The 56,125-nt window shown below is 61.3% G+C and carries 55 protein-coding genes and 1 pseudogene (2 of these 56 running past the window's edge); 35 read left to right on the forward strand and 21 right to left on the reverse strand.

Annotated features, from left to right (window positions below; all coding sequences use genetic code 11):
* The 5 genes from rfbB to ACLI1L_RS01480 form a co-directional block, all read right to left on the reverse strand.
* Window positions 1-23, reverse strand: partial view of a dTDP-glucose 4,6-dehydratase gene (gene rfbB / locus ACLI1L_RS01460; protein ID WP_411708342.1) — the 5' portion only. It extends 973 nt beyond the left edge of the window; only the first 23 of its 996 coding nucleotides appear in the window; the start codon lies at window positions 21-23; the stop codon falls past the left edge of the window.
* Between the two features lie 73 nt (window positions 24-96).
* A complete protein-coding gene (locus ACLI1L_RS01465; protein ID WP_411707875.1) occupies window positions 97-1,575 on the reverse strand; it encodes a DUF222 domain-containing protein in 1,479 nt (492 codons plus the stop codon).
* A 122-nt stretch (window positions 1,576-1,697) separates the two neighbouring features.
* Entirely contained in the window at window positions 1,698-3,023 is a 1,326-nt protein-coding gene (locus ACLI1L_RS01470) for a M1 family metallopeptidase (protein ID WP_411707876.1), read from the reverse strand.
* Window positions 3,024-3,068: 45 nt separating this feature from the next.
* Window positions 3,069-4,148 (reverse strand): alpha/beta hydrolase, encoded by a 1,080-nt coding sequence (locus tag ACLI1L_RS01475; protein ID WP_411707877.1) that lies wholly within the window; start codon window positions 4,146-4,148, stop codon window positions 3,069-3,071.
* Window positions 4,149-4,198: 50 nt separating this feature from the next.
* Entirely contained in the window at window positions 4,199-5,593 is a 1,395-nt protein-coding gene (locus ACLI1L_RS01480; protein ID WP_411707878.1) for an alpha/beta hydrolase, read from the reverse strand.
* A 524-nt stretch (window positions 5,594-6,117) separates the two neighbouring features.
* Between ACLI1L_RS01480 and lpdA the strand changes: the two genes are divergently transcribed.
* Window positions 6,118-7,530, forward strand: coding sequence for a dihydrolipoyl dehydrogenase (lpdA, locus tag ACLI1L_RS01485; protein ID WP_005327177.1), 1,413 nt, complete (start codon window positions 6,118-6,120; stop codon window positions 7,528-7,530).
* Between the two features lie 135 nt (window positions 7,531-7,665).
* On the opposite strand, the gene ramB is transcribed toward lpdA, so the two are convergent.
* Window positions 7,666-9,075 (reverse strand): acetate metabolism transcriptional regulator RamB, encoded by a 1,410-nt coding sequence (gene ramB, locus ACLI1L_RS01490; protein WP_411707879.1) that lies wholly within the window; start codon window positions 9,073-9,075, stop codon window positions 7,666-7,668.
* Between the two features lie 369 nt (window positions 9,076-9,444).
* On the opposite strand from ramB, the gene ACLI1L_RS01495 reads away from it, so the two are divergent.
* From ACLI1L_RS01495 to ACLI1L_RS01520, 6 genes are all read left to right on the forward strand, one after another.
* Window positions 9,445-10,200 (forward strand): succinate dehydrogenase cytochrome b subunit, encoded by a 756-nt coding sequence (locus ACLI1L_RS01495; protein WP_086589111.1) that lies wholly within the window; start codon window positions 9,445-9,447, stop codon window positions 10,198-10,200.
* 15 nt (window positions 10,201-10,215) lie between these two features.
* Entirely contained in the window at window positions 10,216-12,231 is a 2,016-nt protein-coding gene (locus ACLI1L_RS01500; protein ID WP_023020451.1) for a fumarate reductase/succinate dehydrogenase flavoprotein subunit, read from the forward strand.
* Window positions 12,231-12,980, forward strand: a complete 750-nt coding sequence (locus ACLI1L_RS01505; RefSeq protein WP_086589112.1) for a succinate dehydrogenase/fumarate reductase iron-sulfur subunit — start codon at window positions 12,231-12,233, stop codon at window positions 12,978-12,980. Before ACLI1L_RS01500 ends, ACLI1L_RS01505 begins: the two co-directional genes overlap by 1 nt.
* A 56-nt stretch (window positions 12,981-13,036) precedes the next feature.
* Window positions 13,037-13,411 (forward strand): hypothetical protein, encoded by a 375-nt coding sequence (locus ACLI1L_RS01510; RefSeq protein ID WP_023020453.1) that lies wholly within the window; start codon window positions 13,037-13,039, stop codon window positions 13,409-13,411.
* Window positions 13,412-13,858: 447 nt separating this feature from the next.
* Window positions 13,859-14,344, forward strand: a complete 486-nt coding sequence (locus tag ACLI1L_RS01515; RefSeq protein WP_411707880.1) for a hypothetical protein — start codon at window positions 13,859-13,861, stop codon at window positions 14,342-14,344.
* A 1,080-nt stretch (window positions 14,345-15,424) separates the two neighbouring features.
* Complete coding sequence (locus ACLI1L_RS01520; protein ID WP_411707881.1) at window positions 15,425-16,090, forward strand: hypothetical protein; 666 nt, start codon at window positions 15,425-15,427, stop codon at window positions 16,088-16,090.
* 161 nt (window positions 16,091-16,251) lie between these two features.
* On the opposite strand, the gene ACLI1L_RS01525 is transcribed toward ACLI1L_RS01520, so the two are convergent.
* Together ACLI1L_RS01525 and ACLI1L_RS01530 are read right to left on the reverse strand one after the other, a co-directional pair.
* A complete protein-coding gene (locus ACLI1L_RS01525) occupies window positions 16,252-16,731 on the reverse strand; it encodes a hypothetical protein (protein ID WP_411707882.1) in 480 nt (159 codons plus the stop codon).
* A gap of 665 nt (window positions 16,732-17,396) precedes the next feature.
* Window positions 17,397-17,576, reverse strand: a complete 180-nt coding sequence (locus tag ACLI1L_RS01530) for a hypothetical protein (RefSeq protein WP_157749111.1) — start codon at window positions 17,574-17,576, stop codon at window positions 17,397-17,399.
* Between the two features lie 48 nt (window positions 17,577-17,624).
* Between ACLI1L_RS01530 and ACLI1L_RS01535 the strand changes: the two are divergent.
* Both ACLI1L_RS01535 and ACLI1L_RS01540 read left to right on the forward strand, forming a co-directional pair.
* Window positions 17,625-17,823, forward strand: a pseudogene (locus tag ACLI1L_RS01535) (hypothetical protein).
* A 162-nt stretch (window positions 17,824-17,985) separates the two neighbouring features.
* Window positions 17,986-18,906 (forward strand): IS3 family transposase, encoded by a 921-nt coding sequence (locus tag ACLI1L_RS01540; protein ID WP_411707883.1) that lies wholly within the window; start codon window positions 17,986-17,988, stop codon window positions 18,904-18,906.
* A 49-nt stretch (window positions 18,907-18,955) separates the two neighbouring features.
* On the opposite strand, the gene ACLI1L_RS01545 is transcribed toward ACLI1L_RS01540, so the two are convergent.
* Window positions 18,956-19,285, reverse strand: coding sequence for a hypothetical protein (locus tag ACLI1L_RS01545; RefSeq protein ID WP_411707884.1), 330 nt, complete (start codon window positions 19,283-19,285; stop codon window positions 18,956-18,958).
* Window positions 19,286-19,526: 241 nt separating this feature from the next.
* Between ACLI1L_RS01545 and ACLI1L_RS01550 the strand changes: the two genes are divergently transcribed.
* Genes ACLI1L_RS01550 through ACLI1L_RS01565 form a run of 4 tightly spaced genes read left to right on the forward strand, consistent with a single transcriptional unit; the run spans window position 19,527 to window position 22,153 of the window.
* Window positions 19,527-20,873 carry a DUF445 domain-containing protein gene (locus ACLI1L_RS01550; RefSeq protein ID WP_411707885.1) on the forward strand — a complete coding sequence of 449 codons (1,347 nt, stop codon included), beginning with the start codon at window positions 19,527-19,529 and terminating at the stop codon, window positions 20,871-20,873.
* 19 nt (window positions 20,874-20,892) lie between these two features.
* Entirely contained in the window at window positions 20,893-21,330 is a 438-nt protein-coding gene (locus tag ACLI1L_RS01555) for a CGLAU_01105 family protein (RefSeq protein WP_411707886.1), read from the forward strand.
* Window positions 21,331-21,335: 5 nt separating this feature from the next.
* Window positions 21,336-21,626 carry a DUF2516 family protein gene (locus tag ACLI1L_RS01560; protein ID WP_049358765.1) on the forward strand — a complete coding sequence of 97 codons (291 nt, stop codon included), beginning with the start codon at window positions 21,336-21,338 and terminating at the stop codon, window positions 21,624-21,626.
* Entirely contained in the window at window positions 21,626-22,153 is a 528-nt protein-coding gene (locus ACLI1L_RS01565; RefSeq protein ID WP_411707887.1) for a deoxyribose-phosphate aldolase, read from the forward strand. Before ACLI1L_RS01560 ends, ACLI1L_RS01565 begins: the two co-directional genes overlap by 1 nt.
* Here the strand turns inward: ACLI1L_RS01565 and ACLI1L_RS01570 are convergent.
* The 3 genes from ACLI1L_RS01570 to ACLI1L_RS01580 all read right to left on the reverse strand — a co-directional run bounded on the left by ACLI1L_RS01570 (window position 22,150) and on the right by ACLI1L_RS01580 (window position 24,435).
* A complete protein-coding gene (locus ACLI1L_RS01570; RefSeq protein WP_411707888.1) occupies window positions 22,150-23,001 on the reverse strand; it encodes a DUF2993 domain-containing protein in 852 nt (283 codons plus the stop codon). The genes ACLI1L_RS01565 and ACLI1L_RS01570 overlap by 4 nt on opposite strands.
* A gap of 109 nt (window positions 23,002-23,110) precedes the next feature.
* Window positions 23,111-23,923 (reverse strand): class I SAM-dependent methyltransferase, encoded by an 813-nt coding sequence (locus ACLI1L_RS01575; protein WP_308767053.1) that lies wholly within the window; start codon window positions 23,921-23,923, stop codon window positions 23,111-23,113.
* 20 nt (window positions 23,924-23,943) lie between these two features.
* Window positions 23,944-24,435, reverse strand: coding sequence for a DUF2505 domain-containing protein (locus tag ACLI1L_RS01580; protein ID WP_411707889.1), 492 nt, complete (start codon window positions 24,433-24,435; stop codon window positions 23,944-23,946).
* Between the two features lie 24 nt (window positions 24,436-24,459).
* Between ACLI1L_RS01580 and ACLI1L_RS01585 the strand changes: the two genes are divergently transcribed.
* Window positions 24,460-25,566: a UDP-N-acetylmuramate dehydrogenase gene (locus tag ACLI1L_RS01585; RefSeq protein ID WP_411707890.1), complete on the forward strand. Its 1,107-nt coding sequence runs from the start codon at window positions 24,460-24,462 to the stop codon at window positions 25,564-25,566.
* Between the two features lie 143 nt (window positions 25,567-25,709).
* Here the strand turns inward: ACLI1L_RS01585 and ACLI1L_RS01590 are convergent, their stop codons facing one another.
* Window positions 25,710-26,186 (reverse strand): S-ribosylhomocysteine lyase, encoded by a 477-nt coding sequence (locus ACLI1L_RS01590; protein ID WP_023020462.1) that lies wholly within the window; start codon window positions 26,184-26,186, stop codon window positions 25,710-25,712.
* Between the two features lie 71 nt (window positions 26,187-26,257).
* Between ACLI1L_RS01590 and ACLI1L_RS01595 the strand changes: the two genes are divergently transcribed.
* Complete coding sequence (locus ACLI1L_RS01595; RefSeq protein WP_408923017.1) at window positions 26,258-27,529, forward strand: YihY/virulence factor BrkB family protein; 1,272 nt, start codon at window positions 26,258-26,260, stop codon at window positions 27,527-27,529.
* Here the strand turns inward: ACLI1L_RS01595 and ACLI1L_RS01600 are convergent.
* From ACLI1L_RS01600 to ACLI1L_RS01615, 4 genes are all read right to left on the reverse strand, one after another.
* On the reverse strand, window positions 27,526-29,043 hold the full coding sequence (locus tag ACLI1L_RS01600; RefSeq protein ID WP_411707891.1) for an AMP-binding protein: 1,518 nt from the start codon (window positions 29,041-29,043) through the stop codon (window positions 27,526-27,528). The two genes, ACLI1L_RS01595 and ACLI1L_RS01600, sit on opposite strands and share 4 nt — an antisense overlap.
* 11 nt (window positions 29,044-29,054) lie before the next feature.
* A complete protein-coding gene (locus tag ACLI1L_RS01605) occupies window positions 29,055-30,764 on the reverse strand; it encodes a long-chain-fatty-acid--CoA ligase (RefSeq protein WP_411707892.1) in 1,710 nt (569 codons plus the stop codon).
* A 70-nt stretch (window positions 30,765-30,834) separates the two neighbouring features.
* A complete protein-coding gene (locus ACLI1L_RS01610; RefSeq protein ID WP_411707893.1) occupies window positions 30,835-31,320 on the reverse strand; it encodes a methylated-DNA--[protein]-cysteine S-methyltransferase in 486 nt (161 codons plus the stop codon).
* Between the two features lies 1 nt (window position 31,321).
* Complete coding sequence (locus ACLI1L_RS01615) at window positions 31,322-33,037, reverse strand: long-chain-fatty-acid--CoA ligase (RefSeq protein ID WP_411707894.1); 1,716 nt, start codon at window positions 33,035-33,037, stop codon at window positions 31,322-31,324.
* A gap of 66 nt (window positions 33,038-33,103) precedes the next feature.
* Between ACLI1L_RS01615 and mshA the strand changes: the two genes are divergently transcribed.
* From mshA to ACLI1L_RS01635, 4 genes are all read left to right on the forward strand, one after another.
* Window positions 33,104-34,369 (forward strand): D-inositol-3-phosphate glycosyltransferase, encoded by a 1,266-nt coding sequence (gene mshA, locus ACLI1L_RS01620; RefSeq protein ID WP_394286358.1) that lies wholly within the window; start codon window positions 33,104-33,106, stop codon window positions 34,367-34,369.
* Window positions 34,370-34,409: 40 nt separating this feature from the next.
* Window positions 34,410-35,156 (forward strand): phosphoglyceromutase, encoded by a 747-nt coding sequence (locus ACLI1L_RS01625; protein WP_411707895.1) that lies wholly within the window; start codon window positions 34,410-34,412, stop codon window positions 35,154-35,156.
* Between the two features lie 63 nt (window positions 35,157-35,219).
* Entirely contained in the window at window positions 35,220-36,482 is a 1,263-nt protein-coding gene (locus ACLI1L_RS01630; protein WP_411707896.1) for a sensor histidine kinase, read from the forward strand.
* The gene (locus ACLI1L_RS01635) at window positions 36,479-37,186 is read left to right on the forward strand and encodes a response regulator transcription factor (RefSeq protein ID WP_049358745.1); all 708 of its coding nucleotides are present in this window, start codon (window positions 36,479-36,481) and stop codon (window positions 37,184-37,186) included. Before ACLI1L_RS01630 ends, ACLI1L_RS01635 begins: the two co-directional genes overlap by 4 nt.
* Here ACLI1L_RS01635 and ACLI1L_RS01640 read toward each other — a convergent pair.
* Window positions 37,183-38,109 carry a hypothetical protein gene (locus ACLI1L_RS01640; RefSeq protein ID WP_411707897.1) on the reverse strand — a complete coding sequence of 309 codons (927 nt, stop codon included), beginning with the start codon at window positions 38,107-38,109 and terminating at the stop codon, window positions 37,183-37,185. The genes ACLI1L_RS01635 and ACLI1L_RS01640 overlap by 4 nt on opposite strands.
* A gap of 33 nt (window positions 38,110-38,142) precedes the next feature.
* Between ACLI1L_RS01640 and ACLI1L_RS01645 the strand changes: the two genes are divergently transcribed.
* From ACLI1L_RS01645 to ACLI1L_RS01665, 5 genes are all read left to right on the forward strand, one after another.
* On the forward strand, window positions 38,143-39,072 hold the full coding sequence (locus ACLI1L_RS01645; RefSeq protein WP_080971159.1) for a Ppx/GppA phosphatase family protein: 930 nt from the start codon (window positions 38,143-38,145) through the stop codon (window positions 39,070-39,072).
* A 9-nt stretch (window positions 39,073-39,081) separates the two neighbouring features.
* Complete coding sequence (locus ACLI1L_RS01650; protein WP_411707898.1) at window positions 39,082-40,059, forward strand: tripartite tricarboxylate transporter TctB family protein; 978 nt, start codon at window positions 39,082-39,084, stop codon at window positions 40,057-40,059.
* 72 nt (window positions 40,060-40,131) lie between these two features.
* Window positions 40,132-40,923: a pyrroline-5-carboxylate reductase gene (proC, locus tag ACLI1L_RS01655; protein ID WP_411707899.1), complete on the forward strand. Its 792-nt coding sequence runs from the start codon at window positions 40,132-40,134 to the stop codon at window positions 40,921-40,923.
* Window positions 40,924-41,148: 225 nt separating this feature from the next.
* Window positions 41,149-41,337, forward strand: a complete 189-nt coding sequence (locus ACLI1L_RS01660) for a helix-turn-helix domain-containing protein (protein ID WP_005527601.1) — start codon at window positions 41,149-41,151, stop codon at window positions 41,335-41,337.
* A 239-nt stretch (window positions 41,338-41,576) separates the two neighbouring features.
* On the forward strand, window positions 41,577-41,678 hold the full coding sequence (locus tag ACLI1L_RS01665) for a 30S ribosomal protein bS22 (RefSeq protein WP_003855542.1): 102 nt from the start codon (window positions 41,577-41,579) through the stop codon (window positions 41,676-41,678).
* Window positions 41,679-41,774: 96 nt separating this feature from the next.
* On the opposite strand, the gene ACLI1L_RS01670 is transcribed toward ACLI1L_RS01665, so the two are convergent.
* A complete protein-coding gene (locus ACLI1L_RS01670) occupies window positions 41,775-42,812 on the reverse strand; it encodes an HAD-IB family hydrolase (protein ID WP_411707900.1) in 1,038 nt (345 codons plus the stop codon).
* An 88-nt stretch (window positions 42,813-42,900) separates the two neighbouring features.
* Between ACLI1L_RS01670 and ACLI1L_RS01675 the strand changes: the two genes are divergently transcribed.
* From ACLI1L_RS01675 to ACLI1L_RS01715, 9 genes are all read left to right on the forward strand, one after another.
* Window positions 42,901-43,143 (forward strand): glutaredoxin family protein, encoded by a 243-nt coding sequence (locus ACLI1L_RS01675; protein ID WP_394287058.1) that lies wholly within the window; start codon window positions 42,901-42,903, stop codon window positions 43,141-43,143.
* A gap of 73 nt (window positions 43,144-43,216) precedes the next feature.
* Window positions 43,217-44,551, forward strand: a complete 1,335-nt coding sequence (locus tag ACLI1L_RS01680) for a glutamyl-tRNA reductase (protein ID WP_411707901.1) — start codon at window positions 43,217-43,219, stop codon at window positions 44,549-44,551.
* Window positions 44,552-45,439, forward strand: a complete 888-nt coding sequence (gene hemC, locus ACLI1L_RS01685) for a hydroxymethylbilane synthase (RefSeq protein WP_023020479.1) — start codon at window positions 44,552-44,554, stop codon at window positions 45,437-45,439.
* A gap of 208 nt (window positions 45,440-45,647) precedes the next feature.
* The gene (locus tag ACLI1L_RS01690) at window positions 45,648-47,324 is read left to right on the forward strand and encodes a uroporphyrinogen-III synthase (RefSeq protein WP_411707902.1); all 1,677 of its coding nucleotides are present in this window, start codon (window positions 45,648-45,650) and stop codon (window positions 47,322-47,324) included.
* 28 nt (window positions 47,325-47,352) lie between these two features.
* Window positions 47,353-48,336: a porphobilinogen synthase gene (hemB, locus tag ACLI1L_RS01695; protein WP_411707903.1), complete on the forward strand. Its 984-nt coding sequence runs from the start codon at window positions 47,353-47,355 to the stop codon at window positions 48,334-48,336.
* Between the two features lie 9 nt (window positions 48,337-48,345).
* The gene (locus ACLI1L_RS01700) at window positions 48,346-49,029 is read left to right on the forward strand and encodes a hypothetical protein (RefSeq protein WP_411707904.1); all 684 of its coding nucleotides are present in this window, start codon (window positions 48,346-48,348) and stop codon (window positions 49,027-49,029) included.
* The gene (locus ACLI1L_RS01705) at window positions 49,026-49,517 is read left to right on the forward strand and encodes a tellurium resistance protein TerC (RefSeq protein WP_411707905.1); all 492 of its coding nucleotides are present in this window, start codon (window positions 49,026-49,028) and stop codon (window positions 49,515-49,517) included. The genes ACLI1L_RS01700 and ACLI1L_RS01705 overlap by 4 nt, the downstream gene beginning before the upstream one ends.
* A gap of 37 nt (window positions 49,518-49,554) precedes the next feature.
* Window positions 49,555-50,589: a uroporphyrinogen decarboxylase gene (gene hemE / locus ACLI1L_RS01710; protein ID WP_411707906.1), complete on the forward strand. Its 1,035-nt coding sequence runs from the start codon at window positions 49,555-49,557 to the stop codon at window positions 50,587-50,589.
* On the forward strand, window positions 50,590-51,969 hold the full coding sequence (locus tag ACLI1L_RS01715) for a protoporphyrinogen oxidase (RefSeq protein ID WP_394286297.1): 1,380 nt from the start codon (window positions 50,590-50,592) through the stop codon (window positions 51,967-51,969).
* Between the two features lie 99 nt (window positions 51,970-52,068).
* Here ACLI1L_RS01715 and ACLI1L_RS01720 read toward each other — a convergent pair whose 3' ends face one another.
* Together ACLI1L_RS01720 and ACLI1L_RS01725 are read right to left on the reverse strand one after the other, a co-directional pair.
* On the reverse strand, window positions 52,069-53,142 hold the full coding sequence (locus ACLI1L_RS01720; protein WP_086588912.1) for an HNH endonuclease signature motif containing protein: 1,074 nt from the start codon (window positions 53,140-53,142) through the stop codon (window positions 52,069-52,071).
* A gap of 116 nt (window positions 53,143-53,258) precedes the next feature.
* Complete coding sequence (locus tag ACLI1L_RS01725) at window positions 53,259-54,107, reverse strand: NAD(P)-dependent oxidoreductase (protein WP_411707907.1); 849 nt, start codon at window positions 54,105-54,107, stop codon at window positions 53,259-53,261.
* A 664-nt stretch (window positions 54,108-54,771) separates the two neighbouring features.
* Here ACLI1L_RS01725 and hemL point away from each other — a divergent pair.
* Together hemL and ACLI1L_RS01735 are read left to right on the forward strand one after the other, a co-directional pair.
* Window positions 54,772-56,073, forward strand: coding sequence for a glutamate-1-semialdehyde 2,1-aminomutase (gene hemL, locus ACLI1L_RS01730; protein WP_411707908.1), 1,302 nt, complete (start codon window positions 54,772-54,774; stop codon window positions 56,071-56,073).
* An 8-nt stretch (window positions 56,074-56,081) separates the two neighbouring features.
* Window positions 56,082-56,125, forward strand: partial view of a histidine phosphatase family protein gene (locus tag ACLI1L_RS01735; protein ID WP_049358713.1) — the 5' portion only. Its footprint extends 565 nt past the window's final position; 44 of the gene's 609 nt are visible here — the first part of the coding sequence; it begins with the start codon at window positions 56,082-56,084; the stop codon falls past the right edge of the window.

Genomic DNA, 56,125 nt, shown 5'->3' on the forward strand with positions numbered 1-56,125 from the left:
CCGGCGCCGCCAGTGACGAGCATCGTTTGCATGGTTATCCAGTGTAGGGCAGTCGGACGGGCTGCTGTGGCAGGCCGCGGGCCCGCGCGCAAGAGGTCAGGCCGCGCCCGGGGGAGACGGTGGTGGCGAGGGCGGATCAGTGAGCCTGCGTGCCGGGGCTTGTTCCGCGGCGGGGTGGTCGTTGACCTCTACTGTGGGCGATAGCCCGCTCGCGTGCGCGGCCCGGTAGCCCACCCGGCCGGTAGCGGGGTCCCGCTCGGCGTGACCCATTCCGTTGCGGCCATCGCGGTAGTCGTTATTGTCTACGTGGTGGCGACGGCACAGCAGCGTGAGGTTCTTGAGGTCGGTAGCGCCGCCGTGAGACCAAGCCTGCAGATGGTGGACATCGCAGTCCTGCCAGGGGCGGTGGCACTCGGGGTGGGTGCAGACAAGCTCGGAGGCCGCGAGGGCGAGCTTCTGCCAGAGGGAAGCGGTGCGCTTGGTGCGGCCAAGTTCGAGGGGAAAGCCCTTCTCATCCACCGCACAGAAGAAATCATGCTGCGCGGCACCCAAGCGGAGGAGATTGAGCGGAGAAAGCTCGATGCCGGTGCTGGTGGCGAAGCGGGTATCGCCGCCCATCGCCTCCAGTTCTTCCAAGGTGGTGGCGACGAAGAAAGAGCCAAGGCCCGCTGAGTTCTTTTGGGTGGCAGAAAGGTAGCTCGACAAGGCAGCGGTCAATTGGTCCGCCATGCGCTGGGCATAAGTGCGGGTATCATCCTCGGCGCTGAGATCGGCGCTGCCCTTATTCTTAGCGGGCGCAAAGGCGCTGGCAAGGATGGCGGCCGCGGAGGCGTCGAGGTATCCGGAGATATGCACACCGCCGTCAGCATCTTGGCGGGAGATGCTAAAGCGCCGCTTGCGGGTAGCGGCGTGCGGATCGGGCTCGCCGGCAGGATTGAGGGCGTGCTTATTCGCCTTGCGAACTGCCTTACGCAGCCACTCGCGTAGGGAATCGAAGGAGCGGCGCTTGGCCTGTTCGAGGGCCTGGTTGCGCAGTTCGCTTGGGCCAGGGATGGCGTACTTGCTGAGGCTACGTAGCTCATTCTCGATGAGGTTAAGGATGCGCTCAGGGATAGGCTCTTCTTCGAAAAGCTTTTTGCGGCGCTTTTCTTCCTCGCGGCGCTCGCGGTCGGCGCGGCGGGCTTCTTCCTCGGCCTGTGCGCGTGCGGCGTCGTCAGCATTGGGATCAGCAGGTGGGGGAGTGGGCTCCGGTTCGGGGATAGGGGCAAAAAGGTTGCGCCCGTTGCGCAGGCGGGCGGCGACTTCGGACTCGCTAAGACCTAGGCGGGCGGTCAGGTAGTCCTTGGCCTTGGAGGAGCCTACGCGGCGGCCGGCGTCATCGCGCTCCGCGATGAAGGCGAAGGCAGCGTCAATAGCGGCCTTGTTGCCCAGGGCCCTTTCCAGGTGCTCGAAATGAGGGTGAAGAAGCTCGAAAGAGAGGTCGGAGGGATCCTGCATGAGGCCGCGCAGTTGGGTTAACCCGGCGGCAACTTGGGCGATGGCGGAGTCTATCTCCGCGTGTTTGGTGGTCTGCATAATCCCTCCCTTCCTGTTCGTTTACATGTTCTATTCTACCTAGATAAAACACCCCGTCAACAGGAAAGAAGGGATTGGTCAATAGATTAGACAATCCCCAAACAAACGCAGGGCCAAAACCACTAACTCGGGAATGAGGGAAGGGCCGTGTGGTTGAGCCAGGCGTCTACGGTGGCGTCGAAAAGCGCGGCATCGGGAGCGGCGGCGCGGAAGGAATCTAGCAACATGGAAGGCTCCACCACCGAATGCTGGTGCTCGGTGAGGTAGCTGCGGAGGATGCTAAAGAAGGCGTCGCCAAGCAGGCGGTGAATGGCGTGCACAGTCAAAGCGCCGCGCTTATACACGCGGTCATCGAACATATCGCGCGCACCCGGATCGGAAACGGTGAGGTTCTGCGCCTTGCGGCCCAGTACGTTGTAGTGGGACCGTGCCGCCTCGCGCGCGGTGGTCTCGCCCTTATGCTCGGCCCATAGCCACTCGCTGTAGCAGGCAAAGCCCTCGTTGAGCCAGATATCCTTCCACTCGCTCAGGCCTACGGAATTGCCAAACCACTGGTGGGAAAGCTCATGCGCGATAAGGCGCTCGAAGGCGTGGTCTCCCTTCACATGGTTGGAACCAAAGATAGAAAGCCCCTGCGCTTCGAGCGGAATCTCCAGCTCATCTTCCGTGATGACCACCTGGTAATCCGCAAATGGATACGGGCCATAGAGGGAGGAGAAGAAGTCCACCATTTCCTGCTGCTGGGCAAATTCATTCAGCACCCGCTCGCGCAGCGTGGCTGGAGCCCAAGCCCGAGTGGAAGGGCCCAAGGCAAAGCTGGAAAACTCACCTACCTGCACCGTAGCCAGGTAGGTGGCCATGGGTTGGCGGGTACGATAGTGCCAGCGCGTGGTGGAGCCGCCCGCCCGACGGGAAATCAGTTCTCCATTAGACACTACGATGAAGGGATCATCGGCCGTAATGATGATGTCATAGAGCGCCTTTTCAGAAGGTGTATCGTCGCAGGGGAACCAGCTGGGCGCGCCATTGGGCTGGCTAGCCACCAGCGAGCCGGACTCGGTTTCCTCCCAACCAATCTCGCCCCAGGTGGTGCGGATGGGGCGAGGGCTACCGCCGTAGCGAATGACCAGCTCAAACTCCGTCCCGGCGGCGATAGTATCGGCAAAGCGCAGGCGCAGCTTACCCGAAGACTGGCGGAACTTTGCCACCCGCGGTGCGCCCTTCGCGGTCACGCGCCGGGCTACCATCGCCCCGCCCAGATCCAAGGTCAAAGACGTTAAATCATCAATCGCCCGGATGGCCAGAATAGCCTCGCCGTGGAGCAAGTTGGGCTCCACGCGGTAGGTCAGATCCAGCGTGTAGTGGGACACCTCAAATCCGAGGTTAAAATCCACGCCGGTATAAGGGTCAGTGTGGGTACGCGAAAGGGCGGTAGGAAGCAACTTCATAATGCTGCAAGCCTACCGCCCTTTTAGCCGCGGAAAGAAACGAGCTTATTTATTGAAAGCGCGCTCGAAGACCGGCCAAGAATCCTTGAGGTCCGCAATCCAGTGCGGCCAAGAGTGGGTGCCGGTATTGCGGAAGTTGTAGGTTGCCGGGATACCAGCCTGGTCCAGCTTGGCCTTGAAGTTGTGGGTGCAGTAGTTCACGCCAGCCTCGATGGCGCCGCCCTCACCCTGCAGGACAGCGGAGCCTGCCGCGGCCGCCGCAGGGTTCGTGCCCTGAGCCACGTGATAGGAGAAGGTATCCTCCTTGCCGGCCAGACCGGAACCGGAGGAGATGTACAGCTCCGTGCCGCGCAGCTTCTCGTGGTTCATCATCGCATCGTTATAGCGATTGGTGGGGGAACCGAAGGGTCCCCACATCTGCTCCGCGGTAGCGCCACCGCGGTTAACGGTGAGCTCAACGGCCTTGTGCTCTACCGGATAGGCGGTAGCCGCACAGCCGGCGTAGGAACCAACGGCGTCATAGAAGCCTTGGTTGTGCTCCGCCAGCAGCAGGGAGGAGGTAGCGGACATGGACATACCCGCGATGGCGCGGTGGTTATCGGCCTTGATGTGGCCCTCGATAGCGCCCGGCAGTTCCTTGGTGAGGAAGGTTTCCCACTTCTGTGGGCCCTTAAGATACTGGGAGTTCGGGTCGGATACCCAGTCGGTGTAGTAGGAGAAGGCGCCAGCCTGCGGGATAACCACGTTGACATTCTTGGAGTGGTAGAAATCCACGGCATCGGAAAGCTTCAGCCAGTCCATGTCCTGCTCCGCGCCGCCTGCGCCATTAAGCAGGTAGATGGTCGGGCGGTTCTCATCCGTCGCGCGAATGACAGCCAGCGGAATCTTGCGGCCGTTCATGGCAGGGGAGGTGGCCTGCAGCTTTTCGACGCGCGGATCGTCCTTGTACTTCTGGTACCAAGTCTGCTGCTCCAACTCCGGGGTGACCTCCAGTGGGGCCAGGGTGGACTGGGCGGCGTTGCCTGCTACCTGCTGCGGGGTGAGCTGTGCGGCGCCCGCCAGCGGGGCGCAAGCCAAGCCTGCGCACACGGCGGTGGCGGCAAGGATGGAGCTAAGACGCTTCATAGTGCTTCTTTCCTATAGTTATGAACTCGCTGATTATACTTCTGCGCTACTTATTCCGCGACGCCGCCAGCCTCTGCGGCTCCAGCGGCCTCTGCGCCCTCTGCGTCCTTGCCCTCGACAAAGTCCTTGTCTGGGGACTGGTCAGCGGCGCTCGGGGCGTCCTTAACCTGCGCATCTTCCTCGGCCTGCGGTGCCTCGATGGAAAGCTCATTGGGCTTTACCTCTGGCTCGGCCGGTGTCTCTGCAGCATCCTTGGCAAAGCCGCGCTCGAAGGTGGCCCAGGAGGTGAAGAGATCATTGCGCCAGCCCGGCCAGGAGTGGGTGCCGGTATTGCGGAAATTCCAGTCCGCCTTCATACCCTGGGAATCCATCTTGGCCTTGAGGTCATGGGTGCAGGAGTTCATCGCGGCCTCGATGACGCCGCCCTCAACGATGAGGGTGGACGAGCCCTTAGCGCCCCAGTCATTGGCGCCGCCCAAACCACTATTCACGGAGACATAGGTCTCGGACTTGCCCAGGTTATTCGGGTTAGCGTTCACCAAGGCATCGTTGTACACGTTGTACTCACTGCCCATAGCGCCCCACATCTGATCGGCCGAGCCACCGCCGCGGTTGACAGTCAGCTGGGTGTACAGGCGCGGCAGCGGGCGAGAGGTGGAAGCGCAGCCAGAGAAGGAGCCCACGGCGTGGTAGAAGCCCGGGTTGTGCTCCGCCAGTAGTAGAGAGGAGGTAGCGGACATGGACATGCCGGCAATCGCGCGCTTGCCATTGCCGCCGATGTGGTCTTCCAATGCGCCCGGCAGCTCCTTGGTGAGGAAGGTTTCCCACTTCTGCGGGCCCTTGAGATAGCCGCTATTCGGGGAGGATACCCAGTCGGTGTAGTAGGAGAAGGCGCCGGCCTGTGGGATGACCACGTTGACGTCCTTGGACGTGTAGAAGTCCACCATGTCCTGCATGCCCTCGGTCTCAGGGTTGATGTCGTGGTTGGCGGTGGCGGTCAGCCAGTCCATGCCCTGCTCGGCGCCGCCCGCGCCATTGAGCAGGTACAGGGTGGGGCGCTTCTTATCAAAATTGCCGTCCGGGGTGATGACCGCCAGCGGAACCTCGCGGCCGCCCATGGCGGCGGAGGTGGCGGTCATGACCTTGACGTGGTTGCCGTAGTGGTTGCCCTGGGCGCTCTTGTGGCCGAAGGCATAACCCTTCCACTTGTCCTTGTCATTCAGCCCGGCAATATCTACCACGCGGTTTTCACCCTCAGTGGTGATGGCGTAGTTGATATTTTCCGGATCTGCCGGGTCAGTGAGGTTAACCTCGCGGATGGTGGATGGGGTGGCGTCCCCCTGAATCTCGGCCGGCTCGACGGCGGAGGCAATAGGGGCGGAGAGGACTCCGGCCGCAATGGCGATGCCTGCGACGCTGGAGCCGATAGAGCGCAAAGTATGCATATTTTTAACTTCCTCGAGTTAAGAGAATCTTCTCAGTAGGTATCGTTCCGTAAAGCGTGAGTGTTAGCAAGACTCAGTGTTCAAATAACCCCTTAAATTTAGCAAAGCCTGTGATGCATGTGGTCTGTGTGTCATAATTCTGAACGCAGCGCTCATGTAACGGCGGCGCTACAATTCCCGTTAGTTCTAAACGTGTGAATAGTGCGGTCCCATCCGCGGGCCCATCCCTCGCTCTAGGCAAAAGACAGAAAGAAGAAAAATGAACGTTTTCGATTCCATCCTCGTGTCCATCAATGAAGTTCTGGGCCAGTTCCTGCATATGGGTTCCTCCATGTCCTCCAACGCTGCCCTGGCTCTCGGCCTGTTCTAAAACACCGAGCCCATAGCCCTGCACGGCGTCGCACGCTTGCCGACGCCCCCGTGCAGGGCCTTTGTGCGTTTTACCCCCGAAGCGTGGGGTACACGGGCAAAAGAGTGTGACCCAATGCGCGACATGGAGGGGAAAGTTACGTATCCTGAAGGACGTGACTAATGAACATTATGACGTAGTAGTACTCGGCGCGGGCCCTGGCGGCTACGTGGCCGCCATCCGTGCAGCTCAGCTTGGTAAGAAAGTTGCCGTAATCGAGAAGCAGTACTGGGGTGGTGTCTGCCTCAACGTAGGCTGCATCCCTTCCAAGGCACTGCTGAAGAACGCTGAGGTTGCCCACACCTTCAACCATGAAGCAAAGGACTTCGGCATCTCCGGCGATGTTTCCTTCGACTTCGGTGTAGCCCACAAGCGTTCCCGCAAGGTTTCCGCGGGCATCGTCAAGGGCGTTCATTACCTGATGAAGAAGAACAAGATCACCGAGATCAACGGCCTTGGCTCCTTCAAGGATGATAAGACCATTGAAATCACTGACGGCGATGACAAGGGCAAGACCGTCACCTTCGATGACTGCATCATCGCCACCGGCTCCGTGGTCAAGTCCCTGCCAGGCGTAGAGCTCGGCGGCAATATCGTTTCCTATGAGGAGCAGATCCTCAACGATGAGGCCCCGAAGTCCATGGTCATCGTCGGCGCCGGCGCCATCGGCATGGAATTTGCTTATGTTCTGTCCAACTACGGCGTGGACGTCACCATCGTGGAGTTCATGGACCGCGTTCTGCCGAACGAAGACAAGGACGTCTCCAAGGCCATTGCCAAGGAATACAAGAAGCTTGGCGTTAAGCTGCTGACCGGCTACAAGACCACCTCCGTCAAGGACAACGGCGATAATGTCACCGTTGAGGTTGAGTCCAAGGATGGCTCCAAGCAGGACACCCTCACCGTGGACCGCGCCATGATTTCCATTGGCTTCGCCCCACGCACCGAGGGCTTCGGTCTGGAAAACACCGGCGTTGAGCTCACCGAGCGCGGCGCCATTGCCATCGATGACACCATGCGCACCAACGTGGACCACATCTACGCCATCGGTGACGTCACCGCGAAGCTGCAGCTGGCCCACGTTGCTGAGGCACAGGGCGTTGTCGCCGCAGAGACCATCGCCGGTGTAGAGACCCAGCTTCTGGGTGACTACATGAATATGCCGCGCGCTACCTTCTGCAACCCGCAGGTCGCTTCCTTCGGCTACACCGAAGAGGCTGCCAAGGAGAAGTTCGCGGACCGCGATATCAAGGTCGCTACCTTCCCATTCTCCGCCAACGGCAAGGCTGCCGGCCTCAATGAGACCGCGGGCTTTGTCAAGCTCATTGCGGATGGTGAGTATGGTGAGCTCATCGGCGGCCACATGGTGGGCTCCAATGTCTCCGAGCTGCTGCCGGAGCTGACCTTGGCGCAGCGCTTCGACCTCACCGCTGAGGAAATCGGCCGCAACGTCCATACCCACCCGACCCTCTCTGAGGCCATGAAGGAAGCTGCCGAGGGCATCGGCGGCCACATGATTAACCTCTAAGCAGGGGCGCTTGGCGACGTCGCCTTGAGCGCAACACCCACGGCACCGCGCCGTCCCCCGCCCACCGGGCAAGGGGACCGCGGTGCCTTTTTATATGTCTACGCCCCCGAAAAGGCTCGTCGTGGTGATGCGTAACTAGTACGGTGCCACTGCTGAGCGGTGGGCATCGATGCTGATGACCTCGTTAATGGGTGGGAAGGCGCGCTGCGCACAATTCTCACGCGGGCAGGTGCGGCAACCAGAGCCGATGGGGGTAGCAGAAGAAAGGTCTTTGAGGTCAAGACCTTCGGCATAGACGGTGCGGTCGGCGTGGCGAGCCTCGCAGCCCAGACCGATGGCGAAAAGCTTATTGGTATCGCCAAAGCGGCCTTGGTGATGCTGTACCGCGCGGGAGATCCACAGGTAATTGCGGCCATCGGGCATCTGGGCCAACTGGCGGGAAATAATGCCCGGCTGGGTGAAGGTCTCGTAGACATTCCACAGCGGGCAGGTGCCGCCATTATTGGAAAAGTGCACGCCGGTGGCGGATTGTCGCTTGGACATGTTTCCGGCGCGGTCGACGCGGACGAAGGTAAAAGGAATGCCGCGCAGGTTATCGCGCTGCAGGGTGGACAGCCGAGAGGCGACGGATTCATAGCCCACTCCGAAGACCTGGCAGAGGTATTCCACGTCGTAGCCGGAGCGCTCGGCCTCAGAATGCAGCAGGGTATAGGGCATCACGGTGGCGGCGGCGAAGTAGCTGGCCAGGCCGCGCTGCGCTAGGTTACGCGAGGCATCCGAGGTAAACGGCTCATTTTTTACCAAAGATGCGATCTCCTCACCGGCCTCGAGGAAGCTCAGCTCCGCAGCCATGCGGAAGGCGCGTTGTCCTTCGCTTAAGCGCGAGGCGAGCCGAAATTCGCCGGTCTCGCGGTCGAAGCTGTGCAGCGTGCCATCCATCTGTGGGGTGATGTGAATATCGACGTTGTGGCGATCGCGCAGGCGCTGGGCTAGGGCATGTTCGGTGTCGCGGATGCCGAATTGGGTGACCGAGAGGGCGTCGGCAAGCTGCTCCGCATGGTGGTCCAGGCCGTCCAAGTAGTTCTGGCGGGCATAGAAGAAATCGCGCACCTCATCGTGCGGCATGGACAGTGCCTGGGTGGCCTCGGTGGTGCGGCGGGTATCGGTGGCGAGTGAGAGCTTATCGCGCACATTGCGGTAGCGGCGGTGGACATCCACCAGCGTGCGGGCGACGGTGGGGTGGTTATAGACCAGTTCGGAGAGTTCCTGCAGCTCGACGGGGGAGGGGCACAGCTCCTTGTCCTGGATGACGTCCTGGATCTCCGCGAGTAGGCGCGAGTCATCGTCGCGGGAGAAGAAGGTGGCGTCAACTCCGAAGACCTCGGTGATGCGAAGGAGGACCGGAACGGTAAGTGGCCGAACGTCGTGCTCGATCTGGTTGACGTAGCTGGCGGAGAGTCCCAGCGTCGCAGCAAGGGAGGCCTGGCTGAGATCGCGTTCACGGCGAAGTTGGCGAAGGCGGGATCCCACATACGTCTTACTCATGCCGGAAAGGTTACTGGGTGGCCTGCGCGTGTGCACCTTAATCGCAAAGATCTTGCGAAGAATATTCACCCTCCTGTGGGGAATATGTGGGTTTCATGCGAAAGTTTGACACATAAAGGGGTAAGGGGGTCACTCCCGTAACACTGGGTGACCAAGTTCACAACTGGTGGAAGATTTACGCAACGTCAATATTGCGAAATTGCGAGCAGCCAAGGTAGTGACGTTTTGAATCCAGCCGTCTAAGGCAACCCTTACCTAAAAGAATTCTGAGTTTAACCGTACCGCCGTACCGTTAGATGAAACGCCGCCGGAATTGACTGGTAACCAGCGGTTAAGCCCAGTTAAGGTGAGGACGACAATGGAGGTGTCATGACTTTAAGAAATCCCGACCGTGAGGCAGTAGCTCACGGCCACATTACTAACGAACCAATCCGTCAGAAGCCGGGAGTGCCCTCCTGGGTTCTGAAGCTCATCATGGCCGTCACCGGCCTGCTGTTTGCACTTTTCGTCGTCGGCCACATGGCCGGCAACCTGAAGCTGTACTTGCCGGCTGAGGATGGCGACGAGGCTCTTGATAAATATGGTGCATTCCTGCGCTCCATGGGCGAGCCACTGTTCCCGCATGAGGGTGCGTTGTGGATCATCCGCGCAGTCCTGCTGGTTGCCATCATCGCCCACATCTATGGTGCGATCGCTTTGACCGCACGTTCCAAGGCGTCCCGCGGCAAGTTCCGCCGTAGCAACCTGATGGGCGGCCTTGATTCCTTCGCCACCAAGTCCATGCTGGTTACCGGCATCGTCTTGCTGCTGTTCATCATCTTCCACTTGCTGGACCTGACCTTGGGCGTACAGCCCATCGCCCCAGGTGACTTTGTGGAGGGTGCGGTGAAGGCCAATATGATCGCAACCTTCAGCCGCTGGCCGGTCACCATCGTGTATGTGATCGCCATGTGCTTCCTGTTCCTGCACCTCACCCACGGCATTCGCCTTGCCGCTTCTGACCTGGGTATTACCGGTGCGAAGTGGCGTCAGACCTTCCTGATCCTGGCGTACGTCATCCCGGCCGTTGTCTGCATCGGCAACATCGTTATGCCTTTGTCCGTTGCCCTGGGCTTGGTCAGCTAAAGGAGTTAGAAACCCATGACTAATACTGAACTCAAGCGCGAGCACCCCAAGTTCTCGCATCCGCAGTCCATCGTTCCGGGCGTATCTGCCGGCAACATTCTGGAATCCCACGAGCCGCACGGCGTGCCAATGAAGGATATGTGGTCCCACCAAAAGGACCACATGCAGCTGGTTTCCCCACTGAACCGCCGTAAGTTTGAGGTCCTCGTGGTTGGTACCGGCCTGTCCGCCGGCGCCGCTGCGGCCGCACTGGGCGAGCTGGGCTACAAGGTAAAGGTATTTACCTACCACGACTCCCCGCGCCGCGCGCACTCCATCGCAGCGCAGGGTGGCGTCAACGCCTCCCGTGCCAAGAAGGTGGACAATGACTCCGCCTACCGCCACACCAAGGACACCGTCAAGGGTGGCGACTACCGCTGCCGCGAGTCCGACTGCTGGCGTTTGGCCAACGAATCCGTCCGCGTTATTGACCACATGAACGCCATCGGTGCACCATTCGCTCGCGAGTACGGCGGCACCCTGGCTACCCGTTCCTTCGGTGGTGTGCAGGTCTCCCGTACCTACTACACCCGTGGCCAAACAGGCCAGCAGCTGCAGCTGTCCACCACCTCGGCGCTCTACCGCCAGATCGGCCTGGGCAACGTGGAGCTCTTCGCTCACAATGATCTGCAGGACATCATCGTCTACAACGACAATGGCAAGAAGCGCGCTGGCGGCATCGTTACCCGCAACCTGATCACCGGTGAGCTCAAGGCCTTCACCGGCCACGCAGTCGTGCTGGGTACCGGCGGCTACGGCAACGTCTACCACATGTCCACCCTGGCTAAGAACTCCAACGCCAGCGCCATGATGCGTGCGTACGACAGCGGTGCTTACCTGGCTTCCCCAGCCTTCGTGCAGTTCCACCCGACGGGCCTACCGGTCAACTCCGATTGGCAGTCCAAGACCATCCTGATGTCGGAGTCCCTGCGTAACGACGGCCGCATTTGGTCCCCGAAGAAGGAGGGCGACGACCGCGACCCGAATACCATTCCGGAAGAAGAGCGCGACTACTTCCTGGAGCGCCGCTACCCGGCATTCGGCAACCTGGTTCCGCGTGACGTTGCTTCCCGTGCCATCTCCCAGCAGATTAACGCTGGCCTGGGCGTTGGCCCGCTGCACAACTCGGTGTACCTGGACTTCCGCGACGCCATCGAGCGCCTGGGTAAGGACAAGATCCGCGAGCGCTACTCCAACCTCATCGAGATGTACGAAGAGGCCATTGGCGAGTCCGCCTATGAGACTCCGATGCGTATCGCTCCGACTTGCCACTTCACCATGGGTGGCCTGTGGACCGACTTCAACGAGATGACCTCCATCGACGGCCTCTTCGCCGCCGGTGAGTGCTCCTGGACCTACCACGGTGCTAACCGCCTGGGTGCTAACTCCCTGCTTTCGGCTTCCGTCGACGGCTGGTTCACCCTGCCGTTTACCATCCCGAACTACCTGGCCGACCACCTCAACGAGGAGAAGCTGGCCGAGGATTCCCCAGAGGCACAGGCAACCCTGGCTCAGTCCCAAGAGCGCATCGACCGCCTCATGGGCGTGCGCGGCGAGAACCCGCACGGTCCTTCCTACTACCACCGCCAGCTAGGCGACATCCTGTACCACGGCTGCGGTGTGTCCCGTAACGTGGAAGACCTCAAGGAAGCCATCACCAAGATCCGTGAGCTGCGCGAGGACTTCTGGGCTAATGTCCGCATCCCGGGCGAGGCCAACGACATGAACCAGGTGCTGGAATACGGCCTGCGCGTTGCCGATTACCTGGACCTGGGCGAGCTCATGTGTGTTGACGCTTTGGACCGCGACGAGTCCTGTGGTGCTCACTTCCGCGAGGACCACCTCACCGAGGACGGCGAGGCAGAACGCGACGACGAGAACTGGTGCTTCGTTTCCGCCTGGGAGCCGGGCGCTAATAAGAACGAGTTCATCCGCCACGCCGAGCCGCTGTACTTTGATTCGATCCCGCTGATGACAAGGAACTACAAGTAATGAAACTGACACTTGAGATCTGGCGTCAAGCCGGACCGACCCAAGAAGGCCACTTCGAGACCGTCCAGGTGGACGATGCCTCTGAGCAGATGTCCATCCTGGAGCTGCTGGACCACGTCAACGAGGGCTACATTGAGCGCGGCGAAGAGCCCTTCGCCTTCGCCTCTGACTGCCGTGAGGGCATCTGTGGTACCTGTGGTCTGACCGTCAACGGCCGTCCACACGGCCCTGGACAGAACACCCCGGCCTGCCAGCAGCGCCTGTTCAACTTCACCGATGGACAGACCGTCAAGCTGGAGCCATTCCGTTCCGCTGCCTACCCGGTTATCAAGGACATGATCGTCGACCGTGCGGCACTGGATCACGTGATGGAGCAGGGCGGCTACGTCTCCATGGATGCTGGTACCGCTCCGGATGCGGATACCCTGCACGTCAACCATGAGACTTCCGAGTACTCGCTGGACCACGCCGCCTGCATCGGCTGCGGCGCCTGCGTTGCTGCTTGCCCGAATGGTGCTGCACACCTGTTTACCGGTGCGAAGCTGGTGCACCTGTCCCTCATGCCGCTGGGTAAGGAAGAGCGTGGCCGCCGTGCCCGCAACATGGTCGATGACCTGGAAGCCAACTTCGGCCACTGCTCCCTCTACGGTGAGTGCGCTGATGTGTGCCCGGCCGGCGTTCCCCTGACCGCAGTTTCCGCGGTTACCCGCGAACGTGCACGTGCTGCTTTCCGTGGCAAGGACGACTAAGCTAAGGTTATTCCGTAGGAATACAAGGAACGAGAGAAAGACAGAAAGACTCCGCCATGAGCGATAACACCCACGCAGTCGCTGACTACACCAGCGAGACTTACCCGGAGTTCTCCGGAAAGATTCAGGACACCTACATTGAAGGCTACGACCCAGTTTCCTTCGGTGCTCCTCATTCTTCCCTCATTCGCACCTCCACCTGGGTGGGCATGGGTCTGATCCTGTCTTGCCTCCCGGCCGCCGGCATCCTCATCTGGGGCCTCGGCGTGTGGGATACCCCGCTGGGCACCGCCGGCGAGGGTGACTACACCCTGACCACCATCATCGGCATCATCGCTCTAGCCGTTGTGGCTATCGCCGCCTTCAGCACCGTCCACTATGGTCGCCGCTACTACCGCAAGTACCGCAAGGAAACTGGCCGAGCCAACTAAATCGTTTCTTTAGTACACAACCCCCGCTTCCACCAGCATGCATGACATGCAGGGAGGCGGGGGCTGTTGCATATTCGCCCCTTCCAGCGACTCTTTGAGTCTTGTGGCTAAGCCTAGAAGTTCGTCGGGATTATTTGCGGGCCGTTGTTGAGACAGATTTCTTTGTGCTGCGCGCACAAACTTAGCGAGTATGCTGGCGTCGCGGGCTAGTGGGGAAGTGGCAGGCAACCCCGCTTGTATTACCTGTAGGTGCTTGGCGGCACTGTTGGCGGCGTCTAGTGCGTACTCGTAGTCTCCAGTGTCCCCGTGCGCCCCAATAAACAACGCGCACAGTTGCGTGTCCTAGGCTTCATGAACAATGTCTGCCATTACTTCACCTTTCTACCCTTTTCCGGCTCGCGTTGAATGTAAGATTCTTGGCAACCTTTAAAAGATAGGACTCGGTTAATGCATATATCTAATATTTATCTCGCCTACGTCAAACGCTTCTTTCTATCCGATCCTGATGCAGCAATCCAGGTTTTGGCAGGTGCCAGTTTTGATGAGCAAGAGATTCTCGAGTGGATTGAAGAAGGCAAAAAAGTAGACCATGACATTTGGTACGAGAAAATTCCGATAGCGAACCCTCCCCATTCTCTCAGTTCGCCGAGTGAGGTATTAGTTTATTTCGATGGGTGTTCTTTTAACGAAGGTTGGGAACATGATTTCCAGTGGACAGATCCAGTAGGTCGTAGAGCCCTTATCCCCGAAAAGTTTAATGGAGTTGTACGCCCCCAACCTGAGACAGAAGGAGTGCTACGGGAAGACGGATATGTAGGTAATGATTACTATCTGTGGAGAGTTCCTTGCCCATGGAAAAGCCGCTACCTTTTAGCTCCGTTCCAGGAAAAGAGTAATGAGTTCATTGACTACGGACGTCCGTTTACGGTTTGAGCATAATTAAATCGTAAAATCATGATGCGAGAAAAGTGACCTTAACTAGAGCAGTTAGTTAAGGTCACTTTTGTTTGTGCTGATTTTCATCATTAGGGCGAACTGAACCAACCGCACAAACTAACCAGCTGATGCTGCCGCAGAAGTCACAGGAGCGACTGCCTTGCCCCGTGTGATTGTCACGTCCTGGTACTCGTTTACGCGTGCGCGCCCTAACGTTTTGAACGCTCTTTGTCGCTCATACTGATACGTGAATGCGCCGGCGTATTGCCTGACACAAACGTCCTACTACCTAGTCACCAGTGTTCACGGTTCCTGACCACTATCTATGGTCGCTGGTGCGCTCAGTTTCATGGGGCATTTTAAGAATTGTCCTCCAACCAGGAAAGAATAGTACGACTTCTTGGGTTGTGCCGCCTACACTTTCCAAGCGGAGGATTTTGAACGAGCCCATTCTGGAAACTGGGGTAAGCAAAGAGGGAATACTCATAGCGGTATATCTAGTGTGCTGATTGCCCGCGACGTAACTAATGAATTTGTCACTGGCTGGGCAGGAAAATGATCATGCTGCAGAATGGGCAGGATGTGTCAAAAATCTTCCACTTCTTTGGCAGTGAAGCTAGAATAGTCTAGTTGTATGTCCTCTCGGAAAATTTTCCTTCGTCCAGAGCATAGCCATCCAAGCTCTTTATGGCCTTCTGAAGAGCTAATAGTTACTGGATCTAAGAAAAGAGGATTTTATCTTCCTGAGGACATAGGAATTAAGCCAGATTTAGGAAACGAAATCCTTGAGTGGACGAGGGATTTTCAGCACAATTTTCTCGAAAAGCCTGATAGCTTCCATCAGCGTCCCCTCTGGAAAGATCAATTCGATAGGTTTCGATGGTATGAAGTCGGCTGGGATATTACATACAACTTGAGGGATTCTTTACCGTCGGTGCAGGTAGTTCCCCAGTTTTCTCAATTTGTTTTTTCCATCAATGAGCGAAGAGAAAATTTCGGACAGAAGCCTCTATGCTTTCCCAGGGATAAACGCGAAGGGTACGTATGCATAAGTAACGTTAGGAATGAGGAATAATCGTGCACAGCATTCTCTGGGATAACTTTTGCGAGAATCAAAACTTAACTGAGTTTGAGGAAGTATCCGATCTGTCTTCTTCCGGTGTTCTAGCAAGTCTCATAAAGCACAATTCCGCTAGAGAAGTATCTTTTGACTGCGTCCATTATCCCGGAGGAACCACAGATAAACATGGGGCGTTCACCGACTATACGACCTACCATGTGGATGCTTTTCCTGCTCAATCTGAGATGATCACCTTTTGTGACGGGGAGAAAATTAATTATCTTGGCCCAGAGGTGCGCAACAATCAGATTATTCACCGGGCAGCACCACCGTCGAGCACCGGCTGGCCCCGCATTCTTCTGGACTACAAAGGGTATCCCGAATTCTGGGGAGATACACTCAAAAAGCCACCGCGACTTCATTATCCTCGGTCCATCACGTTAGCGAGAAAGCCTTTTGACTTTGAACATTATATTCGAGTCGTAAGCTATTCCGATACAGAAATGAGTGAGCATCAAATGTGGAAGGAGGCGGTCATCGATACAGAATTTTCCATGGCAGTTCTTTTAGCCCGTCATTGGGGATCAAACATTGATGATGTGTGGATCTCGCTTCACGTTGAAGAGCGTAGTGACTGGCGCGCACCCGAGAGCAAAACAATTGACTATTGCTGGGATTTTTAATGCTGGGATCGGAACTTTCTTATTCCTAGCTCTACAAGGCTGTATAAGCTAAAAGCAAAAGTGATGGCCTAGGGCCGATTTACTTACCGTGTTCAGTCAATGGTTTAACATGGGAAAAGGTCTAGACTAAAAAATAAATCCGATAAGACATAAGGAAAAGGTTAGCCGTGATTCGTTAGCGGAATGTAAAGCTCTGTGTCTACTCTTCTGTCTGCTTTCATCCTTCTCAATTCCATAAAATGCTGAGGAACGTTGTTGCTGACTTCCCCAAGCCACTCGATTTTATCTCCTGATCCATAGTCCAAGTCCCCGACAAATGGGTCTCCAGCAAGTTGATCCGCCCAACCTTTTACAGCAGTATCTTCCTCCGAAGAGACGCCCCCAGTACTCGGTATTGGGGGCAATTCCATACCAACATACGCAAGTCCTCGCGTAACTCTCATTACTGAAAATACGCAGTAGACGAATTGGGGAGTTCTCCAGGCCGCTCTAAGCTCGACAGCCCCTGGGGAAATCAGGTTTTCTTCAGCGAAATATCTCTTCAAAAGAGAATTCATATACCCTCCGAAAGCTGATGAGCTCCACTCAGTCTTCATGTTCCACACTTCACACTTCAATGCGCCAAAATTTTTGTCCTGCACCAATTCACTGTAGTTTACAGCCGAAAAATATTCTCAAGGGTTTATTTCTAGAATCGTGCTCTGAAGTGCCCCGAGTTTTGGAGGCAGAGCTCGCCCCAAGCAATAATAGAAATCAAGGCAAATTCCTAGGAACAAAACTCGGGGCAATTCAATTGGAACCACCGCAAGCCCGGACATCGAGGGCCGGAAAAATAAAGAAATCCCCCCGCTTACACCGGGCCGCCCTGGGTCAGAGCCAGAGTTTTTCGCGAGTGCGCATCAGCCAGATGCTTCCCCAGCGCGTGAGCTTGGGGTGAAAAGGAGTGCTGAATCTGGGGAGAGAAGCCGCGAGTCCTGCTGATAGCTTCAGCAGCCGCCAGAATGCGTACACATGCCGCCACTGCCCCGGAGTAATGTCCGGAGCCACCTAAGCGACCGACCGACCGACCGACGGAAGAACCCCCGCTAGTGCCCCTTTTTTTCACACTGGAGGCACGGCGCTCTCTCCCTCCCTCAGGAAGGCTGGGGGTTGCAGGGCTTGAGCAGCGTCGAAAATTCAAGCGGTGATTAGCGCCCTTGTTCGATAAAAGCTCCTAGTGCTTCAGCCACAAGGGCCTGCAGGGTGACGCCGCGCGAGCGGGCCGCATCAGTCGCTCGAGCCTTGAGGTCAGCAGGCACGCGTACGTTCATCGATACAAGCGCGGGGGGCGTGGCAGCGGCAGCTCCAGGGCGTGGAGGGTAGCGACTTGGACGTCCTCGACGGTGTAGTGCTCGCCTAGGCGGTGAGCAGCCTCCGGGGCGAAAGACTCCAGGCGGGCGCGGGCAGCTTGGGCAGCGGGTGAGGGCGGACGTTTACGTGTAGACATGATTTCATGTGTACACGACGGATAGCTAGGTTGCTGATTTTTGTTGAAGTGTCCCAGGTTTTGTTCCGTTTGAGTAGATGGGAAAATCTGGAACATGCCAAGGAAATTTGACCAGGATGCCAAGGACCGTGTGGTTCGTCTTGTGGAAGATCGCATCTTGGCGGAAAATATGTCGATGCAGGCGGCGTGCCAGGCAGTAGCTCCAAAGTTGGGGGTTTCATGGCACACGGCTCGTCAATGGACTTAAGCCTGCCCGCCGTTCGGGAAACGTCCCAGAGTCTGTGCCTGAAGATTTGGCCGCCGAAAAAGCGAGGTTGCGTCGTGAAAATCAAGAGCTACGCGATACTAATGAGCTACTGAAGGCTGCCTCGGCTTTTTTCGCGTCAGAACTCGACCCAAAACGTCGGAAATGATCCGGTTCATCGATGAATACCGGAATTGTTTCTCTGTTGAGTTCATTTGTAAGACGTTGAAAAGTAACCGGGCTGGTGGGTTTATCACCTCGCGTGGGTATCGCCAGTCCAAGGCCCGTGGATTAAGCGCTCGTCGCCTTCGCGATGCTGTTCTGGTTGAACGCATTAGTGCTGTTCATCGAGACAATTACGGCGTCTACGGCGTGCGGAAAATGTGGCATGCTCTCCGCCGTGACGGAATAGATATCGGTCGTGAACAAACCGCTCGGTTGATGCGCCTGGCCGGTGTTTCTGGCAAAGGCAAAGGTGGATCACCAATTACAACCCGAAAAGCTAACATGCCTGATCTGCGCCCAGACTTGGTCGAGCGTAAATTCAAAGCTCAAGGACCGAATAAGCTGTGGGTTGCTGACATTTGCGTATGTGCGCACGAAAAAGGCTTTGTGTATGCCGCGTTTGTCACCGACGTTTACTCCCGACGGATCGTTGGGTGGGCGTTATCAGACTCCATGCGTACCGAAGCACTGCCGCTGCAAGCTCTCAACCAGGCGATCGTGTGTGCTGAGGAAACAACAGGTCTCATTCACCATTCGGATCAAGGCTCGCAGTATGTCAGCGTGGTCTACAACGAGCGACTTGCCCAGCACGGGATTGCCGCTTCTACTGGGACTGTTGGCGACTCCTATGACAATGCTCTTGCTGAAAACGTTAACGGCTCCTACAAGAACGAGCTGATCCATACTCGCAGGTGGAATGACGTTGTCCAAGCAGAAATCGCTACGTTCGAGTGGGTGTCATGGTGGAACGAGACGAGACTTCACCAAAGCTTGGGATACCGAACCCCAGTCGAAGTGGAAACCGAATTTTGGAAGCAGAACCCGCCGCAAGAAATAATAGAAATCAAGGCAAATGCCTAGGAACAAAACTCGGGGCACTTCAATGTCAGTGGTTGTGCTGGTGGTAGGCCTATATGTTGCGGGGGAGTAGTGGGGCTGCGTGGCTTTTACGCCAGTTGCTGGTGGTTCGGAATGCTTGGCCTTGGCGCAAAATCTTGCGGCCAATTTCGCCGCGTTTGAACCCGAAAAGGGCGTGGAACATTTTCACCGTGGCGGTCGCATCGGCTACTGCCGCGTGTGCGTCCGGATTATCTAGTCCTAGGCGGTCGAGGAGTGTCGGTAGGCTGTAGGGGCCACGGTCCAGTAATTGCTTGGCAAGGTCAATGGTGCCAATAACGGGGAAGAACTCGTCCGTGGCATCGTCGACACCGGACGTGCGGGCTGTTTCCGTGAGGATCAATTTTGAACCCGAAGAGGGCATTGGCAGGCGTCCATAATTAATGAACCGAGTTCTAGCGAAAATGTGGTTTCCTGAACCCCTAGGTACTCTAAGACGCCTTCCAAGGAACCTGACTTCAGGATGATGCTCACATTCTTCGTTCATAAACTTAACTACTGAAGGCAGAGGTCGAGTGCTTTTAAATACGCACTAGGCTTAATAGCCGAAATCCGAATACACCTTCCCAACCCAAGGAGAACTCATGACGCACCGCGCGGACGAAGGCCTCGAATCGGCAGCCGCATCGGCACCGGAGCCGGCATCGTCGGGTGCTGCTCCCGTTCCGCAGGCCGGTAACCAGGAGGCCCGGCGGGCGGACTTGCGGCGGTGGAAGGCGATTGCGCTGTCGTTCCTGATTGGTGCGGCGGTGATCTTTTTGGGGTGTTCGTGGTGGCAGGCGTCGGAAAGCGGGGCACCAGTGTGGGTGGGCTACGTGCGTGCAGCGGCCGAAGCCGGCATGGTGGGTGGCCTGGCGGACTGGTTTGCAGTGACCGCGCTCTTCCGCCGGCCTATGGGACTGCCCATCCCACATACGGCGCTGATTCCGAATAACAAAGACCGCGTGGGCGATGCCCTGAGTGACTTTGTGGAGGAAAACTTCCTCACCGCGGATGCGCTGAGCGCCAAGGTGCGCGAGGCAGAGCTACCGCTATGGCTAGCGCGCCAGGGGGTCGAGCCCGGCAAGGCGGAGGAAGTCTCCGCTTGGATTGGTGAGCGTGCGGCCAGCGTGGTGTCGGATTTGGATCCTGCGGAGGCGGAGCACTTCATCCGCACCCAGGTCATGGACCGCCTAGCCGAGCCGGAGTGGGGCCCGCCGCTGGGCAGGCTGCTGGAGGGCTATATTGCAGATGGCAAGGCGCGCCCCCTGGAAGACGACCTCATTGAGTGGGCACACGGAAAGATTTTAAGCATGGAGTCCACCGTGGTCACCGCCATTGATGAGCGCATGCCCGGCTGGGCGCCGCGCTTTGCCCGCGAGATGGTGGGGGAGAAGGTCTATACCGAGCTCGTAGAATTCGCCGATGAGGTCCGCCGCAACGGCAACCACGAGGCACGCCTAGCCATTCGCCGCAACTTGTCCAAGCTGGCCTCCGATCTGCAGTGGGATGAGGACATGCGCGGGCGCATCGAGGGCATCAAGCAGGAGATGCTCGCCTCTGACCAAGCACAGCAGGCGCCAGCCGCCATGTGGCGTACGGTCTCCACCACGCTCATTGACCAGCTCAATGACTCGGAGTCCTTCCTACGCCAAAAGATAACGGCCAAAGTCAAGGAGCTGGCGCACCGCCTGCTCGAGGACTCCGAATTCTTAGCCCAGGCCAATGCGCTCGTGGACAAGGCCGCGCGCTATGCCGTGGAGAAATTCGCCCCGGAAATCATCGCGATTATTCCAGAAACCATCAAACGCTGGGATGCGGAGGAAGCCTCCCAAAATATCGAGCTCATGGTAGGCAAGGACCTGCAATTTATTCGTTTGAACGGCACCGTCGTCGGTTCCCTGGCAGGATTGGTGATATTCGCAGTCAATCACCTTATCTTTGGCGCTTAGACAAAAGGAGTAATGAACAATGCGCGATAATAAGAAGATTTTTGATTCCCTCAAGGATGCGGGCAGCGCTGCCTTTGACGTAGCCAAGGACTTCGGCGGACGCCTGCAGGAGGAGCGCGCCCAGCACGCTCATGGCGCGGAGGCCAAAAGCCCCTATGGCGCCTCCGGCAAGGAGGGCCTGGTGGATAAGGCCACTGCCACCGCGAAGGAATTCGGTGCCACTGTGAAGAAGGCTGCGGATGGCACCCGCGAGTCCGCTGCTTTCGACGCCGCTAAGGGCAAGTTCTCCACCGCCTATAACGAGACCCGCGAGGGCGTCATGGACGCCTATAATTCCGCCCAGGCCCGCCGTGCGGAAAAGAAGAATGCGGCGCGCCCTGGCCAGGATTCGGCTCCTTCGCACGGCGATAATATTATCGATGGCGAAGTAATCGACACCGACGACCCACAGAATTAACCTGCATGAATTCACTTTTTGAAATTGCGTACTACTTGGATGCCTATATTTTGCGCATCCTCGCCCTGACCGCCATCATCGGCGCGATCCTCGCCGCCACCACGCGCGAGGATGCCTTCCGAGCCGGCGACCGTCAAGGTAAGTGGGTGTGGGTAGGCCTGCTGGCCGGCTCCGCAGTAGCGATGGCCACTGGCTTGGCTTTTCTGTCTTGGATCGGCGCCGTCATTACCGGCGTGTACTGGTTTGATGTGCGCCCGCAGCTCAAGGCCATTATCAACGGCGACTACAGCTACTAATGCTTAATTTGCTTGACGCCCCGGCCGCGACGGTCAAGGAGCGCGCCGCCGATAACACCGTCCTCGTCTCCCCGCACCATGTTTCCCTTGCCGCAGGCGCGGGCGCGGCCGATATTATTTCTGTCGCGGGGTATCCCACCGGCCGCCACCACACTCTTATCAAGGCCTCCGAGGCGCGCCTGGCCATCCAATCGGGCGCCAGCGAGGTATGGGTCAGCCTCGATGCGAGCGTAGCGGATGCCAATGCCGTGCTCTCCGAGCTCATTGCCATCCGCGAGGCCTGCCCCGATCCGGCCCGCTTGGGCCTCATCGTGCCGGACGCCCCGCTTGCCGACGCCACCCTTAAAGCCGCCCACCAAGCCGGCTACCAGCGCCTCATTGTGCGCAGCCGCAAGACCGCGGATTGCGCGGAATCCGCGGCCGGTGAAAAAGGCAAGGAAAAAGGCAAGGAAAAAGGCAAGGAAAAAGGACCGGCGTCGGCTGCTACCACTCTTCCGGTCCTCGAGTTTCCCGCTCCCGCGGTTTAGGCGGCTTTCTCCTGCGCGTCCTGCTGCGGCGCGCCATTGCCCGTGGCGCCGCCCTGGCCCGCGGAGTCACCGCCGCCGGCGAACTTATCTATGTCCTTCATCGGAACATCGGTGCCGGTGATGGTGAGCTTGAGCTCGCCATCGAGCACCTCTACGGAATCGACGTTCATGTCAGAACCCACGAACTGATCCGACATGCCATTTTGCAGGGCGGAGGAGATGGCTTCGGTGGCCTGATCCGGCAGCTCGAGGCCAAAGATGGAGGCCTCGGTGGCGCGGATATCGAGCTTTCCATCGTGGGCGGTGGGCTCCAGCGAGAGGTTGGCAAGGCCGCCGGCAAACTTCACGTCCAGCACGTGGTCTTGCTCATTGGCGTTAATCTCCGTGACCACCATATTGCCCACCTTCTCGCTGCCGGCCTGCTCGGAAATGCCTTTTTGGAAGGAAGCCAGCAGGTAGTCATCCGGCACGGTGGTGGAAGCGCGCAGCTTGCCGGCCACCGGATTCTCCTGGTCGGTGCTCATATCTTCTACGTGGATCTCTGAGGCAGGTTGGCCCTTGATATCAGTGCCGTCGATTTGCAGGGTGGACGGCGTGGTCATATCCATCTGGGAAATGGAGCCCTTAAACAGCCCTACGAGCAGCGGGCTGCCGCCAAAGCTGACGGAGGGATCTTCTTTGACCTGGATACCCTCTTCCTCGGCAGCCTGGTTAAATTGCGAGGTCATCTGGTGACCGATGAACCAGCGCAGACCGAATTCGGCCAAGAGGATGAGCACGAGTAGTGCCACGAGGATGCCAATGATGATTTTCCAGGCGAGTGAACCTGCCGATTTCTTCGAAGCCATGCGTACCAGTGTGGCGCATGAGACGGCGCGGGGCAAAGTTTGCGGGAGTTCTCGGACACATTGCTAGGCATTTCACAGCTGCCCCAGCTGTCATCACCGAGCTGCGCGTTTAGTCCCGTGGCGCGACGGACTCCCAGTCCACGGTCAGCACATTATCGCGCAGGCGCCGGCGGATGGGGTGGATAGTAAAGGGGGCGTCGGCAAGCGCGGCTCGTGCCATGCGCCAACGCACGCGCGGGCCGTAGGGCGCCCACCCCGCCGCGTGGTCCCAGGCCTCGTCGGCGGCTTTGAGCAGCTCGTGGATGGGCTCGCCGGGAACGTTGCGGTGAATGAGGATTTTGGGCAGGCGCTCGGCGATGTCTGAGGGCCGCGCCACATCGAACGGGTCCCACGCCAGGGTGAGTGTCCGCGGGCCGTGGGCATCCAGCAGCAACCAGGCCGCGCGCCGGCCTAGCTCATCGCAGGTTCCCTCCACAAAGAAGCCACCGGGGGCCAGCCGAGAACACACCGTCTGCCAGGCCTCCTGGACCTGGTCCACGTCGTATTGGCGTAGCACATTGAACGCGCGCACCAGTTGCGGCCGGTAGCCAGCCAGTTCAAAACCGCCAAGCTCGAAGCGCACGCCATCGCGCGGCGGCAGAACCCGGTCCGGGTGGATTTCGAGCCCGCGGACGTCTACCTGCGGATTCGCCCGGCGCAGCCACCCTGCCCATTCCACGGTGGTGGCGTGCGAGGCCCCGTAGCCTACGTCGAGCGCGAGCGGCTTTTCCACGTGCCGCAGCAGCGTGGAAATCTCCGGGTGCGCGAGCATCCATCTATCGCAGCGGCGCAGGCGATTGTGATTGGTAGTGCCGCGGGTAATAACGCCAAAAGGCCGACCCGCAGCTGCGCTAGCGCGCAGATTATGTGCGTGGTCGGCCATAGATTTCTGTTCTGTAGAACTTAGGCGTTCTCAGAAATCCACTGCTCGGTGAGCTTTCCTTCGTTATCGAAGAGCTCAGCCAGGGATTCGCCCACCTTCGGCTCGATGGCGGCACCCATCATCGGGATATTGACGGAAATCTCGTTGACGTAGGACAGCTTGGTCATCTCGCCCTCACCAGCCAGGGAGATATCGCCCTTGAAGTCCACCGGGGTGCCCTTGACATCTGCGGTGTAGTTAACGTCAGCAGCTTCACCGTTGAGCTCGCCTACGGTGACCACGCGCTTGACCTTGAGGTCCTGGGAGACCATGGCGCGCACTGCCTCTGGCAGCAGGGTGGTCGGCAGGACCTCGAAAAGGGTGGCAACGTTATCGCTGAAGTCATGCACCTGACCCGCCTCAGGGGAGAGGTTGGCCACGATGTACTCCCAGTATTCCTTGGTGAGCAGCGCCTTGTACACCTTTTCGATGGGCTGATTGATGGTTACGGTGTTTTCACTACGGGTTGACATGCTTAACAGACTACCTTGGTAGGCGTGCTTGATAAATCTTTGACGCAACAGCTCACAGCGATCGACGGCGTGGAACTGGACTCCACTGCCACCTTCGCAGATCTGACTACGCTGCGTGTGGGTGGAAAACCGCAGGCCGCACTGCGCTGCTCGCAGCCGGATGCCGCCGTGTCCGTTGTCCGCGCCCTGGATCGCGCTGCGGTGAAGTTCATAGTCGTCGGCGGCGGGTCCAACCTCTTGGTGGCCGATGGCTCCGTGGATGTCGTCGCTGTCATCCTCGACTTTGATGAGGTGTCCATGGACCCCGAATCCGGTCTGGTGCGCGCGCAGGCGGGCGCCAACTGGGATGACGTGGTGGCTCGCTCCGTTCAGCTTGGCCTGGGTGGCATCGAGTGCCTGTCCGGCATCCCCGGCACGGTGGGCGCGGTTCCGGTGCAAAACGTGGGCGCCTATGGCGCAGAAATCTCCGAGGTACTTACCCGCGTGCGCCTTTATAATCGCCGCACCGATACCGATGAGTGGGTCCCCGCCTCCGATCTGGAGCTGGCGTATCGCTATTCCAACCTAAAGTTCACCGGCCGCGCCGTCGTGCTCGAGGTAGAACTCCAGCTCAACAACGATGGCCTATCCCGCCCGTTGCGCTTTGGCCAACTTACTCAGAACCCGGGCGAGCGCCGCCCCGTGTCTGAGGTCCGCGAGGAGGTCTTAAAGCTGCGCCGCGGCAAGGGCATGGTGCTCGACCCTTCCGATCATGACACCTGGTCTGCCGGCTCCTTCTTCACCAACCCGGTGGTGGACTCCGCTCTTGCCGACGCCGTGCAGGCCAAGGTTCGTGCCTCGCTTGGCGACGCCACCGCGGACTCCATGCCCCGCCACCCCTCCTCCGAGGCCGACCGGGAAAAGCTTTCCGCGGCCTGGCTCATTGATCGCGCCGGGTTTGCCAAGGGCTACCCAGGCTCTGGCCGGGCTACGCTTTCGACCAAGCACACGCTGGCGCTCACCAACCGCGGCGAGGCCACGGCCGCCGATATCGTGGACCTTGCCCGCACCATCCGCGACGGCGTCCGCGATGCTTTCGACGTGGAGCTCGTGCCCGAACCCGTCTGGATTGGCCTCGCCCTCGACGAGTAGCGCGAGGTTGCCGCTTCACATTGGGGCCTAAAACCTATAAAGCGGCCACGATAGCGCCCTAAACCACACGGTTTTCGGGTCTATCGTGGTCGCTTTGCGGGCGTGGCGCCTGTCGCGTTTGTTGCGCCGCGAAGGTTTCTGGATTAGGCCGCCATGACCTGAAGCCACTCATCCTTAGCACCCAGGAAAGCGCGTGCCGCTTCCTGCGCACCTTCCAGGCTGTGGTGCGCACCCCAACCGCACTGCTCTTCGTTGGCCGCGGGTACCTCGGTGGCGTTAAGAATATCGTTGAGCGCGCCTTCTACCGCGCGCAGCAGCTCGTCTTGTTCCATGCCATTAGTGATGGCATAGAAGCCGGTACGGCAGCCCATTGGGGCAAAACCGATGAGCTTATCGGTGTAATTGCGCATGAAGTTGGCCATCATGTGCTCCACCGAATGCAGCGCCTTGGTATCAAGGTGATCTTGATTAGGCTGGCAGAAGCGCAAGTCGTACTTAATGATTTCGACGCCGCCGCCCAAGTCCGTGCGGTCGGCCACGCGAATATACGGCGCGCTGACGAGGCGGTGGTCGAGTTCGAAGGACTTTACGTTGAGCTTCTTATCATTCTGTTCAGTCATGCTTCTCCAGTGTAATCACAGCTGAGTGTCACTTCCTGAAATAGATTCTTTACCGCATACGCTGGGATAATATGAGCACACTGGACGATTCCGCCGAGGTCCCTGGCGCCGCGAGCACGGCGGGCGAAGACCTGTCGGCCGACGCCCCGTATGTCGACGAGCCGACCGCCACTGCATGGCCGAGCGCCCCGGCCACTCCGGTAAGCGAATCCGTCTATGAGGGCGCGGATAAAATCGTGCCGAGTACCGCGCCCACCGTGGTAAAGATTGAAGGCCACACCGAAGATGTGGACCCGCTGGCTCGCGGCAACCGCCTGCGCAAGGAAAGCTGGGGGCTGGTGCTCCGCCGCGTGTGGGCGGACTTCTTCCACGATGCCTTGATGGATCGCGCCGCCACGATGACGTACTTCACGCTCATGGCCTTTGCCCCTACGGTGCTCGCGGCCTATTCGATAGCCACGCTCATCTTTTCCTCTCGGCGCGCCGAGGTACACGAATTAACCGCGCAGTTCATTGCGGATTACGTGCCCAGTTCGATGACGGAGCAGGCCGAGCACCTCGTGGGCTCCATCATTGGTTCCACAGCCCAAGGCACCTTCGCGTTGGTGGTATCCGTGCTGGTTTCTCTTTTTGCCGCCTCGGCCTATGTGCGTGCCTTCTCGCGCACCGCCAATACCGTCTACGGGCGGGTAGAGGGCCGCGGAATAATCCGCACCTGGGCACTCATGTGGGGGCTTACTATCGTCCTGGTCATCGGCGCGGTTATCGTGCTTTTTGCTAACCTGCTGCGCGATACCATTGTCAGCGGTGTGGTTGAACCGTTAGCCGGCAAGCTAGAGATGCAAGGCACCGCGGACTTTTTGGGCGGCATCTTTATGCCGGTGTGGAATTGGCTGCGCTTCCCGCTCACCGTGGTGGTCGTGCTGACGTTGATTGCCATCCTGTACCACTTTTCCCCGAATGTGCGGCCGGCGCGCTTCCGCTGGATAACTCTCGGTTCCGTGGTGGCGCTTAGCACCAATGTCGTGGTGTGGGGAGCCTTCGCGCTGTATACCCAGCGCTTTGCTGGGGCCAGCGTCTACGGCGCCTTCAGCCTCATCATGGCCGTATTCATGGCCGTATGGCTATCTAATACGATGCTCATTTTGGGCATCAAAATTGATGCGGAGGTATTGCGAGCCAAAGAGCTGCAACTGGGCCTGCACGCCGCGCGGCATATTCAGGCCCCGCCGCGTTCCGATGCCGCCGCCAAATCCCAAGCCCGTGCCCAACATGACCTGGAAGAGCGGTCCGAGCGCATCTACAAACAAGCGGTGCGTAAAGCAGAAAACGACGCAGACTAATCGCGGTGAAGGCGGGCGAGGAGATCGCGGCGGCGCAGCTTGCCTAGCTGATCTTCGGCGAGCTTATCCATGACAAAGAATTTTTGCGGCACCTTATAGCGCGCCAGCAGCCCGCGGCAATGCTCGCGCAAGGCAGCTTCGTCGAGCCGGGCACCAGGAGACAGGACCACGCAGGCAGCGACGTCCTCAGAACCATCGGAGCGGGGAGTGCCTACGACGGCGGCTTGGGCGATATCGGGGTGGGAGGTTAAAGCCTCCTCCACCTCCCCGGGATAAACATTGAAGCCGCCGGTAATGATGATTTCTTTAATGCGGCCCACCAACCGGATATGGCCATCGGGCTCGCGCACGCCCATGTCTCCGGTGCGGAACCAGCCCTCGTGGAAGGCGGCTGCGGTAGCGGGGGCGTCGGCAAGGTAGCCGCCAAAAACCTGCGGGCCGCGGGCGAGGATCTCGCCGGCCACGCCATCCGGTTGGGTACGGCTGAGATCGGCCGGATCGCCGATGCGCAGCTGCGTATCCGGTAAAGGCAGGCCGATGGTGCCGGCGCGTCGGCTGTCATCAAGGGGATTGATGGTCAGCACAGGAGAGGTTTCTGTCAGCCCGTAGCCTTCCACCAGCAGGCCGCCGGTGCGTGCCTCCCATGGCTCGATGATGCGTGAGGGGAGCGAGGCCGCGCCCGAGATGGAATAGCGCACCCCGCCGAGATCCGAGGGAGACTCGGAATCAGCGGCAGTGGCAGCGTAGTTCATGGCGCGCTCGTAGATGGTAGGCACGCCCGGCATCCAGGTGGGGCGGCGGGTGGCAAGCGCTTCCGTCACTGCGTCGGTGTGTGGAGCGGCAAGCAGGATAATCTCGGCCGCGCAGCGCACCGCAAGCAGCACGCTCATCGTCAGGCCATAGGAATGGAACATGGGCAACGCGGCCAGGAAGCGCTCATGGCCGGGGCGCAGTGGGGCCTGAGTTTCTAGCTGCAAGCAGTTGGCAGCGAGGTTGCCGTGGGTTAAGACCACGCCCTTGGGGCGGGCGGTGGTGCCGGAGGTGTAGAGGATAAGGGCGGCGTCGGCAAGCGCGGCTGGGTACGGCTCCACCGGGGTACCGGAAAGGGGAAGGGGCTTGCTAAGGGAAACGGAGATGGTGGTCTCCACCTGCGCGGAAACGGTGGGGGCAATGTCCTCCCAGGCAATGGCCACGCGGGCGCCATGATGGGCGAGCAGCGGGGTGAGCTCGTGCGCGGTATAGCGCGGGTTATGCTCCACCACCACCGCGCCTAGGCGCAGGATGGCGAAGAATGCCACCACGTGTTGCGGGCAATTAGGGAGTAGGAGCGCCACCCGGTCGCCGGGGCGCACGCCCATCTCGCGCAAGGCGCCGGCCGCGGCCGCCACCTGGGCATCGAGCTCGCTATAGGTTAGCGTGTGGCCGGCGAAGTAGGTGGCCGGGCGCTGTGGAAACTGTGCGACGGCCGCCGTGAGGAAATCCGTCAAGGTAGCGCCATAGTGAATTTCTGCCATAGCCGATAAGTTTAGGCCTTTGCCTCCAACAGCTCGAGCAGGTCCTTACGCACCTGGTGGCGGCGAATCTTGCCTAGATGGTCGCGCGCCAAATCCTCAAAGTGATAGAACGTGCGCGGGACCTTGTAGCGGGTAAGGCGCTCGCGGCAAAATTCCTTCAATCCCTCGGGATCGAGCACGGCGCCATCGCGCAGGGTGACGCAGCCGACGACGTCCTCCGAACCATCCTGGCGGGGGCGACCCACGGCGGCGACGTCCACCACATCGGGGTGCTGCGCGATGGCCTCTTCCACCTCGGCGGGATACACGTTGAAGCCGCCGGTGATGATGATTTCCTTAATGCGGCTGACTAGGCGGACCCAGCCGTCTTCTTCCATGACTGCCATGTCTCCGGTGCGGAACCAGCCGTTATGGAAGGACTCCTCTGTTGCTTCTTGGTTGCCAAAATAGCCTTGGAAAATTTGCGGACCACGCGCGAGCAACTCGCCTGGCTGGCCATCAGGCTGGGTTTCATCCAGATTCTTCGGATTGGCAATGCGTACCTCGGCATCTGGGAATGGGAGCCCCACATAGCCAGGGCGATTCTTTCCGTTCATTGGGTTGCCAATTAACACGGGGGAGCACTCGGTCATGCCAAAGCCTTCTACGAGTCGTCCGCCGGTCATGGACTCCCACCGTTCCACGATTTCTACGGGCAGTGTAGCGGCACCGGAAAAAGCGTTGCGGATGCCGCTTAAGTCCACGTCTTTGTCTTCGGCTGCGTCCATGATCTTCTGATAGAGGGTGGGAACCCCTGGCAGCCAGGTAGGCGTGCGCTTTTTCACGATGTCCAGGATGAGCGGCATTTGTGGGGAAGGAAGCAAGATAAGCTCGGCGCCCATGTACACGCTAAAAATGCACAGTGTGGTCATGCCGTAGGCGTGAAACATCGGTAATGCGGCGAGGAAGCGCTCTTTGTGCTTTCCCATTTCTGGAACCCAAGCTTGGCCTTGGACGCAATTAGCTATGAGATTACCGTGCGAGAGCATTCCGCCTTTGGGTTTTCCGGTGGTGCCGGAAGTGTAAAGGATGAGCGCGACGTCAGCCTGGCTGATGCGTGGCATTTCTAGGGCGCTGCCGTCGCCGCCAATAGCTGAGCCGATCAGGGTAGACCACGCTACTGTGTTTGGTGCATGCTCGGTGAGCTGCTCGCGTTTAGCAGCTAGCGGTGGGATAGGCAGGCGGAGCGCGAGGCGCTTGAGTGGTGGCATGGCATCGACCATGTTGACGGAGACGATGGTCTCTAGCGGGGTAGTCGAGCGCAGCTTTTCCAGCGTGGAGGCGGTTTTATCCCAAGAGATTGCTACGCGGGCACCATGATCTCGGAAAAGGCCTTCCAATTCGTGGGCGGTATAAAGTGGGTTGTGCTCGACCACGGTGGCACCAAGTAGCTGCACCGCATAGAAGGCCGCGACGTGCTGAGGGCAGTTGGGCAGCACGATGGCCACCTTGTCGCCTGGGCGAATACCAAAAGCCTTGAGCCCGGCCGCGGCGGCGCGCACTTGGGCGTCGAGCTCCGCGTAGGTCTGCGTGCGGCCGAAGAAATAGGTGGCGGGTTTATTGGCGTTGACCCGCAGGTTATCGCGGTAATAGTCGACGATGGTTTTATTACCGTAGTCCAGCGTGTGAGGGGTCCATTCGCTGTAGTGATCGAGCCAAGCTCGGGAGGTGGAAGCGGACACGCAAAAACCTTTCGTTTGGGTAAATAATTAGTTTTAAAAAATCAGTATAGAGAAAACGTGAAGAAGCCCTCTAGTTTTCTTCCAGTGTCAGCAAAAAATGTTTGGCTTCCAGACCGCCCGCATAGCCGCCGAGCCCGCCGTCGCTGCGCAGCACCCGGTGGCATGGCCGCACGATGAGCAGGGGATTGGCACCGCACGCACTGCCCACGGCCCGCGTCGCGCCGGGCCGGCCCAGCAGCTTGGCGACGTCGCGGTAGGTGACCGTCTCCCCATAGCCAATCTCGGCCAGTTGCGCATGCACTGCGGCGCGAAAGTCGGTCGTCGCAGGCGGGTCGAGGGGCAGCTCGAAGGCGCGGCGCTGGCCGGCGAAATACTCCGCGAGCTGTGCCTGGGCGGCGTCGAGCACGTCCGCGCTGCGCTTTTCGATGCCCCCTTCCTCTACACCGCCCACCGCTTCCTGCAGGGTGCTGGCCGCGGTGAATTCGACGCGGGAAACCCGCCGCGGGCTCGCCTGCAAACGCAGGGGTCCGAGGGGGCTATCGATTAGGCGGAACAAGTTAATTCTGCTCGGCCTCGAGGCGGCGGATGAGGTCTGCCTGGACCTCGCGGCGGCGGATCTTGCCCATCTGGTCCTTGGCCAGCTCCTCAAAGTGGTAGAAGGTGCGCGGGACCTTGTAGCGGGTCAGGCGCTCGCGGCAGTAGTCCTTGAGTCCCTCCGGGTCCAGGGCGGCGCCATCGGCGAGGTCGAGGCAGGCCACGACGTCCTCGGAGCCGTCTTCGCGTGGGCGGCCGACCACGGCGACGTCATCGATACTCGGGTGCTCGCGCAGGATTTCTTCCACCTCGCCCGGATACACGTTGAAGCCGCCGGTGATGATGATTTCCTTGATGCGGCTGACCAGGCGGATGAAGCCGTCTTCTTCCATGACGCCCATGTCACCGGTGCGGAACCATTCGCCGTGGAAGGCGGCCTCGGTGGCCTCCTCGTTGTTGAGGTAGCCCTTGAAGATCTGCGGACCGCGGGCCAGCACCTCGCCTTCGACGCCGTCCGGCTGGGTCTCGTCCAGGTTATCCGGGTTGGCAATGCGCACCTGGGTATCCGGGAACGGAATGCCCACGTAGCCTGGGCGGCGGTCGGTGCTCATGGGATTGCCCACAATAATCGGCGAGCACTCGGTGAGGCCGTAGCCCTCCACCAAGAGGCCGCCGGTGTAGTTCTCCCACTTGTTGACCGTGTCCGAAGGCAGGGTAGATGCGCCGGAGAAGGCCGCGCGCACACCCTTGATGGGGATTTCTTGATCCTCGGCGGCCTTCACGATGCGCTCGTAGAGCGTCGGCACGCCCGGTACCCAGGTTGGGGTGTGCTTTTTCATCAGCTGCATAATGAGCGACATATCTGGCTTAGGCAGGATAACCAGCTCGCCGCCGATAAACTGCGCCAGGGTCACGTTCATGGTCAGGCCATAAGCATGGAAGAAGGGGAGGGCGGCGAGCATGCGCTCGGGCTTATCGCCCAAGCCCGGTACCCACGCCTTGCCCTGCAGGAGGTTGGAAAACAGGTTCCCGTGCGAGAGCATGGCGCCCTTCGGGGCGCCGGTGGTACCAGAGGTATACATGATGAGCGCGATGGTGTCCTTGTCCACGTCTTCCGGCGTGGTGATATCGCTGCCGTCGCCACCGATTGCGTTGCCCACCAAAGTTTCCCACGGCACGGTATTTGGCGCCGGGGAAGATAGCTGCTCGCGCTTGGACTTGAGCGGCGGGATAGGCAGGCGCAAAGCGGCGCGCTGCAGGGTGGGCATGGCGTTGATCATGTTGATGGACACGACCGTTTCCAGGTTGGTGGTTGCCCGCAGCTTCTCCAGCGTGGGCGCGGCCTTGTCCCAAGCGATGGCGATGCGCGCGCCGTGATCTTGGAAAAGGCCTTCCAACTCATGGGCGGTGTAGAGCGGGTTATGCAGTACCACCTGCGCACCGAGCTTCAGAATGGCATAAAACGCCGCGATGTACTGCGGCGAGTTGGGCGCGACGATCGCTACGCGGTCACCTGGCCGCACGCCGAAGGCCTTCAGGCCCGCGGCCGCTGCGCGAACCTGGCGGTCTAGCTCAGCATAGGACTGCGTACGGCCAAAGAAATAGGTTGCCGGCCGATCCGCGTTGAGTTTCAGGTTGTTGTCATAAATATCCAGCAGCGTGGTATCGCCATAGTCCAGCGTATGCGGTGTCCATTCCGGGTAGTACTGGAGCCAAGCCTTTGTTTCATATGCGGACAAAACGTGACCTTTCGGTAGCGTAGGTTTCTGGCAGGGGCCAGTATAGCGCCGCTAGAATGGAGCGCCATGCGCATCGCCATGATCTCTATGCATACATCCCCCATCGAGCAGCCTGGCTCAGGGGATGCGGGTGGAATGAACGTCTACGTCCTCAATATTGCCCGCCAATTGGCCCGCCGGGGAATCGAGGTAGACGTCTATACCCGCGCCACCCGGCCCAGCCAGGGCGAAATCATTGCGGTGGAGCCTAGCCTGCGCGTTATCAATATCGTCGCGGGCCCGTATGAGGGGCTAGACAAAGAGGATCTCCCTACCCAGCTGGCCGCCTTCGCCGGCGGCATGGTGCAATTTGCCAAATGGCAGGGTAAAAAATATGACCTCATCCACTCCCACTACTGGCTTTCTGGCCAGGTGGGGTGGCTGTTGCGGGATCTCTGGGGTATCCCGCTCATTCACACAGCGCATACCCTCGCCGCGGTGAAAAACGCCTCGCGGACGGCGGATGACACCTTGGAGTCCGAAGCCCGCCGCATCTGCGAACAGCAATTGGTGGATAACGCGGACTTGCTGGTGGTCAATACCGAGCAAGAAGCCCGCGACTTGGCCGAACATTATGATGCCGAGAGAGACATTATTCGCGTGGTCTCGCCCGGCGCCGACGTAGAGCTTTTTACCCCTGGCACGGACCGCAATACCGAGCGCTCCCGTCGCGAGTTGGGCATTCCGCTGCACACCAAGGTGGTGGCCTTTGTCGGCCGCTTACAAAAATTCAAAGGCCCGGAGGTCCTCATCCGCGCCACGGCCGAACTCTTCCGCCGCGAGCCGGCCCGCAACCTGCGGGTGCTTATCTGCGGTGGCCCTTCGGGGGCCAATACAGCGCCGGAGGCTTATAGGGAGTTGGCGCGTGAGTTGGGCGTCGATAAGCGGGTGCGCTTCCTAGGTGCCCGCCCGCCGGAGGAGCTGGTGGGGGTCTACCGCGCGGCTGATATTGTGGCGGTGCCCAGCTATAACGAGTCCTTCGGCCTGGTGTCGCTGGAGGCCCAAGCTTCGGGCACGCCGGTGGTTGCAGCGGCCGTCGGCGGGCTGCCCATTGCCGTGGCCGACGGGGAGACTGGCTTGCTGGTGCACTCGCACGATCCGGAGGATTGGGCTGATGCCTTGGCCCGCCTGCTTGACGACGACCCCATGCGCATCGCCATGGGCGAAGCCGCCGTCGCCCACGCCGCGCGTTTTAGCTGGGCCAGCTCCGCCGCAGCGCTCGCAGAAATCTATGACGAGGCCAGCCATATCGAGGTTCCAGACTGCCATCAACGGCGGGCAAGTGGAGATTAAACCTCCTACGCCGGGAGCTATTTCGTGGCATGCTGGAAACATGACTAACGGAAAGCTAATTCTCCTTCGCCATGGCCAATCCAAGTGGAACGAGTCCAACCAGTTCACTGGCTGGGTCGATGTAGATCTGACCGAAAAAGGTGAGGCGGAAGCCAAGCGCGGCGGCGAGCTGCTCGCGCAGGAAGGCATTCTGCCGGACGTCCTATATACCTCTCTTCTGCGCCGCGCTATCCGCACCGCAAACATCGCGCTCAATGCCGCCGATCGTCACTGGATCCCAGTAGTGCGCGATTGGCGCCTCAACGAGCGCCACTACGGCGCCCTGCAAGGCCTGAACAAGGCTGAGACCAAGGAAGAGTACGGCGAGGAAAAGTTCATGGCATGGCGCCGCTCCTATGACACGCGCCCGCCAGAGCTGGCTGATGACTCCGAGTACTCCCAGGCCAATGACCCGCGCTACGCAGACCTAGACAAGGTCCCGCAGACCGAGTGCCTCAAGGATGTTGTCGCCCGCTTTGTGCCGTACTTTGAAGAGGAAATCCTTCCGCGCGCCAAGAAGGGCGAGACCGTGCTCATCGCCGCTCACGGCAACTCCCTGCGCGCACTGGTCAAGCACCTGGACAATATCTCTGATGATGATATTGCCGGATTGAATATCCCCACCGGCATCCCGCTGGTTTATGAGATTACCGAGGACGGCTCGGTAATAAACCCAGGCGGTACCTACCTGGATCCGGAAGCTGCTGCTGCCGGTGCCGCCGCCGTTGCTGCGCAGGGCGGTAAGTAAGTAACTGCGCTAAAGTCCCCGGGGAGTATTCCCTGGGGACTTTGTGATGGATAGGCTAGACACGTGGAACTGATTCTTTCCTTTGCCGCCGGCGTGGTGGCCTGCGGGTTGGCGCTGCCGGCGATTTCCTGGGCGCGCGGGCGCATTGCACGCTACCGCCAGGCTACCGATGTCGGGGCCAATCAGGTCACGACGGTTAGCCAGGTGCTGCACTTGGCCGTGCAAGGATCGCCGACGGCGCTGACGGTGCTGGACCGCAGCCAGGAAATCATCATGTCTAATCCGGCCGCGCATGAGATGTCCTTGGTGCATGACCGCGCCGTTAACCCGGAGGTGTGGGAGACCGCGCAGGAGGTCTTCGAAGACAAGGAGACCCGCACCGTCGACATAGCTATTCCCAAGCGGCGCACGGGACACCGCGTGACGCAGGTCAGGGCGGTGATTAAGCCACTGACTCTTAATGACGGCCGCTTTGTCATCGTCTACGGCACCGATGAAAGCGAAAATGTCCGCATGGAGTCCGCCCGCCGTGACTTCGTGGCGAACGTCTCCCACGAGCTCAAGACGCCCGTCGGCGGCATTGCCTTGCTGGCAGAGGCCCTGCTACAAGACCCCGGCGACCAAGAGACCGTGGAGTACTTTGGCAATAAGGTCTATAAGGAAGCCAACCGCATGGCCGATATGGTCAGCGAACTTATCTCCCTGTCCAAGCTGCAGGGCGCCGAGGCCCTGCCGGAGATGGAACCCCTAGCCGTAGATGATCTCATCGATGAAGCCCTCTCGCGCAACCACCTTGCTGCCGAAGCCCGTTCCATCGAGCTCAACCGCGGCGCCTCTGTCGGCGTGCAGGTTAAAGGCGATCGATCGCTGCTGGTAACAGCACTATCCAACCTGGTCTCCAATGCGATTAACTACTCGCCGGAGAAAATGCCGGTGTCCGTCTCCCAAAAGGTGGTGGATGGTGGGGTCGTACTCATCCGCGTCACGGACCGCGGCATTGGCATCGCACCGGATGACCAGAAACGTGTTTTTGAACGCTTCTTCCGTGTAGACCAAGCCCGGTCGCGGCAGACCGGAGGCACTGGCCTAGGATTAGCAATTGTTAAACACGTGGTGGCCAACCATGGTGGCAATATCAAACTATGGTCCCGGCCGGGTACGGGTTCTACATTCACCATCGAGTTGCCCATCTATAGGGAAGAAAAGCCAGCGCAGGAAGCTGGCATGAAGGATAATGAGAAAAGGGATGCCGTCGACGCGGCGGCGCCTGGGCTCCCGCGTGCAGTGGCACGCGTTGCAGCACGTCGAAAGGATAAAGCACAATGACCACCATCCTCATCGTTGAAGATGAAGAGTCGCTGGCAGATCCGCTGGCATTCCTCCTCCGCAAGGAAGGTTTTGAGCCCATCATCGCGCATGATGGCCCTACCGCGCTGGAAAAGTTTGCCGCAAACGACATCGATATCGTCCTTTTGGACCTCATGCTGCCCGGCATGTCCGGCACCGAGGTATGCAAACAGCTGCGCACTACTTCGTCCGTGCCCGTCATCATGGTCACCGCGCGCGATTCCGAGATTGATAAGGTCGTCGGACTCGAGCTGGGCGCCGATGACTACGTCACCAAGCCTTATTCTTCCCGCGAGCTTATCGCCCGCATCCGCGCGGTACTGCGCCGCGGCCATGATTCTGGAGCCGGCGCCGAGGCCGAGGCCGAAGAAGAGGTAGCCGAGCAGATCCTCGAAGGCGGCCGCGTCAAGATGGACGTGGAGCGCCACACCGTTACCGTCGCAGATGAGCCGGTATCCATGCCTCTCAAGGAATTCGACCTCCTGGAGTACCTATTGCGCAACGCCGGCCGCGTGCTCACCCGCGGTCAGCTCATTGACCGCATTTGGGGCGCTGATTATGTCGGAGATACCAAGACGCTCGACGTCCACGTCAAGCGCCTCCGCTCCAAGATCGAGGAACAGCCCTCCCGCCCGAAGCACTTGGTCACGGTGCGCGGTCTGGGCTATAAATTCGAGCTCTAATCTTCCGCCTGCGGGCTTTCCGCCTGCAGGCTCCCAGCCTTCACACTGGCCGGGTGCTGCGTGAGCTGGACGCCGTGTTCGGTCGCTGCCGCTCGGGCCTTGCAGTGCGCGGCCAGAATCTCATAAGACTCGCGGCCCATCAGGGCTACCAGCTCGTCCTCGTGCGACTGCCACATCGGCAGCGGGTTGGCGTGACAGGCGGAATCGGCTGAGCAATACCAATCAAAATCTTCGCCGCCATTGCCCCAGCCGCGACGGTCATACTCGCCTATCTGGGTGCGTAGGATCTCCTGCCCATCCGGGCGTTCCTCATAATCCTCGTACCGGCGCAGCGGCAGCTGCCAGCACACCTCCGGCTTGACCACCGTGAGTTCTTCGCCGGCATCCACCGCCCACTGGTGCAGCGCGCAGCCCGTGCCCGTTGCCCAACCGGTGCGGTTGGCAAAAATGCACGCGCCATCCACAATCGGCGTCTTAAGGGCCGGCTCCGGTTCCCCGTCCTCGCCGTCGAGTTCGTCCCATTCCAGCCACGGCTCTAATTCATCCGTAGCGTCTTGCGCGAGGAATTCATCTACCCCCGCTGGGCGCAGCTGCCAATATTCGGCGGGCATGCGCGCGACGGCGTCATAAAGCTGGTCGCGGTCTTCCTCATCGGCCATATAAGCGCCATGCACGCAGCAGCCCACTTCGGGCTGGCGCTTGTCGATGCCCCGGCATGCCGAAGTACCAAATTGGCAGCTGTAGTGCGATTCCACCCATGTCAGGTCGATGGAAAAGACGTGGTGTGGGTCGTTCGGATTGGTAAATTCAAACCACTCCCGCGGGAAATCGGGGGCCTCTTCGCGGCCCGCTCTTATCGACGCCGCCGCGGGCGAGCTCGCGGGAAAACCTAGATATACCGTGTCAGATTTTGGGCGATTCACACCTAACCACGGTAGACCTACTACGCTATTAGTGTGCGATTAGGTGTATTAGACGTCGGAAGCAATACCGTCCACCTCGTTGCGGTCGATGCCGCGACGGGCGGACGGCCGACTCCGATGAGTGATTGGAAGACCCCGCTTCGGCTGGTAGAACAGCTGGACAAGAAGGGCAACATCCATGAAAAGGGTGTAAAGAAGCTGGTCAGTGCCGTAGCTGAAGCTAGCGAGCTGGGTGAAAAGCTTGGCTGCGCTGAATTCATTGCCTTTGCTACCTCGGCGGTGCGCTCCGCGCCCAATTCGGAGGAGGTTCTCGATGAGGTGGAAAAGCATACCGGCGTGCGCCTGCAAATCCTCTCCGGCGTGGAAGAAGCCCAGCTGACCTTCCTCTCCGCGCGTCGCTGGTATGGCTGGTCCGCTGGCCGTATCACCAACCTGGATATCGGCGGCGGCTCGCTGGAACTTTCCACTGGTACTGATGAGCACCCCGACCTTGCTTTCTCCCTTGACCTGGGCGCCGGCCGGTTGACCCATAATTGGTTCGATACCGACCCACCAGAGAAGAAGAAGGTAAGTGCGCTGCGCGATTTTATTGATGCAGAGCTCGAGGACGTTGCCGCACAGATGAAGGCGATGGGTCCCGCCGGCCTCGCCGTGGGCACCTCTAAAACCTTCCGTACACTTGCACGACTTACCGGTTCTGCGCCCTCGTCTGCCGGCCCATACGTCAAGCGCACGCTGACTGCACCGGGTCTGCGCCAGTTGATTTCCTTCATCTCCCGCATGACTGCGGCAGACAGAGCGGACCTAGAAGGTGTAAGTTCTAACCGATCGCACCAAATCGTTGCCGGCGCTCTGGTGGCCGAGGCATCCATGCGAGCCTTGGAAATCGAGAAGCTGGAAATCTGCCCATGGGCGCTGCGTGAGGGCGTCATTTTGCGCCGGACCGACAAGGGATTGGAATAGGAAGAGATCATGGCTGACCAGAATAAGTTGACCGTGGCAGAGCTGCTGGCTCGCAATAACAAAGCCCGCGGCGAGAAGGAAAGCAAGAAAGACAACCGTTCTCGTCGCCACCGCCGCAGCCTGGATGAAGGCGGCATTTCCGTTGCTGAGCTGACCGGCAACCTCAAAAAGGTCAAGGCTTCTCCTGCCGAGGCCAAGCACACCTCCGTCTCTATCGACGAAGACGCCCCCGTCATCCGTTCCCCCAAGTCAGCCGAACAGGCCGGTGCCGATTCCGCGAAGAAGCCCGCCGCGGACCCAGCCGCAAAGACTGCAGCTGCTTCGTCCGCTACTCCAGCTGCCGCTGCTTCGGCCGCACAGAAGCCTGCTGCCACCGGCACGGCACCGGACGCGGCGAAGAAGAACCAGCCTTCAGCCGATGACACCGCGGTAATCCAGCGGGTGGATAAGGCGGGCGACGCTAAGCCTGCTGCGGACACGCCAGCGGCAAAGAAGCCAGACGCGGACAAGGCCCGCGCTGAAAAGCAGGGCACTGCGAAGCCTGCTGCTGAAAAGCCTAAGGATGACAAGCGCGCGAAGGCGGCCGGAGCGGGAGCTGCGGCAGCAGGTGCTGGAGCGGCCGCGGCGGCGGTGCCGGCGTCGAAGAAGGCGGGCGTCGCCAAGAGCGCAGAGGAAACCGGCAACCTACCCAAGGTCGAGGACAACGAGGATTGGGTGGAAGAAGAGCACGAGAAGCTCAATCCGGTATCCATCCTGCTGATGATCGTCGCGGGCATCCTGCTGGCGATTGTCATCTTCAAGGGCTTTGAGATTTTGTGGGATAACTTCCCACGCCTGGTCGTGGCCGTCCTAGCGCTGTGCGTCACCGCGATTATGGTCGGTGTGACCCACGCGCTGCGCACCGCACGCGATGGTTTCTCCATGTTCCTGGCCGGCTTTACCGGCCTCGTCCTTACCTTCGGCCCGCTCCTACTGGTTATGCTTTAAGCCCGCGCTTGGCGATGCCCCGGTTACCCCACACGGTAGCCGGGGTTCCGCATTTTTGGCATGGTGGAGACTATGACAAAAATTGCAATTTTAGGCGGCGGACAAATCGGTGAGGCTTTGACCTCGGGACTCGTGGCATCGGGCTTTGCGGGCTCGGATATCACGGTCACCAATCGCACCGAATCGCGCAGCCAAGAACTCGAACAGACCTATGGCGTGAATACCACCAGCGATAATGCGGCCGCGGTAGACGGCGCGGACTATATCTTCGCGTGCGTGAAGCCCTACGCCATCCTGGAACTGCTCCAAGGTCTTTCGCCGGCGAAGGACGCCGTGGTCGTTTCCATGGCCGCGGGCCTAACGCTAGAGCAGCTGCAGGGTGCGGTGGGCGAAGGCCAGCCGGTGGTGCGCGTCATGCCCAATACCCCCATGTTGGTGCGCCGCGGCATGTGCACCTGCGCGGCCGGCGAGCACGTGAGCGACACCCAGATGGACGGCGTGCGCGAGCTGCTAGAGGCCGTCGGTGAGGTCGCGGTTATCCCAGAGAAGAATATCGACGCCGCCACCGCGCTGGCGGGCTCCTCCCCGGCATACTTTTTCCTCGTGGCAGAGGCGCTTGTCGACGCCGGCGTGCAGCTCGGCCTTCCCCGCGACGTCGCTGAGAAGCTTGCCGCCCAGGCTGCGGCCGGCTCCGGCGAGATGTTGGCCAGCTCTGGCCGTTCGGCCACCCAGCTGCGTGCCGGAGTGACCTCGCCGGGCGGCACCACCGCGGCCGCTGTCCGCGAGCTGGAGGAGTCCGGCCTGCGTGGAGCGTTCTACCGCGCGGCAGAGGCCTGCTCCGACAAGGCTAAGGAGCTTGGCTAAAGCTTCCGTGCGCGACCTCCCCGTGGCGGGGGTGTACCCGCCCGGGAGCGCTGGGGCGGGTGTTAAGCAGCGCTTTCGGGGTAAACCCTAATGAATGCTGTGAAGAAATTTGGCACTTGGGTCGCATTAGTCACATGTTTCACGATAGGCTAGGACAAGCACGTGCGTGAAGTCCTGTGGGAGGGGAAGCCTACAGCGCGCACCGAGCTGAAGGGTTAGATATATATGGCAAATGAAGATAAGGGAACCTTTCTGACGATCGCGGAGGTCGCCGAGATTATGCGCGTCTCCAAGATGACCGTCTACCGTTTGGTTCACGCAGGCGAAATGCCGGCTGTTCGCGTTGGACGCTCTTTCCGCGTTCACGAGTCCGCCGTCAACGAGTACTTGGAGGCATCCGTCTACGGAGCCTAGGCTCGCGCCGCACTAGACAGCGCCCACCTCTGCTGGCCATCGTGGTCAGCGGTGGTGGGCGCTGTTCTTTCTCCTAGGCCCTTTTTGGTCACGGGCTGGGGGCTGGGTAAGATGGTGTGCATTCGTGTCGGCTCGCTGATGTGGCCCGCGGTCTGTGTGGCCACGGCGGCAAGAGTGCACCTTCGCCGTTTTAGCGCTGACAAGTTTGACAGTACGTACTATTTGAAAGTGAGGACTCTATGGGTTCCGTCATTAAGAAGCGCCGCAAGCGCATGTCCAAGAAGAAGCACCGCAAGATGCTGCGCCGCACCCGCGTGCAGCGCCGTAAGCTGGGCAAGTAAACCCAGCTCGCTTCTTACCCTCCGCCTTTGTGCGGAGGGTTTTTGCATGCTGGCTACAGTCCCTTCCCAGCGCAGACCGCTACCGCAAGCAGTAGCTTAGCGACGGTAGTAGCGCCAGCCGCCATAGGAAAAGGCAGCGGTGGCCAGGGCCGGCAGGCCATAGGTGCGGATGGCGCGGCGCACGGATCGATAGTCGCGCATCAGCCAGCCGTGCTCGCTGGCGATGGTGCGCAGCTTACGGTCTGGGTTAATGGCCACGGCGGTACCGACCATGGACAGCATGGGCACGTCGTTGGCGGAATCCGAATACGCGGTGCAGCGCGAAAGGTCCAAGCCCTCGATGGTCGCGAGCGCGGCTACGGCGTGCTTTTTGCCGGGGCCGTGCAGGATATCGCCGACTAGCCGGCCGGTGAACTTGCCATCCTTGACCTCCGCGACGGTGCCGAGCGCTCCCGTAAACCCGAAGCGCCGCGCGAGCACCTGTGCTAGCTGCACCGGGGTGGCCGTGACCAACCACACCTGCTGGCCGGCGGCTAAGTGCATTTCTGCTAACTGGGTAGTGCCAGGGTATGCGCGGCGCGCGAGCGAGGCGTCCACGATCTCCTCGCATAGCTCGACCAGCTCGTCGACGCTGCGGCCTTTGACAAACTCGAGCGCCTGCGCACGGCCGGCGGCGACGTCTCGGGCATTTTCGCTGCCGGAGACGCGGAATTTAAGCTGTTTCCATGCAATCGGCACGATTTCCGATAGCCGGAAGTAGCGCTTGCGGGCCAACCCGAAGGCGAATTCCACGAGGGAGGAGCCTTGGATGAGGGTATTGTCGACGTCGAAAAACGCCGCCGCGCCCACATCCACCGGCACGTCTGGGTCCTGGGCGGTAATACGCTGCGCGCCCGCCGCGTCATAAGAGCCGGTTACCGAATCCACACCGGAGGCAAAATCCTCTAGCTCCAGCCCGAATTCTTCCAATGCCGCCGCGGCCGCGGCTTCGCCGGCGGTGCGCTGGGATTCCTCGTCCAGCGGGGCGAGCGCCTGGTTTTCTAAAAAATTACGCAGATTGCCGCGCGAAGCGGTCCAGTTGGCCAAGAATTCGCGGGGAGTTTCGGGGAACCCTGGGGGAGTGGTAGCGGACACGAGTCAGACAAACAGCTTTCGCAAACGCGGGGTGGACTAACGTGTCCATAGTAATGGTTTCGACCGCCGCCGTCCCTGTGAGGAGAATATGTCTCAGCATCTCGTCGAGCTCATGGTGCGCACCACCTGCGGTTCTTGTGTGCGCGTGAGGGAGCAGATTACCCCCGTTGTCGCGCAGGCAGGTGCGGAGCTTGCCGTGCGTAACGTGGATGAGGACGCGGAGCTGGCCATGGAGTTCGGTGATCGCGTGCCCGTCGTGGTCATCGACGGCGAAGAGTTCGCCTGCTGGGAAGTAGACAACGCCGAGCTCGCGGCCGAGCTAAGCAGATAATTCGGGATCCATGCCACCGACGGGTAGTCTTTTGGAGGATTAAAATCAATCAAATGGTTGAGGAGTGTTGTGCATGAGCGTGCTCGTCGTGGGCATGTCCCACCAGTCGGCGCCAGTGGCGCTGCTGGAGAAGCTGAGCATGGATAGTGCGGTCCAGGATTCCGCCTGCGGGAAACTGGTGGCGGCCGACTCACTTTCAGAGGCGATGATCATCTCCACCTGCAACCGCATGGAGGTCTACACCGTGACCAACTCCTTCCATGCCGGCGTGCAGGAAGTCGTGCGCGTGCTCACCCAGGTATCGGACGTGAGCGAGGAGGAGCTGCGCAGCTACCTCTACGTGCGCTATGCCGACGCCGCGGCCGAGCACCTGATGTCGGTGACCTCCGGGCTGGATTCCATGGTGGTAGGAGAGCAGCAGATCATCGGCCAGGTGCGCAGCGCCTACCAGGCCGCCTCCGAACAAGGCACGGCCGGCCCGCGCATCCACGCGTTGGCGCAGTCGGCGCTACGGGCGGGCAAGCGCGTGCACTCCGAGACCGACATCGATGAGGCAGGCTCCTCCATGGTGTCCTTCGCCTTCGACCAAGCCCTGCAGCGCCTAGACGCCGAGGACTTGGCCGGCAAGACCGCGTTGGTCCTCGGCGCAGGTGCTATGGCTTCGCTCGCCGCCACCCACGCCGGCCGGCTGGGGGTCAAGGAGCTGGTGCTGGCCAACCGCACCCGCGAGCGCGCCGAGCGCCTGGCCAGCCACGCCGAGGAGGCGGGCGTTGCCGCCCGCGTCGTGGACTTTTCCCAACGTGCCGCCGCGCTTTCCGACGTCGACCTGGCCATCTCCGCCACCGGCGCCGATAACTTCACCATCGAGGCCACCGACATTCCCACCGGCCGCGAGCTCATGCTCATCGATCTCTCCCTGCCGCGCGATATCGACGATGCCGCCGCTGCGGCCGAGGGCGTGGATCTGGTCAATATCGAGCGCCTGAGCAAGTCGCTCTCGGCCGCCTCCACCGATCTCGCGGCCGGCACCAGCCCGCACGCGCAGGCCCGCCACATCGTCGACGAAGAACTCGCGGCCTATACCTCGGCCCAGCGCGTGCGCGACGTTGCCCCGGCCGTGAGCGCCCTGCACCGCCGTGCGGCCGACCTCGTGGAATGCGAGGCCGCACGCCTGCAACACAAGCACCCCGAACTCGCGGGCAAGCAGTTTGAGGACGTCCAGCTCGCCCTTAAGCGCGTGGCCGATAAGCTGCTCCATGAACCGACGGTGAGGGCGAAGAAGCTGGCGGCGTCGGAAAGCAGCGTCAGCAGCGAAAATGCCCTGCAGGAACTTTTTGGCTTGCAGCTGGAAGGCTCCGGTGTGTCCGTGGCCGTTAATGAATTGCCCACCATGACTAAGGAGGCCTAAATGTTTCAGATTGGTACCCGCGGCTCCAAGCTTGCCACCACCCAGGCGGGCCATGTCCGCGATTGGCTTATCGACGCCGGCTTTGACTCCCAGCTCCACATCGTCACCACCGCCGGCGACGTCAATATGGCACCGGTCGAGCGCATCGGCGTCGGCGTATTTACCCAGGCGCTGCGCGAGGCGCTTTATGCCGGCGAGTGCGATATCGCCGTCCACTCTTTTAAAGACCTGCCCACCGCGCCCGATGATCGCTTCCGCCTCGTGGTGCCGCAGCGCCAGGATTCCCGCGAGGCGCTCGTCGCCCGCGATGGCCTGAGCCTGGCGCAGCTGCCGCAGGGCGCGCGCGTGGGTACCTCCGCCCCGCGCCGCATCTCCCAGCTGGCCGCCATTCGCCCCGACCTGGAGATTCGCCCGCTGCGCGGCAATATCGATACCCGCATGTCCAAGGTCACCGACGGCGAGCTCGACGCCGTCTTGCTGGCCTATGCCGGCCTGCTGCGCGGCGGTTACGCGGACCGTGCCACCGAAATCTTCGAGCCCTCCGTCTTCATGCCGGCGCCGGCCCAGGGCGCCCTCGCCATCGAGGCCGTGGCCGGAACCGAGGCTGCCGCGGCCCTCGATGCCATCGTTGATGACCGCGCCTCGGCCGCCGCGGCCGGTGAGCGCGCCGTGCTGGCCCGCCTTGAGGCCGGTTGTACCGCGCCGGTGGCTGCCACCTCGCGCTGGGACGGCGACCAGCTCACCGTGCGCGGTGGCGTCTTTGCGCTCGATGGTTCGCGTCAGCTTACTGCCACCGCCTCCGGGCCTGCGGCCGAAGCCGCCGAGCTCGGCGCGCGCGTTTCCGACGAGCTTTTCGCCGGTGGTGCGGCCGAGCTGCTGGGCAAGTAATTTCGCCTTTAGGCGCTAATAATTTAAGGTGTAGATACCACAAATCATTGTCCCGCAATGATCCGGCCCCCTTTAAGGGCATCCCAGGACTTAAGGCCTGGGATTTTGGCCGTTATGACCGTGTCACCCACCGCCGGCGCGGGGAACCACACCGCATGCGATCATGTCCGTGCGCGGTGCCGCGCGCCCGAATTTAGAAAAGAACTTTATGAGCAATGCCGCGCCAGACACCCAATTGGGCAAGATCGTCTTTGTGGGCGCTGGTCCAGGTAATCCCGACCTGCTGACCGTCCGCGCCCGCGAGGTTCTGGCAAATAGTGCCATCGCCGTGACCGATCCAGAGGTCATGCAGGGGGTGCGCGATGCCGTCGCAGCCGCCCTGCCCGTACCGCAAGAGCTTCTCGATGCCGCCGAGACCGAATACGCCCAAATGTGCGCCGATGCCAAGGCTAAGGGCGCGCGCCGCAAGCCGCCCCGCCCCGCGCCGCCAACGGCCGCGGTGCTGTATGAACCGGGAGAGGATATCGTCGGCCAGCTGCGTGAGTGCTTGGTTGAGGCCGACGGCGAAGATGTCATCCGCCTAGTGACCGGCAACCCGCTGCACCGCGAGTCCATCAAGGCCGAAATCAATGCCGTGGCCTCCGCCGGCCTAGAATTCCAGGTCGTGCCGGGCATGTCCCTGCCGTCGACCGTGCCGTCCTTTGCTGGCATTGCACTCGGCTCGACCTATACCGAGGCCGATGTCACCAACGGCGCCGATTGGGACGCGCTGGCCAACGCCACGCAGCCCATCGTTCTGCAGGCCACGAAGGAGGACCTGCCGGTCATCTCCGAAGAGCTGCAACAACGCGGCATGCCGGCCGAGACCGAGGCTTTTGTCACCGTCCACGGCACCACCCGTCTGCAGCGCACCTACGAGACCACGCTGGGCACCATGGGCAAACTCGACGCTGACCTTGTCGGCCCGCTCGTGGTCACCCTCGGCCGCAGCATCGACGACCGCACCAAATACTCCTGGTGGGAAAACCGTCCCCTCTACGGCTGGCGCGTGCTCGTGCCGCGCACTAAGGAGCAGGCTGGTCCGATGTCCGCGCGCCTGGCCGGCTACGGTGCCATTCCCCAAAACGTGCCCACCATCTCCATCGAGCCGCCGCGTAATCCGGCGCAGATGGACCGTGCGATTAAGGGAATCGTCGAGGGCCGCTATAAGTGGATCGTCTTTACCTCTGTCAACGCAGTGAGCGCGGTGTGGGATAAGATCGCCCAGCTCGGCCTCGACGCCCGCGATTTCGCCGGCGTCCACCTCGCGGCCGTGGGCACCAAGACGGCGGCCGCCATCCGCGCCAAGGGCATGGTCCCGGAGCTTTTACCGCACAAGAAAAAGCAGAACGCCGAGGGCCTGCTCGATGTCTTCCCCAACTTCGTGGAAGATATCGACGCCGTCGGCCGCGTCCTGCTCCCGCGCGCCGATATCGCGGCCGATACCCTCGTGGACGGACTCAAGGCCCTCGACTGGGAAGTCGATGACGTCGTGGCCTACCGCACCGTCCGCGCCGCCCCGCCTTCGGCCGAGATCCGCGACATGATCAAGACCGGCGGCTTCGACGCGGTCGCCTTCACCTCTGGGTCCACCGTGCGCAACCTGGTGGGCATTGCGGGCAAACCGCACCAGCGGACGATCATTGCGTGTATCGGGCCGTCGGCAAGAGCGGCCGCGGAAGAGATGGGCCTGCGCGTCGATGTCGTGCCCGAGGTCGCGGACGTACCCGCACTTGTCGACGCCCTCGCAGACCACGTCGCCGCCCTCCGCGCCGCCGGAAACCTTCCCGCGCCGAGGAAGAAGCGCCGCTCGCGCAAGAAGGCTACTAAGGTCGACAAGGCATAAGTTTTAGTCTCGCTCTAAGGAGTACCCAATGAGCACCTTCCCAGCCCGCCGCCCACGCCGTCTGCGCACCACCCCCGCGATGCGCAACCTTGTGGCCGAAACCCAGGTCCGCCCCTCGGACCTGATTTTGCCCATGTTCATCGTGGACGGCCTCGACGCCCCGCGCGAGATTCCCTCCATGCCGGGCGTTTACCAGCACACTTTTGATTCCCTGCGCCGCGCGACCGAAGAGGCGCTAGAAGCCGGAGTGACCTGCGTCGATCTTTTCGGCGTTCCGCTCGAGGAAGACAAGGATGATACCGGCTCCGTCGCGTGGGACCCGCAGGGCATTTTGAACCGCGGCATTTCCTGCCTGCGCGAGGAATTCGGCGATGACCTCATCGTGATGGCCGATACCTGCCTCGACGAATTCGCCTCCCACGGCCACTGCGGCGTGCTGGATGACAAGGGCCGCGTGCTTAACGACGAATCCGTCAAGCTCTACCAAGACATGGCCCGCTCCCAGGCCCGCGCCGGCGCCCACATCGTCTCCCCGTCCGGCATGATGGACGGCCAGGTGGCCGCCATCCGCGCCGGCCTCGACGAGGCCGGCCACGAGGATGTGGCCATCATGGCCTATTCCGCCAAGTATGCCTCCGCCTTCTTCGGCCCGTTCCGCGACGCCGTCGGCTCCTCCCTCGAGGGCGACCGCCGTACCTACCAGCAGGATCCGCGCAACTTCCGCGAGTCCTTGCTCGAGGCCGAGCTCGACATCGAAGAGGGCGCGGACTTCGTCATGGTCAAGCCCGGCCTGCCTTACCTGGACGTGCTTTCGGCCGTGGCGGAGACTTCTCCCGTGCCGGTTGCGGTCTACCAGGTCTCCGGCGAGTACGCGATGGTTAAGGCCGCGGCCGCCAATGGGTGGATTGACGGCGAGGCCATCATGCTCGAGTCCCTGACCGCGTTCAAGCGCGCCGGTGCCGACCAGATTCTCACCTACTTCGCTACCGAAGCCGCCCGCCTGCTCAAGTAAAGGATCCCTGTGACTGTTACGCCCCCGTCGTCCACCCCTGCTCCGCGCTCGCCGCGCACGCAACGCCCGGAATCCGTGGCGTACATGCTGTGGCTGTGGATGGGCGCGCTGTGCGGCGAGGCCGTGCACCAGGTGCTCAAAGTGGTGCTGACGCTGCTCAACCACGACGTACTCATGTCGCAGGCCAAGGAGATGGCCAAGTCCGCGCCGGCCGGCGTCGATGAAGCCCAGCTTTCCGACGCCTTCCTCCGCACCGCCGCCTACGCCTCCGTCGCCCTTTCGGCCGCCATTTCCTTGGCGATTATCGTGCTGCTGGCCTTCCTGCTGCGGTCCCTGGCGCGTCGCGGCAAGCGGGCCGGCACCTCGCGGCGCGTGTGGTTCGCCTTCTCGCTGTATTTTGGCTTCCGCATCCTGCTGACTTTCATGGTTACCCCGGCCGGCGCTGATGTGCCCGATTGGCTCTTTGCCGCCGATGGCATGGTGCAGATCCTGGTCGGCGTCGCGGCGGTGCTCGGCCTGATTTTCTCCGTGCGGGTCGATACCTTGGACTACACCGGCGAGCTCGAGCAGATGCGCGAGCTGGAAAAGGAACTCGAACAAGCACAGCGCGAGAAGAAGCGCGCCGAGCAAGAACGCAAGCGTGTCAAGGATGACCAGCGCAGCAAGCGCACTGACCGGGAGGACAAGCGATGAGCAATACCGAGCGGCCCGGCCCCCGGGACTATAATCGCGCGGCCAGAAATACCTCCGCCAGCCAGAACCTCGACGCCTGGCCGCGGCCGCTGCGCTGGGCCTATTGGGTGCTCGTCGTCAGCGCCGTGCTCATGCTGGTCAGCGGCATGGTGGGCATCTTTGGCTCGGGCGGGCCGCAGGTGGAGCCGCAGAATGCGCAGGTCGCGGAGTATCTGCATGAAAATCGGCTATTTGTTGCGGTGACCAATGCCGTCGGCGCCGTCGTGCTGGCGCTCTTTGCCGCGCAGCTGGCCAGCGGGTCCAAGTGGGCGCGCCGCATCATCACCGTTGTCATCGCCATCGCGCTCTTTAATAATATCGCCGCCCTGGCGCTTGGCATTGGCGGGCTTAGTCTGCTGATTATCCCCATTTCCTTGATCATCGCCCTCGCGCTGCTTTTCCAGCCGCAGTCCAACCGCTTTATTAAGGACCGCAGCTTGCGTGGCTAATTAGCCCCCACTCCAACTTTTGATTCATAATTGGGGCATGTCTCGACTTAATCGTGCCCCGCTTATCGACGCCGCCCTCGGCCGCACCCCCTCCCGACCCCCAGTCTGGTTCATGCGCCAAGCTGGCCGTTCGCTGCCGGAATACCGCGCCGCCCGCGAGGGGATTAGCATGCTCGATTCCTGCTTCATGCCAGAGCTGCTGGCAGAAATTACCCTGCAGCCGGTGCGCCGCCACGACGTTGATGCTGCCATTTTATTTTCCGATATCGTCGTCCCGCTCAAAGCCGCCGGCGTCAAGGTCGATATCGTGCCGGGTCGCGGGCCGGTGATGGAGCAGGCGGTGCGGAGTAGGGAGGACGTCGGCAAGCTGCCGCTGCTAGAGGCCGATGTCCCCGAGGTCACCGAAGGCATCGCCCGCATCCTGGCCGAGCTCACCGAAACCCAAGCGCTCATCGGCTTCGTTGGTGCACCGTTCACGCTGGCTAGCTACCTCATTGAGGGCGGGCCGTCTAAGAACCACGAGCGCACCAAGGCCCTCATGCACGCCGAGCCGGAGACTTGGCATATGCTCATGCGCCGCCTGGTGCCTACCATCACCCGTTTCCTGCAGGTCCAGGTTGATGCCGGCATCGACGCCATGCAGCTTTTCGATTCCTGGGCGGGCTACCTCAACGAGCGTGACTACCGCGAATTCGTTTTGCCGTATTCGCGAGAAATCCTGGCCGGCGTGGACATTCCGCGCATCCACTTCGGCGTCGGCACCGGCGAGCTCTTGCCGGCTATGTCGGAGGCGGGGTCGGAGGTCATGGGCGTCGATTATCGCGTGCCCATGGATGCCGCGGCCGAGCGCGTGAGCGCCCGCGTGCTGCAGGGCAACCTTGACCCAGCCATGCTTTTTGCCGGCGACGACGCCGTGCGCCAGGCCGTACGCACCATCCGCGGCGAGGTCGATCGGGCGCGCGAGCGCGGCGATATCGACGGCCACATCTGGAACCTCGGCCACGGGGTCCTGCCAACTACTGACGCGGAAGCAATCACCCGCGCCGTATCTATCATCCACGAGGAGGGCTAAATGCGTATTGCGATTATCGGTGCCGGCCTGGCGGGCTTGACGGCCGCCTACGAGCTGCGCGATCACGACGTCGAGGTTTTCGAGGCCGCCGGCCGCATCGGTGGAAAGTTGTACTCTGTGCCGTTTAACGACGGCCCGACCGACATGGGCGCCGAGGCCTTCCTCGCCCGCCGGCGCGACGCCGTGGAATTTATCGAATCCCTCGGCCTCGGCGATAGCTTGGTCGAGCCCTCCGGGCTGCACTCGCTGGTGTATTCCGGCGAGATCAAGCCCCTGCCGCGCGGCGGAATGATGGGCATTCCTTCGCACTCGGAGCCGGTCGCGCACTTGGTCTCGGCCGAGACCGCGCGCCGCATCGACAATGAAGAGCCCTTCGAGTGGACGGCAGGCAGCGACGTGTCCGTAGGCAAGCTGGTGCGCCAGCAGTTTGGCGACGACCTCGTCGACCACGTTATCTCCGCCCTCCTCGGCGGCGTGTACTCCTGTTCGGCCGATGATCTGGGTGTGCGCGCGACTATCCCGGCGCTGGCGGAAACCCTCGACGCGCTGTCCGAGCGCGGCCCAGTGACCCTCTCGGCCGCGGTCCGCACGCTGGAGGAGGCCCGCGCGGCCGCGCCCCGCAGCGGCGGCCCCGTCTTCCAGACTTTCCGCGGCGGCTACGCGGAGCTTTATGAGGCACTGGCCGAGCAATCCCGCGCCAAGATCTACCTCGATACTTTTATCTCCGGCATTACCCGCGAGGGCGAGCAATTCCGCCTGGCCGGAGCACCGGCCGATGCGGCGCCATTTGACCGCGTGCTCGTAGCCACCCCGGCTCCGACCGCGGCACGCCTATTGCTCAAGGTGTCCCCGCAAGCGGCGGAACGGCTGAAGGGCGTAAAATTGGCGGCGTCGGCCGTCGTGGGGTTGAAATTCGAGTCCGATACAGACCCTTCGGGAAACGCTTTGCCGCAGAATTCCGGAATTCTCGTGGCCACCGACCAAGACGACGTGCATGCCAAGGCCTTCACCCTCTCTTCGCGCAAATGGCCGCATTTGGCTGAGCGCGGCGGCGCCCTCGTACGTGCTTCCTTCGGCCGCTTTGGCGACGACGCCATCGTCCGCGCCGAAGAAGACGACCTCGTCGATTATGCCCTCGATGATCTCCAGCGACTCACTGGCTTCGACGGCCGCGCCGCGGGTGTCGCGGAGATCTTCACCCAGCGTTGGTTCGGCGGCCTGCCGCGCTACGACGCCGGGCACCTCGAAACTGTGGCCGGCGCACGCGGCGCTCTCGCGGCGACGCCCGGCGTCGATGCCACCGGCGCCTGGGCCGGCGGCGTTGGAGTCCCCAACGTCATTGCAGATGCCCGTTCCGCCTCCGCGCGTATCGTCCGCTAGCGGTGCCGCACGCTGCGTGCAATCCGGGGCACCCGCTGTGGCGTGGTGCGGGCACGCCAAAGGGGCAGCAGGGCATCCTGCTGCCTAGTGGCATGAGTCCTAGTGCGGTGAATCCGGTGGGGTCGGTTGCACTGGCGCGTTCGGGCTGGATGTCGATGCGGCGGTATCGGCCCACGGTGGTTGCCACACCACGCGACCTCGGCGGCGAACGAGTCTCCCGCGGACAGGCGGGGCATTCGGGTCATCGTCATTGACGCCATTGTGGTACGGGCAGCAGGTGGCGAGGTTTGACATGTTGGTCTCGCCGCCGTGCTGCCATGCCTGCAAGTGGTGTATTTGGCATTTATCCGCCGGGTAGTTGCACGCGGGCCACGGGCACACAGGGTTTTCGGCGGCAGCCATGAGCCGCTGCTTTTCGCTGGCCATTCGCTCCGTGCGGTAGAGGTTGACCGCGCCCTCGAAGGGGTGGACGAGGGTGATGAGGCCGCGTTGGGCAAGCGTGCGTGAGATAAGTTCCGCGCCGGTAATCCGGGCGCCGTTGGTGAGCTGGATGGTAATTTCCTCGCCCTCGCCGTCGATGATGCGGTCGAGCTCGTCGAGCGTGATGATCGCGTTGGTCGTAATGGTCGGGCGGCTGGCGGCGGAAGGGGCGGTGGGGGAGAAGAGAGCCGCGACGGAATCCAGGGGCGCATCCTCATCCAAGGAGGATTCCAAGTCCGCGATAAGCGAGGAAGGGCCGGTAATCGCGAGGGTCCATGGCGCGCCCTTGCGACGGCGGATGCGCACGCCGGGGCGTGGCGGGGTCGGGGGATTGAGCTCGCGTAGCTTTTTACGCGCTAGTTTTTCCATTTCATCGGTATCGGCGGCGGTGCGGCATAGCTCCACGCGCAGGCGCCAGGCGTCGCGCTTAGTCTTGGCGCGGGCGGCGTAGCGCTCGATTACCTCCAGCGTGGGCAGTGGGTGGGCGCGGTCGCGCGCGGCGTTAACCGCCTGGCGTTGGAGGCGGCTAAAGGAGGTGGGGGCAAAGAGGGCGTCGGCAAGCGTGAGCAAGGTGCGGGCCGTTTTATTGGGCGCGCCGGCGGCGCACAGCTGGTCTTCAGACATGCCAGCGCACCCGGCAACGATATCGATGCCGGGCGCTAAGGCCGCGAGATAGGTCTGAAGAGCTGTCATGCCCCGCAGCCTAAGCCACCGCGCGCAATCCGTGCGAGGGTAAGCGCGCGAACCTGTGGATAACTAGGGCCGGAAAGGCGAATTTCGGCCCGCACGCCCGGCGGGCCTGTGGATAACTAGCCTTTATTGCGGAATACGAAGATGGAGGAGAAGTCCTGATCGCCGTGTCCCATGGCCTGCATTTCCTCGAAGCGGCCAATGGCGGCAGTCAGGGCGGGCAGCGGCTTGGTGGAGGTCATCTCCATGAGCTTCGCGTCCTTAGCCAGGGCGTCGACGGTGAAATCGCCCGGGTCGGTATTGCGCTCGCCGGTGATAAACGGAGCTTTCATATTTGCGATGAAGGACAGGCCGGTGATGTCGAGCATCTGGAGCACCACCTCGGAGTCCAGGCCCTCGGATTCGCCGAGCTGCAGGGCTTCGAGCAGGCCTTCGGCGGTGACGGCGAGTGCCAAATTAGCAAGCAGCTTTCCGATGGCCGCCGTGGCCGCCGTCTCCACCCCAATGAGTTTGTCTTCTCCCGCCCAGGACTCGGCGAGGGACATGGCTTGCTCGCGGCGGGCGTCGTCAGGCGTGCCCACATAGACGCCGAGCTTGCCCTCGCGGGCCGGGCCGAGCGTGCCGACGACCGGGGCGTGGACGTAGGTTTCCACGGCGGCGGCGAATTCGCGGGCATCGTTGGGTGAGACGGTGGTGGTATCGATCCAGGTCACGCCGGCGGGGATGAGCTGCGGCTCGATGACGACCTCGCGGACATCGTCAGGCCCGAAGAGCGAGGTGATGATGACCTCGGCGTTCACTACGGCCTCGGTGGGCGAGGCAGCAAGCTCGGCGCCTTCCTCCACCAGCGGCTGGGCACGCTCGGCGGTGCGGTTCCAGACGGTCATTTCGATGCCGTCCTGCTCATTGAGCAGGCGGCGGGCTAGTTCGGTTCCCATGCGGCCAGTTCCAAGAAATGCAATCCTCATGCTTTCCCAGTGTGCCATCTTTGGGGCCAGGCTCGCCGCTTCAGGGCCGCAACGGACGCGTCGTGGGCCGTGATCTAGAGGCCCGGAATCCGCGGCGCGGGCGGTAGCGGCAGCGCCGGCGGGGCGGGCATAGCTGGAACGTCCGGTGCGGCGTTCTCGATGCGCCCGCGGACCTCATGCGGCGGAATGTTGAGGTTCGGCAGTCCGCTTTTGTCCCGCGCGGGAGGGTGTGGCGCTGCCGGTTGCGGTGCAGGCACCGGCGCGGGCCGAGGCGCCGGAGCGGGAGCCGGGCCCGGTTCTGGGCGAGGGGCCGGCGCGGCCTCGGGCGCGGGCGTCGCGGTTGACGGCGAAGGTTCCGCGGCCGGCGGCGAAGGAGGCGCCGTGTCTTCCTGCGGCAGGTCGCGAGGGGTGAGAGGGTGGGGAGGGGGCTGCCAGGAGGGGACGTCGGCAAGCGGGGCGGCACCTACCGAGGTAGGCAGCGGCCGTTCGGGCGCGGGCCGGGCGCAACCGGCGAGGCAGAAAGCGGCCAGGATGGCGAAAATGACAGTGCGCTGCATTGAAAATCCCCCCGAATTGAAAAGTGCAACGCCCCGAAGTTTAGCGGCTGACTGTGAATCACGCAGTCCAACTTTTGTATAGCGCGCGAATCGCTAGAATGTCAGACATGCCTAATACTTCCCAGTCGCAACAGTGGTTTGAGCGTTCCTCCAAGGTGATTCCGGGCGGGGTGAACTCGCCGGTGCGCGCGTTTGGCTCCGTGGGCGGCCAGGCCCGCGTGATTGAGCGCGGTGCGGGCTCGCGCCTGTGGGATGCCGACGGCAATGAGTATGTTGACCTGGTCAGTTCCTATGGTCCGATGATCCACGGCAACGCGCACCCGGAGATTGTGGAGGCCGTGCAGAAGGCGGCTGCGGGCGGTTTGAGCTTCGGCTCGCCCACGGAAGGCGAAGCTTTGCTCGCGGAGGCCATCGTGTCGCGCACCGCGGCCGATAAGGTGCGCATGGTCAACTCCGGCACCGAGGCCACTATGTCTGCGGTCCGCTTGGCCCGCGGCTATACCGGCCGCGCCAAGGTATTGAAGTTTGAAGGCTGCTACCACGGCCACGTGGATGCCCTGCTGGCCTCGGCCGGTTCCGGTGTGGCGACCTTTGCGCTGCCGGATTCCCCGGGCGTGACGGGCGCGACGGCGGCCGATACCATCGTCGTTCCTTATAACGATATCGAGGCCGTGCGCGAGGCATTCGTGCAGCACCCGGGCGAGATTGCCTGCATTATCGCGGAGGCCTCGGCCGGCAATATGGGCACCGTGGCTCCGGTGGAGGGCTTCAACGCCGCGCTTGCCGACGTCGCCCATAAAGACGGCGCCCTCCTCATCCTTGACGAAGTCATGACCGGCTTCCGCACCTCCTATAAGGGCTGGTACGGCGTCGACGGCGTGGCGGCGGACCTGGTGACCTTTGGCAAGGTCGTCTCCGGTGGCTTGCCGGCCGCCGCCTTCGGTGGCCGCGCCGAGGTCATGGACTACCTCGCGCCGGAAGGACCGGTTTACCAGGCGGGCACGCTGTCCGGTAACCCGGTGGCGATGGCTTCGGGCCTGAAGTCTTTGGAGCTGGCCGATGAATCGCTCTATGAGCGTCTGCAGGCCAATGCGGACCGCCTGACCGGCATGATTTCTGAGGCGCTATCGGCCGAGGGCGTGGCGCACCACATTCAGCGCGCCTCCTCGATGTTCTCCATCCGCTTTGCCGAGGGAGAGGGCCGCAACTTCGCCGATATGCAGGCGGCCGAGACCTTCCGCTTCACCCCGTTCTTCCACGCTCTGCTGGATAACGGCATCTATGTCGCGCCGAGCCCATTCGAGACCTGGTTTGTCTCGGATGCTCTTAAAGACGCCGACTTTGAACTCATCGAGGCGGCCCTCAAGCCCGCCGCCCAAGCTGCGGCCGCTGCGCGTCCCGCAAACTAAGGAGAGACATGACACGCACCATCGTTCACCTCGTGCGTCACGGCGAGGTCCA

Source organism: Corynebacterium sp. LaCa117 (assembly GCF_046717765.1).
Lineage (GTDB): Bacteria > Actinomycetota > Actinomycetes > Mycobacteriales > Mycobacteriaceae > Corynebacterium > Corynebacterium kefirresidentii.

Coding starts and splice junctions, on each gene's coding strand:
- hemE (WP_411707906.1), top strand. CDS start 49,555: ATGTCTCGACTTAATCGTGCCCCGCTTATCGACGCCGCCCTCGGCCGC.
- ACLI1L_RS01635 (WP_049358745.1), top strand. CDS start 36,479: ATGACCACCATCCTCATCGTTGAAGATGAAGAGTCGCTGGCAGATCCG.
- ACLI1L_RS01515 (WP_411707880.1), top strand. CDS start 13,859: ATGCATATATCTAATATTTATCTCGCCTACGTCAAACGCTTCTTTCTA.
- ACLI1L_RS01665 (WP_003855542.1), top strand. CDS start 41,577: ATGGGTTCCGTCATTAAGAAGCGCCGCAAGCGCATGTCCAAGAAGAAG.
- ACLI1L_RS01650 (WP_411707898.1), top strand. CDS start 39,082: ATGGCTGACCAGAATAAGTTGACCGTGGCAGAGCTGCTGGCTCGCAAT.
- ACLI1L_RS01715 (WP_394286297.1), top strand. CDS start 50,590: ATGCGTATTGCGATTATCGGTGCCGGCCTGGCGGGCTTGACGGCCGCC.
- ACLI1L_RS01560 (WP_049358765.1), top strand. CDS start 21,336: ATGAATTCACTTTTTGAAATTGCGTACTACTTGGATGCCTATATTTTG.
- ACLI1L_RS01510 (WP_023020453.1), top strand. CDS start 13,037: ATGAGCGATAACACCCACGCAGTCGCTGACTACACCAGCGAGACTTAC.
- ACLI1L_RS01495 (WP_086589111.1), top strand. CDS start 9,445: ATGACTTTAAGAAATCCCGACCGTGAGGCAGTAGCTCACGGCCACATT.
- hemC (WP_023020479.1), top strand. CDS start 44,552: ATGTTTCAGATTGGTACCCGCGGCTCCAAGCTTGCCACCACCCAGGCG.
- ACLI1L_RS01625 (WP_411707895.1), top strand. CDS start 34,410: ATGACTAACGGAAAGCTAATTCTCCTTCGCCATGGCCAATCCAAGTGG.
- ACLI1L_RS01575 (WP_308767053.1), bottom strand. CDS start 23,923: ATGGCCGACCACGCACATAATCTGCGCGCTAGCGCAGCTGCGGGTCGG.
- ACLI1L_RS01570 (WP_411707888.1), bottom strand. CDS start 23,001: ATGGCTTCGAAGAAATCGGCAGGTTCACTCGCCTGGAAAATCATCATT.
- hemB (WP_411707903.1), top strand. CDS start 47,353: ATGAGCACCTTCCCAGCCCGCCGCCCACGCCGTCTGCGCACCACCCCC.
- ACLI1L_RS01675 (WP_394287058.1), top strand. CDS start 42,901: ATGTCTCAGCATCTCGTCGAGCTCATGGTGCGCACCACCTGCGGTTCT.
- proC (WP_411707899.1), top strand. CDS start 40,132: ATGACAAAAATTGCAATTTTAGGCGGCGGACAAATCGGTGAGGCTTTG.
- ACLI1L_RS01720 (WP_086588912.1), bottom strand. CDS start 53,142: ATGACAGCTCTTCAGACCTATCTCGCGGCCTTAGCGCCCGGCATCGAT.
- ACLI1L_RS01540 (WP_411707883.1), top strand. CDS start 17,986: ATGATCCGGTTCATCGATGAATACCGGAATTGTTTCTCTGTTGAGTTC.
- ACLI1L_RS01600 (WP_411707891.1), bottom strand. CDS start 29,043: ATGGCAGAAATTCACTATGGCGCTACCTTGACGGATTTCCTCACGGCG.
- mshA (WP_394286358.1), top strand. CDS start 33,104: ATGCGCATCGCCATGATCTCTATGCATACATCCCCCATCGAGCAGCCT.
- hemL (WP_411707908.1), top strand. CDS start 54,772: ATGCCTAATACTTCCCAGTCGCAACAGTGGTTTGAGCGTTCCTCCAAG.
- ACLI1L_RS01725 (WP_411707907.1), bottom strand. CDS start 54,107: ATGAGGATTGCATTTCTTGGAACTGGCCGCATGGGAACCGAACTAGCC.
- ACLI1L_RS01465 (WP_411707875.1), bottom strand. CDS start 1,575: ATGCAGACCACCAAACACGCGGAGATAGACTCCGCCATCGCCCAAGTT.
- ramB (WP_411707879.1), bottom strand. CDS start 9,075: ATGAGTAAGACGTATGTGGGATCCCGCCTTCGCCAACTTCGCCGTGAA.
- ACLI1L_RS01590 (WP_023020462.1), bottom strand. CDS start 26,186: ATGACTGAACAGAATGATAAGAAGCTCAACGTAAAGTCCTTCGAACTC.
- ACLI1L_RS01550 (WP_411707885.1), top strand. CDS start 19,527: ATGACGCACCGCGCGGACGAAGGCCTCGAATCGGCAGCCGCATCGGCA.
- ACLI1L_RS01705 (WP_411707905.1), top strand. CDS start 49,026: ATGAGCAATACCGAGCGGCCCGGCCCCCGGGACTATAATCGCGCGGCC.
- ACLI1L_RS01480 (WP_411707878.1), bottom strand. CDS start 5,593: ATGCATACTTTGCGCTCTATCGGCTCCAGCGTCGCAGGCATCGCCATT.
- ACLI1L_RS01505 (WP_086589112.1), top strand. CDS start 12,231: ATGAAACTGACACTTGAGATCTGGCGTCAAGCCGGACCGACCCAAGAA.
- ACLI1L_RS01475 (WP_411707877.1), bottom strand. CDS start 4,148: ATGAAGCGTCTTAGCTCCATCCTTGCCGCCACCGCCGTGTGCGCAGGC.
- ACLI1L_RS01580 (WP_411707889.1), bottom strand. CDS start 24,435: ATGTCAACCCGTAGTGAAAACACCGTAACCATCAATCAGCCCATCGAA.
- ACLI1L_RS01660 (WP_005527601.1), top strand. CDS start 41,149: ATGGCAAATGAAGATAAGGGAACCTTTCTGACGATCGCGGAGGTCGCC.
- ACLI1L_RS01565 (WP_411707887.1), top strand. CDS start 21,626: ATGCTTAATTTGCTTGACGCCCCGGCCGCGACGGTCAAGGAGCGCGCC.
- ACLI1L_RS01470 (WP_411707876.1), bottom strand. CDS start 3,023: ATGAAGTTGCTTCCTACCGCCCTTTCGCGTACCCACACTGACCCTTAT.
- ACLI1L_RS01500 (WP_023020451.1), top strand. CDS start 10,216: ATGACTAATACTGAACTCAAGCGCGAGCACCCCAAGTTCTCGCATCCG.
- ACLI1L_RS01680 (WP_411707901.1), top strand. CDS start 43,217: ATGAGCGTGCTCGTCGTGGGCATGTCCCACCAGTCGGCGCCAGTGGCG.
- ACLI1L_RS01555 (WP_411707886.1), top strand. CDS start 20,893: ATGCGCGATAATAAGAAGATTTTTGATTCCCTCAAGGATGCGGGCAGC.
- ACLI1L_RS01690 (WP_411707902.1), top strand. CDS start 45,648: ATGAGCAATGCCGCGCCAGACACCCAATTGGGCAAGATCGTCTTTGTG.
- ACLI1L_RS01530 (WP_157749111.1), bottom strand. CDS start 17,576: ATGTCTACACGTAAACGTCCGCCCTCACCCGCTGCCCAAGCTGCCCGC.
- ACLI1L_RS01595 (WP_408923017.1), top strand. CDS start 26,258: ATGAGCACACTGGACGATTCCGCCGAGGTCCCTGGCGCCGCGAGCACG.